This window comes from Paenibacillus sp. FSL H7-0756 (genome assembly GCF_038006765.1).
Classification (GTDB): domain Bacteria; phylum Bacillota; class Bacilli; order Paenibacillales; family Paenibacillaceae; genus Paenibacillus_AQ.
In genome coordinates, this window is record NZ_JBBOVT010000003.1 from 919,261 (window position 1) to 976,931 (window position 57,671).

General features: G+C 47.4%; 39 protein-coding genes and 3 pseudogenes (2 of these 42 only partly in view). 27 read left to right on the top strand and 15 right to left on the bottom strand.

What is annotated here, in order from left to right:
- Positions 1-1,018 carry the start of a hypothetical protein gene (locus tag NST04_RS30120; protein WP_341187519.1) on the bottom strand. It extends 1,541 nt beyond the left edge of the window, so only the first 1,018 of its 2,559 coding nucleotides appear in the window; it begins with the start codon at positions 1,016-1,018; its stop codon lies beyond the left edge, outside the window.
- A gap of 296 nt (positions 1,019-1,314) precedes the next feature.
- Between NST04_RS30120 and NST04_RS30125 the strand changes: the two genes are divergently transcribed.
- The 3 genes from NST04_RS30125 to NST04_RS30135 all read left to right on the top strand — a co-directional run bounded on the left by NST04_RS30125 (position 1,315) and on the right by NST04_RS30135 (position 4,302).
- Positions 1,315-2,124, top strand: a complete 810-nt coding sequence (locus NST04_RS30125) for a protein phosphatase 2C domain-containing protein (RefSeq protein ID WP_341187520.1) — start codon at positions 1,315-1,317, stop codon at positions 2,122-2,124.
- Positions 2,125-2,261: 137 nt separating this feature from the next.
- Positions 2,262-2,963 (top strand): RNA polymerase sporulation sigma factor SigK, encoded by a 702-nt coding sequence (sigK, locus tag NST04_RS30130; protein ID WP_036691086.1) that lies wholly within the window; start codon positions 2,262-2,264, stop codon positions 2,961-2,963.
- A 409-nt stretch (positions 2,964-3,372) separates the two neighbouring features.
- Complete coding sequence (locus NST04_RS30135; RefSeq protein ID WP_341019475.1) at positions 3,373-4,302, top strand: FAD:protein FMN transferase; 930 nt, start codon at positions 3,373-3,375, stop codon at positions 4,300-4,302.
- Here the strand turns inward: NST04_RS30135 and NST04_RS30140 are convergent.
- A complete protein-coding gene (locus NST04_RS30140; RefSeq protein ID WP_341187521.1) occupies positions 4,265-5,203 on the bottom strand; it encodes a LysR family transcriptional regulator in 939 nt (312 codons plus the stop codon). The genes NST04_RS30135 and NST04_RS30140 overlap by 38 nt on opposite strands.
- Positions 5,204-5,393: 190 nt before the next feature.
- Between NST04_RS30140 and NST04_RS30145 the strand changes: the two genes are divergently transcribed.
- Together NST04_RS30145 and NST04_RS30150 are read left to right on the top strand one after the other, a co-directional pair.
- Complete coding sequence (locus NST04_RS30145; RefSeq protein WP_340991512.1) at positions 5,394-6,020, top strand: NADPH-dependent FMN reductase; 627 nt, start codon at positions 5,394-5,396, stop codon at positions 6,018-6,020.
- Entirely contained in the window at positions 6,017-8,455 is a 2,439-nt protein-coding gene (locus NST04_RS30150; protein WP_341187522.1) for a flavocytochrome c, read from the top strand. Before NST04_RS30145 ends, NST04_RS30150 begins: the two co-directional genes overlap by 4 nt.
- Before the next feature lie 76 nt (positions 8,456-8,531).
- On the opposite strand, the pseudogene NST04_RS30155 reads toward NST04_RS30150, so the two are convergent.
- A pseudogene (locus tag NST04_RS30155) lies at positions 8,532-8,995 on the bottom strand (transposase); the annotation flags it as partial.
- Between the two features lie 173 nt (positions 8,996-9,168).
- Here NST04_RS30155 and NST04_RS30160 point away from each other — a divergent pair.
- Positions 9,169-9,315 (top strand): annotated as a pseudogene (locus tag NST04_RS30160) (sigma factor-like helix-turn-helix DNA-binding protein); the annotation flags it as partial.
- 15 nt (positions 9,316-9,330) lie between these two features.
- On the opposite strand, the gene NST04_RS30165 reads toward NST04_RS30160, so the two are convergent.
- A complete protein-coding gene (locus NST04_RS30165; protein ID WP_341187523.1) occupies positions 9,331-10,194 on the bottom strand; it encodes a helix-turn-helix domain-containing protein in 864 nt (287 codons plus the stop codon).
- Positions 10,195-10,312: 118 nt separating this feature from the next.
- Here NST04_RS30165 and NST04_RS30170 point away from each other — a divergent pair, with 118 nt between their 5' ends.
- From NST04_RS30170 to NST04_RS30185, 4 genes and pseudogenes are all read left to right on the top strand, one after another.
- Positions 10,313-13,417: a glycoside hydrolase family 2 TIM barrel-domain containing protein gene (locus NST04_RS30170; protein ID WP_341187524.1), complete on the top strand. Its 3,105-nt coding sequence runs from the start codon at positions 10,313-10,315 to the stop codon at positions 13,415-13,417.
- Between the two features lie 456 nt (positions 13,418-13,873).
- Positions 13,874-14,044, top strand: coding sequence for a hypothetical protein (locus NST04_RS30175; protein WP_341187525.1), 171 nt, complete (start codon positions 13,874-13,876; stop codon positions 14,042-14,044).
- 88 nt (positions 14,045-14,132) lie between these two features.
- Positions 14,133-14,642 (top strand): annotated as a pseudogene (gene sigK, locus NST04_RS30180) (RNA polymerase sporulation sigma factor SigK); the annotation flags it as partial.
- 1,064 nt (positions 14,643-15,706) lie between these two features.
- Positions 15,707-21,169: an RHS repeat domain-containing protein gene (locus tag NST04_RS30185; protein ID WP_341187526.1), complete on the top strand. Its 5,463-nt coding sequence runs from the start codon at positions 15,707-15,709 to the stop codon at positions 21,167-21,169.
- A gap of 513 nt (positions 21,170-21,682) precedes the next feature.
- On the opposite strand, the gene NST04_RS30190 is transcribed toward NST04_RS30185, so the two are convergent.
- Complete coding sequence (locus NST04_RS30190; RefSeq protein WP_341187527.1) at positions 21,683-24,802, bottom strand: amidase family protein; 3,120 nt, start codon at positions 24,800-24,802, stop codon at positions 21,683-21,685.
- A gap of 270 nt (positions 24,803-25,072) precedes the next feature.
- On the opposite strand from NST04_RS30190, the gene NST04_RS30195 reads away from it, so the two are divergent.
- The 8 genes from NST04_RS30195 (at position 25,073) to NST04_RS30230 (ending at position 39,531) form a co-directional block, all read left to right on the top strand.
- Positions 25,073-25,717, top strand: coding sequence for a hypothetical protein (locus NST04_RS30195; RefSeq protein WP_341187528.1), 645 nt, complete (start codon positions 25,073-25,075; stop codon positions 25,715-25,717).
- Between the two features lie 328 nt (positions 25,718-26,045).
- Positions 26,046-27,842: a cache domain-containing sensor histidine kinase gene (locus NST04_RS30200; protein ID WP_341188093.1), complete on the top strand. Its 1,797-nt coding sequence runs from the start codon at positions 26,046-26,048 to the stop codon at positions 27,840-27,842.
- 39 nt (positions 27,843-27,881) lie between these two features.
- Positions 27,882-29,489, top strand: a complete 1,608-nt coding sequence (locus tag NST04_RS30205; RefSeq protein WP_341187529.1) for a response regulator — start codon at positions 27,882-27,884, stop codon at positions 29,487-29,489.
- A gap of 187 nt (positions 29,490-29,676) precedes the next feature.
- Positions 29,677-31,044 carry an ABC transporter substrate-binding protein gene (locus NST04_RS30210; RefSeq protein ID WP_341187530.1) on the top strand — a complete coding sequence of 456 codons (1,368 nt, stop codon included), beginning with the start codon at positions 29,677-29,679 and terminating at the stop codon, positions 31,042-31,044.
- Between the two features lie 76 nt (positions 31,045-31,120).
- Positions 31,121-32,005, top strand: a complete 885-nt coding sequence (locus NST04_RS30215) for a carbohydrate ABC transporter permease (RefSeq protein WP_341187531.1) — start codon at positions 31,121-31,123, stop codon at positions 32,003-32,005.
- Between the two features lie 82 nt (positions 32,006-32,087).
- A complete protein-coding gene (locus NST04_RS30220; protein WP_341187532.1) occupies positions 32,088-32,834 on the top strand; it encodes a carbohydrate ABC transporter permease in 747 nt (248 codons plus the stop codon).
- Between the two features lie 93 nt (positions 32,835-32,927).
- Positions 32,928-38,447, top strand: a complete 5,520-nt coding sequence (locus NST04_RS30225; protein ID WP_341188094.1) for a sugar-binding protein — start codon at positions 32,928-32,930, stop codon at positions 38,445-38,447.
- Positions 38,448-38,478: 31 nt separating this feature from the next.
- On the top strand, positions 38,479-39,531 hold the full coding sequence (locus NST04_RS30230; protein WP_341187533.1) for an S-layer homology domain-containing protein: 1,053 nt from the start codon (positions 38,479-38,481) through the stop codon (positions 39,529-39,531).
- An 89-nt stretch (positions 39,532-39,620) separates the two neighbouring features.
- Here NST04_RS30230 and NST04_RS30235 read toward each other — a convergent pair whose 3' ends face one another.
- The 6 genes from NST04_RS30235 to NST04_RS30260 all read right to left on the bottom strand — a co-directional run bounded on the left by NST04_RS30235 (position 39,621) and on the right by NST04_RS30260 (position 45,473).
- Positions 39,621-39,770 carry a TetR family transcriptional regulator gene (locus tag NST04_RS30235; RefSeq protein ID WP_341187534.1) on the bottom strand — a complete coding sequence of 50 codons (150 nt, stop codon included), beginning with the start codon at positions 39,768-39,770 and terminating at the stop codon, positions 39,621-39,623.
- Between the two features lie 52 nt (positions 39,771-39,822).
- Positions 39,823-40,833: a glycoside hydrolase family 130 protein gene (locus NST04_RS30240; RefSeq protein WP_341187535.1), complete on the bottom strand. Its 1,011-nt coding sequence runs from the start codon at positions 40,831-40,833 to the stop codon at positions 39,823-39,825.
- Positions 40,834-41,119: 286 nt separating this feature from the next.
- Positions 41,120-42,070, bottom strand: a complete 951-nt coding sequence (locus tag NST04_RS30245) for an MTP-1 family protein (protein WP_341187536.1) — start codon at positions 42,068-42,070, stop codon at positions 41,120-41,122.
- A gap of 33 nt (positions 42,071-42,103) precedes the next feature.
- Complete coding sequence (locus NST04_RS30250; protein ID WP_341187537.1) at positions 42,104-43,666, bottom strand: extracellular solute-binding protein; 1,563 nt, start codon at positions 43,664-43,666, stop codon at positions 42,104-42,106.
- A gap of 58 nt (positions 43,667-43,724) precedes the next feature.
- Positions 43,725-44,597 carry a carbohydrate ABC transporter permease gene (locus tag NST04_RS30255; protein WP_341187538.1) on the bottom strand — a complete coding sequence of 291 codons (873 nt, stop codon included), beginning with the start codon at positions 44,595-44,597 and terminating at the stop codon, positions 43,725-43,727.
- A gap of 24 nt (positions 44,598-44,621) precedes the next feature.
- On the bottom strand, positions 44,622-45,473 hold the full coding sequence (locus tag NST04_RS30260; RefSeq protein ID WP_341187539.1) for an ABC transporter permease: 852 nt from the start codon (positions 45,471-45,473) through the stop codon (positions 44,622-44,624).
- Positions 45,474-45,779: 306 nt separating this feature from the next.
- Here NST04_RS30260 and NST04_RS30265 point away from each other — a divergent pair, with 306 nt between their 5' ends.
- Positions 45,780-48,104, top strand: coding sequence for a helix-turn-helix domain-containing protein (locus NST04_RS30265; RefSeq protein WP_341187540.1), 2,325 nt, complete (start codon positions 45,780-45,782; stop codon positions 48,102-48,104).
- A gap of 11 nt (positions 48,105-48,115) precedes the next feature.
- Here the strand turns inward: NST04_RS30265 and NST04_RS30270 are convergent, their stop codons facing one another.
- The 4 genes from NST04_RS30270 to NST04_RS30285 form a co-directional block, all read right to left on the bottom strand.
- Positions 48,116-48,832, bottom strand: a complete 717-nt coding sequence (locus NST04_RS30270) for an ABC transporter permease (protein WP_341187541.1) — start codon at positions 48,830-48,832, stop codon at positions 48,116-48,118.
- Positions 48,832-49,782 carry an ABC transporter ATP-binding protein gene (locus tag NST04_RS30275; RefSeq protein ID WP_341187542.1) on the bottom strand — a complete coding sequence of 317 codons (951 nt, stop codon included), beginning with the start codon at positions 49,780-49,782 and terminating at the stop codon, positions 48,832-48,834. Before NST04_RS30275 ends, NST04_RS30270 begins: the two co-directional genes overlap by 1 nt.
- Before the next feature lie 121 nt (positions 49,783-49,903).
- On the bottom strand, positions 49,904-50,947 hold the full coding sequence (locus NST04_RS30280; RefSeq protein WP_341187543.1) for a HAMP domain-containing sensor histidine kinase: 1,044 nt from the start codon (positions 50,945-50,947) through the stop codon (positions 49,904-49,906).
- A gap of 1 nt (position 50,948) precedes the next feature.
- Positions 50,949-51,644, bottom strand: coding sequence for a response regulator transcription factor (locus NST04_RS30285; RefSeq protein WP_341187544.1), 696 nt, complete (start codon positions 51,642-51,644; stop codon positions 50,949-50,951).
- A gap of 215 nt (positions 51,645-51,859) precedes the next feature.
- Here NST04_RS30285 and sbnA point away from each other — a divergent pair, with 215 nt between their 5' ends.
- The 8 genes in view from sbnA to NST04_RS30325 are tightly spaced (at most 9 nt apart) and all read left to right on the top strand, a layout consistent with a single transcriptional unit that may run on beyond the window.
- A complete protein-coding gene (gene sbnA / locus NST04_RS30290; RefSeq protein WP_341187545.1) occupies positions 51,860-52,831 on the top strand; it encodes a 2,3-diaminopropionate biosynthesis protein SbnA in 972 nt (323 codons plus the stop codon).
- Positions 52,832-52,837: 6 nt separating this feature from the next.
- Positions 52,838-53,962: a glycoside hydrolase family 88 protein gene (locus tag NST04_RS30295; RefSeq protein ID WP_341187546.1), complete on the top strand. Its 1,125-nt coding sequence runs from the start codon at positions 52,838-52,840 to the stop codon at positions 53,960-53,962.
- Entirely contained in the window at positions 53,962-54,234 is a 273-nt protein-coding gene (locus tag NST04_RS30300) for a hypothetical protein (protein WP_341187547.1), read from the top strand. Before NST04_RS30295 ends, NST04_RS30300 begins: the two co-directional genes overlap by 1 nt.
- Positions 54,231-54,959: an HpcH/HpaI aldolase/citrate lyase family protein gene (locus tag NST04_RS30305; RefSeq protein ID WP_341187548.1), complete on the top strand. Its 729-nt coding sequence runs from the start codon at positions 54,231-54,233 to the stop codon at positions 54,957-54,959. The genes NST04_RS30300 and NST04_RS30305 overlap by 4 nt, the downstream gene beginning before the upstream one ends.
- A 9-nt stretch (positions 54,960-54,968) precedes the next feature.
- Positions 54,969-56,210 carry a hypothetical protein gene (locus tag NST04_RS30310; protein WP_341187549.1) on the top strand — a complete coding sequence of 414 codons (1,242 nt, stop codon included), beginning with the start codon at positions 54,969-54,971 and terminating at the stop codon, positions 56,208-56,210.
- Positions 56,207-57,163: a triphosphoribosyl-dephospho-CoA synthase gene (locus tag NST04_RS30315; RefSeq protein ID WP_341187550.1), complete on the top strand. Its 957-nt coding sequence runs from the start codon at positions 56,207-56,209 to the stop codon at positions 57,161-57,163. Before NST04_RS30310 ends, NST04_RS30315 begins: the two co-directional genes overlap by 4 nt.
- Positions 57,103-57,621, top strand: a complete 519-nt coding sequence (citX, locus tag NST04_RS30320) for a citrate lyase holo-[acyl-carrier protein] synthase (protein WP_341187551.1) — start codon at positions 57,103-57,105, stop codon at positions 57,619-57,621. Before NST04_RS30315 ends, citX begins: the two co-directional genes overlap by 61 nt.
- Positions 57,618-57,671, top strand: the 5' portion of a protein-coding gene (locus NST04_RS30325) for an MFS transporter (protein ID WP_341187552.1). 1,185 nt of this gene lie beyond the right edge of the window; 54 of the gene's 1,239 nt are visible here — the first part of the coding sequence; its start codon is at positions 57,618-57,620; its stop codon lies beyond the right edge, outside the window. The genes citX and NST04_RS30325 overlap by 4 nt, the downstream gene beginning before the upstream one ends.

The following is a 57,671-nucleotide window of genomic DNA, read 5'->3' on the forward strand; positions in this document are numbered from 1 at the left end:
TCCACAGTGCCTTCTCGCCTGTTGAGGATACGGATGCCTGCTTCAACTGGGTCTCAATAGTATTGCTGCTCACCCCGAACTTCTTCAGTGCGTAAGCATTCACTTCAAGACTTGGATAGCTTGCTTCCGGGAGACGGAAGGAGACTACCGGAAGATCCGCCTTCAGCCCCGCATTCTCCCCGGTGATAAGCAGCGACATATGGGTGGTCGGTATGTAAGCCGGGAGCTCCGCCAGATAAAAGACTTTCTTATTCTCACCGGACTGCACCTTGTAATCGCGGCTGGTACTGTCAAGCGTCAGCTCAAACGCGGAGCCGCCGGAGGATTCGAGGAATACTCGGTGGCCGGGTGCAGCAAGTACCTTGGCTCCTTGATTCGTCAGGCTCAGAGCAACTTTGGCATAGATTTTATGATTGAAGCTGTAGATTTGCAGACTCTCGGGCTTCAGGCTAACCGGAAGGTTGCTGACCGTAATCTGCTTGCTAAGACCTTGCTGCACATAAGGGGTATAAGCGGCCGGGACCTTGAAGCTGCCCAGCTTCTTCTGGTAATCAGAGCCGCTGAAGTCGAAGCCGAACAGCGAGATGGAGAGGCCCGGGAGAGAAGCCGTCTTGCTGACGTTCACATAGTAGGTGACGGTTAGCTGCTCCTTGGGGGCGACCTCCAGCTTGCTTTTATCCTCGGGAATGGGGCTGCTCTTCAGTGATGCTCCCGCCGGGGTGGTAATCTTGGAAAAGACGTTGAACAGCTTATAGGTGCTGCTGCTTGTATTGCTGTACACCAGGGTATAGGTCAGACTATTGCCGCCATCGGCCTTGGCTAATTGCACATCGGTCAGTCTCACGCTGACCCCGGCCTGGACAGTAACCGGCGGTAATTGTGCCAAGGTGCCGGTATTCTTCTGCTGCGTCTTACTTGCCGTAACGCTGCTTGGCGCCGCAGATGCCGATAACGCCAGGTGCTGGCTGGCAATAATCATTCCTAATATCAGAGCGGCACAGGCACGGTAATTCTTCATTTCATTCCCTCCCAACATTCATCATCCGATTGACGGCATAAGGCAGCCGCTAGAAGATGTTTCCTATCTTACGGGAAAGGCTTAACACCGGGATAAATAAAAGGGGGGAGAAGCAGGGGAAAAGATAAATAGGAGTTAAACTTTTTATAAACTGCCAGCCCCTATGCGAGTCAGTGCTACCTCTGCGGACTGTATCTTCATTATGTAGAGTGGCTTGGAGCAGGCTGACAGAACACTGGAGGATCATTATAATAGTAGAAACATAAAAGCCGGCAAGCCGGAATAGGAGGATCAGGATGGAACAGACATGGGATAAATTCAGCTGGGTAGGCAGTGAGGAGTTGTATCTGGATCATCCGGCAACATCGAGAATGAACAGGATGATTATCGGCCGGTACGGCGGGAATACAGCGGCAGGTGCCGATAAGAATGAAGATGGTGTATATGTATTAAGCCAGCCGGACGGCGGCTGGGAGTTCGCGATGCTCCTGGATGCGCACCATACGGCGGAAAGTGCTGAACTGCTGGTCCGCACGATCAACGGTGAGGCAGGTGAAATCATCAGGCTGCTGTCGCTGCCGGTTCAGCAGGCGTTCCGGGAACTGGAGGCTTTTCTGCTGTCTATTTTCCAGTCGGAGCCGTTCTTGCTACAGTGCCGGCAGGTAACAGGGGAGACCGCGTGCCTGATATGTGTACGCATGGAGAATTACCTCTGGTGGTTCTCGGTGGGAGATAACTCACTGTATCTGCTGCACCCGGAGCTGGCGGCCCGCGGGCAGTATGCGCTGGGCCAGCGCAATTACTACGAGTGGATCGGCTTCGTCAACACCTTCGCCCAGCCCGTCCCTTGTTACTCCTCCGGCATCCGCGAGCTGCGGCAGGGACGCAACATGATCGTGATGACCACGGACGGTCTGCTGGAGGTGGGGGCAAGACTGTTGGAGGACCCGCGCAGGCTGTATGAAGCTTTTACGGGTAGAGAGGATCTGGAGGAATGTGTGGCGGAAGTAATGACGAGTGTCCATGAACAGCTTGGGAGGGACAGCGCAACGGTGATGGCTTGGAGCTTTGATAATGGCAAGGCGGGTACGATGCCGAGTGATTAGGCGGGTGTAGAAGCCCGTACCTATTTTCCCCGTACATGCACTTCTAGGCTCCTACCCACATACAATAAAAGGACCATGAACCCGTTGTTCTCCATACTGATCGGTTTCATTGTACATGTGCGGGAGGTGTCGCCAAGTTGCCTGGAATCATAAGCACGATTGCGCTGCTGATCAAAGAATTGACGCTGCTGGTATCTTACGTAAGGAACAACGCTTTTCCCCAGCCTCTATCGGAGCAGGATGAGAGCAAATACTTAGGCATGATGGCCGAGGGAGATGCCAAGGCACGGAACCTGCTGATCGAGCATAACCTGCGGCTGGTTGCCCATATAGTGAAAAAATTCGATAACACGGGTGAGGACATGGAGGACCTGATCTCCATCGGCACCATTGGGCTGATCAAGGCCATCGAGAGCTACCGCCCGAACAAGGGCACGAAGCTGGCTACTTTTGCCGCCCGTTGTATCGAGAATGAGATCCTGATGCACTTACGCTCGCTGAAAAAAACCCGCAAGGACGTATCCCTCCATGATCCGATCGGAACGGATAAAGAGGGCAACGAGATCACCCTGATCGATATCCTTGGCTCGGAAGCGGACGATGTGATCAAAGAGGTCGATCTGAAGATTGAGAAGAGTAAAATCTATCGCAATCTGGATATCTTGGATGACCGGGAGAAGGAAGTCGTGGTCGGCCGCTTCGGCCTAGACACTGGCGGGGAAGAGCGGACGCAGCGGGAGATAGCGAAGGAGCTGGGGATCTCGCGGAGTTATGTGTCGCGGATTGAGAAGAGGGCGCTGATGAAGTTGTATCATGAGTTTTATAAGGTGAAGCGATAGGTTACAAGAAGAAGTTGTTTGCGTCTAAGCATCTAGTGAAAAGTATGACTCCAAATGGGGGATACTTTTCACTAGATGCTTTTCTTTTCAGAATTTTGCGAATGGTAGTACAATCATTGAATGCTGATGGTTGGATTCTTATGAGACTACGATTGGTATCACTAAATTAGCAGTGGTTGATCAGGAGGTAAAAATTTAAAAGCACCTATTCATTCGGAGATTAGTAGTTTATGATTACTGAACTGAAGGGGTGTTTTTTAATTGGTTTGCAGAAGTGCCGACCTGCCTGCTGGACGGTAAGCTGTAAAGCAAATAAGGAAATTAATCGGGCGAAAAGAAAATTTTGCTATAAAAGAAGCATTCACGATTCAACTCATCTCCACTATCTCATTAACAAAGGATGCTCACTATGGAAAAGAAAATGATACAGCTCATGGGAACGGTTATTACGATGGCCGTTCATCATCAGAATGCAGCGGCGCTCTTGGCGGATGCGGAGCAGCAGCTGATTGACTACGAGCAGCGCTTCAGTGCGAATAATCCGAGCTCGGCGCTCATGCAGATTAATAACCAAGCCGGGAAGAGTCCCGTAATTGTCGATACGGATCTGTTCGAGCTGATTGCAATCGGGAAGAGGGAGAGTCTCGTAGCAGACAGTCTGCTGAACATCGCGATTGGTCCCTTAGTCAAGGCGTGGAAGATCGGGTTTGCAGGGGCGCAGCATCCTCCGGAAGCGGTCATTGCGGAGTGTCGGCAGCTTATCGATCCGCATCATATTCAATTGGATGAGGAACGGAAGACTGTTTTCCTGGAAAAGGAAAGGATGGAGGTTGATCTGGGTGCGCTGGCCAAAGGGTACTTTGCAGATCGAATTGTGGAGGTATTCAAGCGTCAGGGGGCGAGCGCAGGGTTCATCGATCTAGGTGGGAATGTGCTGACTTTTGGTGAGAACCCGGCGTCTGAAGACGGGTTATGGCGGGTCGGGATTCAGAATCCACAGCTACCGCGAGGGAATTATGCGTTGGTCTTGAAATTGAAGAACCAATCCATTGTGACTTCTGGCGTGTATGAGCGGAAGTTGGAGGTTGCGGGCCGGAAGTACCATCATATTTTTGACGGACAAACGGGGTACCCGGTACAGAGCGATGTAGCAAGCTTGACGATTGTATCGGAGCAGTCATTGGAGGGAGAGATTGGTTCTACCCGTCTATTTGGCAAGCGTGCGGCCGAGATCATTCGTACGCTGAATTCGACCGCTGAGATTGAGGGTATCGTGATCACGGAACATAACGAGCTGGCTGTTACGGATGCTCTGCGTGCATACATGGAACATCTGTAGTAAAGAGTGCGATCAAATCTTGTTCCACCGAAGATAGAGGTTTGTTTTTGGAATAGGCAATAAAATAATCGAGCGACAACAAATCCAGTGATAAGGGCAACAGGCGGTAGCCCTGAGGGACTTCCGACATGCAGATACTATAGGGGACGAATGCGATACCAACGCCTTTCTTGGCTAACTCCAGCGTGGTGAAAATATTCGTGCTTTCCAATATAACAGTTGGCTTGATCTTAAACTTCTGAAACAGGTGATCAAGCTGCCGGCGAATCGAAGAACCTTTTTTGGTCAGCACAAGGGGACTTTGCAACAGCAGCTTCAGATTGGCATGGCTCTCCTCTAACGTCTTCGGATTAATGTCATACAACGGGGAGTTCTCTGTCACCACCGCATAATAACCGTGAGGCCCCCATGAGACAACATTCAGATTGGGCGAGAGGGTCTCTGGATTTTGTCCGATAAAAAAATCCAGTTCATGGTTCAACACGCGGATTTCATTGACCTCGGAGTAATCCTCTTGAATCTCGATCTTAATAGACGGGTAATTTTTCATGAAATCGGGCAAAAACAAAGGCAATAAATACGAACCTAAGCTGGACAAGATACCGAGCTTGATCGTCTGGGTGTCTCTTATGGAATAGTGAGCGATTCGTTTGTGGAATTGTTCCTGTGCCATTTCGAGGGACATCAGATACTGATAGTACAGCTTGCCTGCCTCAGTTAGTTGCAAGGGAGAGGTCTGTCGATTCAAAATTTCTGTGCCGATTTCATGCTCGATTCGCTTGATAAGCTGCGTGAGGTAAGGTTGCGAAACATACAGGTCCTTGGCGGCCTTAGTATAGCTTCCGTGCTTGAGAATCGCGTCAAGATAATGAAGGATATTGGAAGAATCAATCGTAGTCATAAGGATCACCTGCTCTCACTAAAGATGGTATAAGAGAACTGTTATAGAACGATAAGAAAATGGATATTTCACAAATGTATTTTTTCATACTAAAATTTATTTGTAAAGGTAAGTGACCAAGTCAAAAGGAATTCGTAGAAATCTGTTTTATATTGTGCAATTATTCACAAAGTAAGAGAGGAAGAAAATTATGAAACTAATCGGTATTGTCGGAACGAACTCGAATACTTCGACGAATCGCAAGCTGTTGCAATTTATGCGTAAGCATTTTTCCAGCCAGGCGGAGATTGAGATCTGCGAGATTAAGCACCTCCCTGCTTTTGATGAACCGGAAGATCGTCAGGCGCCCACTGAAGTACAAGCCTTATGCGAGCAGATTGCGGCAGCGGATGGCGTCATTATCTCGACCCCTGAATACGATCATACCATCCCAGCGGCGCTCAAGAGCGCCATAGAATGGATCTCGTATACCACCCGTCCTTTGATTAATAAACCAGTTCTGATCGTGGGTGCTTCCCACGGTTTGCTTGGTACATCTCGCGCCCAGATGCATCTACGTCAGATTCTGGATGCTCCAGAGCTTAAGGCTCGCGTTCTGCCGAGCTCGGAATTTTTGTTGGGACATTCACTTGCCGCTTTTGACGAGTCAGGTGATCTGGTCTACGCAAATAAGGTTCAGGAGCTGGAGGAGATCTTCGAAGAGTTCCAATTGTTCGTGAAGATTAACCAACAGTTGGTTAAAGAGAACCACTTCAAGACAGAGCAAAGCAAAGCATTTAGCTGGGAATCGGCAATCTGGGGAGGCGAACGGGCATGAAATTTGTCGGAATTGCAGGAACCAACGCGTCGAAGTCTTATAATCGGAAGCTACTGGAATTTATGAAGTCTCATTTTAGCGAAAAAGTGGACATTGAAATTCTGGAACTGAAGGGTGTCCCGATGTTTAATGAGTCGGACGATCAATCGCAGAGTCCGATTATTCAGAACTTTAATACGAAGATTACGGAAGCGGATGGCGTTATTATCGCTACACCGGAACATAATCACTCGGTCCCCTCCGCGCTGAAAAGTATTCTGGAATGGTTATCTTGGAATCTTCACCCGTTCGATGGCAAACCGGTCATGGTTGTCGGTGCGGCGTATGATGTGCAGGGGTCCTCCCGTGCACAACTACATCTGCGTCAGATTCTAGATGCACCCGGTGTCAATGCTAGCGTGATGCCTGGCTCGGAGTTCCTGTTGGGCCGTGCGAATGAAGCCTTTGATGAAGCGGGGAAGATCAAGTCGGAGCGGACGGTTGATTTCTTGGAGAGTTGCTTCCATCGCTTTATGCGTTTTGCCAAAATCGCTAATCTGCTGAATGTCCCTGAAGACGTTAGCTTTGAACCGGGAACCTATGAAGTAAAGGCGGTCGGACACAACGGTGATCTGCCGATGATCGTTGAGATGAGTTCGACTCGTATAGAGAAGATCGACATCGATACGACGGGCGAATCACAGGGGATTGCGGATGTGGTATTTACCCGGATTCCGAGTCAGATCATCGAAGGACAGACGCTGAACGTGGATATTTTGTCCGGCGCATCCGTCACTAGCAATGGGGTTATCGACGGAGTAGCGAAGGCGGTCAAGATGGCAGGCGCCAACCCGGATGTATTAAAAAAACGGCCAAAAGCACCGAGTGCGATCAATCACGGCGACGAAGAGTATACAGCGGACGTTGTGGTCGTTGGTGCGGGTGGTGCGGGACTCGCAGCAGCAGCCAGCGTGCTTCAGCAGGGCAAGAAGGTTATCATCGTCGAGAAGTTCCCAGCCATAGGTGGTAATACGGTACGAACAGGTGGTCCAATGAACGCTGCCGATCCAGAGTGGCAACGTAAATTTGCGGCGATTCCGGGTGAAGGTCATACGATTGAAGAGCTGGCAGCAACCCCGGAAGAACAGGTGGATGCCGAGTATCTGGCGGACTTCCGTATCTTCAAACATCAGGTGGCTGATTATCTCCGCGATACGAAAGAGGGCAAAGAATTCTTGTTCGACTCCGCGATCTTCCACCGGATGCAGACCTATTTCGGCGGCAAACGGAACGACCTTCAGGGGTATTCCATTTACGGGCAATATGATCTGGTCAAGGTATTAACCGATCAGGCGCTAGCCTCCGTTAAATGGTTGGAGGAACTGGGTGTCGAATTTGACTATAACGAAGTGACCATGCCGGTAGGAGCGTTGTGGCGCCGTGGACATAAACCAGTGAAGCATGAAGGCTATGCCTTCGTAGCGGCTTTAGAGCAATTTGTCTGTGCACAGGGTGGTCAGATCCTCACCGATACTCCGGTGAAGCGACTGATTATCGAAGCAGACGGCCGAGTTAGCGGCGTAATTGGTACCGGAGTAGCCGGGCAAACGGTAACGGTTCATGCGCCGGCGGTGGTGCTGGCTTCCGGTGGCTTTGGGGCCAATACGCAGATGCTGAAGCAGTACAATACGTACTGGAGCGAGATCGATGACGACATCAAGACCTCGAATTCTCCGGCGATTACCGGCGATGGTATTCTGCTGGGACAAAGTGCGGGCGCTGATCTGGTCGGCATGGGCTTCTCGCAGATGATGCCAGTGTCCGATCCGCAGACGGGCGCCTTGTTTAGCGGGTTGCAAGTGCCGCCACAGAACTTTGTCATGGTCAATCAGCAGGGCAAACGTTTCGTCAACGAATATGGTAGCCGCGATCAGTTGTCGATAGCAGCAATCAATAACGGAGGCCTGTTCTATCTGATTGCGGATGACAAGATCAAGGAGACGGCCTATAACACAAATCAAGCGAAGATCGATAAGCAGGTGGAGCGAGGCACGCTATTCAGAGCGGACACACTGGAGGAGCTGGCCCGGCAAATTCATATCGATCCGACTACGCTAGTGGATACGATCGCGATGTACAACTCTTACGTTGATCAGGGACATGATCCGGAATTTGGTAAAAATGCGTTCGATCTTAAGGTTGCAGTGGCTCCGTTCTATGCGACACCTCGTAAGCCAGCTGTTCACCATACGATGGGCGGACTCAAGATTGATACACAGACGCATGTTCTTCGCGAATCTGGCCAGATCATCCCGGGGTTGTACGCAGCCGGTGAGGTGGCAGGCGGTATCCATGCCGGTAACCGTCTGGGTGGTAACTCGCTCACCGACATTTTCACATTCGGCCGAATTGCCGGACGGACAGCTGTTGAGGAGCAGGCTGTTTTGTGGAGCTGACTCATAAGTAGACTTACTACGAAGATAACAGCTCATCTTGATTCTAAATGTTGTTAAAAAGGCAGCGATTCTCTTGTTATTGGAGGATCGCTGTCTTGCGTTTTTGGTCCGCTGCGGCTTGCTTCAACACATTGTGGGCGAGCGAAAGCTACCCGACCTCAAGGGTCACTTTGGACAGCCCTCGAAGCAGAAAATGCCGGAATCCCCGGTTATTTTTCAGTTGCCCAAACACACTTTCTGGCTCAATCATTCGGCGGACGGCTAAGGTATACCCTTCCTCGCTTCGAAGCAGTTCCCGTGCTTGGTGTTGGTATCTTAGTCGTTCCAGACTAACGACCACCTCTCGGTTTCCTGTTGCTTTCGTACAGCGATCCTTCAGAGGGCACCCTTCGCAGGAGCGACTTCGATAATGTCGTTTGTGAATTTCGTATCCACTCGATAAGGTTTCGTTGTGTTCTCTATGAAACTCCAGGGTTTGACCGGTCGGACAGGTCCATGTATCCTCATTTCGTGATATGTCCAGTTCTCGATCTTAGAGATGACGAAGGAGTGTAAGGGCAAAGACCCCGCGTGACATGGGAGGGTAAGCCGTCAGGAGACAGATTTGAAGTGATTCATATGCAACTTGAGCTGCAGGCAACCAGATAGCCGAATTTACAGCAGGGCCGCCGCTCACTCCTGTCAACACTTCCCGATAGAATTTGATCTCCATCGGCACTATCGGCCTGGACACCGGCGGCGAGGAGCGGACGCAGCGGGAGATTGCGAAGGACCTTGGGATCTCGAGGAGTTATGTGTCGCGGATCGAGAAGAGGGCACTCATGAAGCTGTATCATGAGTTTTATAAGGTGAAGCGGTGAGCTCATAATCAATTTCTAAAGCAACTTGTCTGCGGATGAGTTGCTTTTTGTTTTACCAATATATCGTCCTGGAGATACCCCTTCTGACTTCGTGAATTGTTTGGTGAATGAATAGATATCCCCGTAACCAAGACTAACGGCTACATGTTTGATGGGAAGTCCGGATAGCAGCATCATTTTTGCCTGTCTCATTAAATGCTCCGTGTGATATCGCTTAGGGGAAATCCCCGTAGTCTCTTTAAACAATTTTCGGAAGTTCTCGTAGCCCATATTCACGGCAGATGCCACTTCCTGAATATCAAAGTGAATATCATTGGAAACACTAATCAGCTCGCAGGCTTTTGTTATTTTATTTTCATTTTCATTGCTATGGTCAATATGAATGCTACTGTGTAATCTGATAATCAAATCCTGAGCCTTCATTAGCAGGGAGGGAAGACTTTCATCTGTTGCACTTTTCAAGGCTTTCAGCAAGGAAACAAAATCAAAGAAAAAATCATTCGTATGCTGTGTCGATTGAACTTCCTTATCGGAATTAATAATTCCAAGTGTCCTTAAGTATGAATAGACAGGATACCCGACACTGATATAAAACTCGATCCACTTACCATCTGGTTCAATTGCAGTAGAGTGCAAACGTTCAGGTAGACGTTGAACAAGATCGCCTGCTTGCATAGAAGTAACGGTACCGTCCGTAGAAATAAACTTACCACTGCCTTGCAATACTACAAAACAGCTGTAATATCCTATCTTAAAATCATATTGAGAACGCTCTGCTGATCTTTTACGCATAAAGCCGCAAGACAAAATACCCTGATTAAAATCGTTGCCGATACATCGGTAGATTACATCATTTTCATCAATGTCTTCAACATTCATGGTTTCACACTCCTACCAAAATGGATAAATGAAATACCATACTCAACATTTAATATAAGGAATTTTCCTTCTATTATAGGGGTATCTACATTGAAAGATCAACCAATTAGAACAATCGATGGGAGTGTTATTGAAGCCAATGAAGCTAAGCAGAGATTGGGAAAATCAACATGTCACTCAAAAAAACCGTTATCCCATGCATGAACCCTACGGAGCATACGAAACCGTTGAACAGGCTTTAAGCGGAGACCGGAGAAAGTCTAAATATGTGAAGAGCCTGAATGGAATGTGGAAGTTTAAAATATTTGGGTCTCCCGATGAAGTAACGGATGAATTCTATAGTCCTGAACATGATGTTTCCCAGTGGGATCATATTTCGGTTCCTTCCCATTGGGAGCTTTCGGGGTATGGAAAACCTGTATACACCAATATGCTGTATCCCTTTGTTCAAAAAGGCGAGGGTTCACATCACGAGATCCAACTCAAGAAGAATGAATACATTTTGAATCCGCCTCATGTGCCGGAGAGTAATCTTACCGGTTGTTACGTCCGAACGTTTGAAGTGGACGAACATTTTAACGAAAGGGATATATATATCGATTTTGGAGGTGTAGAATCGTGTTTTTATCTTTGGTTAAACGGCAAGCTGGTTGGTTATTCTCAGGACAGTAAGCTTAACGCTTCTTTTGAAATCACGGATTACATTCAAAAGGGGCAAAACCGTATAGCGGTTCAGGTGATGCGGTTTGGAGCCGGTACTTATCTGGAGGATCAGGATTACTGGCATCTCTCGGGGATCTACCGGGATGTTCTCATTTATGCAAAACCACGTATGCGCATCCATGATTATAAGATCGAAACTCTCTTTTCAGGGAATTACAACAATGCCGAATTAAGCGTAACGGTTCTACCTAATAATCAAGCGAATGGTTATGGTGAAGCCCATGTGCGGTTGTCCCTGTATGATAGCGATCAGCAATTGGTTACTGCGTTTGAAACGCCAAAGTTTGCGGATTGTGATTCCTACCTGCGAGAGAAATATGTAGCAAAGGTTACGAAAACCATTTCAAATCCTCAGTTGTGGAGCGACGAGAACCCTTACCTCTATAAATTGGTCTTAGAAATGATTGATTGTTCTGGAAATGTAGTTGATATTGAGAGCGCGAATGTCGGCTTCCGTGAAGTGAATATTGATCGAAAAGGGGTCCTGAGAATTAATGGGAAGCGTCTCATTATACGGGGAACCAATCTTCATGCCTTTTGTCCTGAAACCGGACGGGTCGTAACAACAGAATATATGCGTGAGCAAATCAAGGTCATGAAATCGCTGAATATCAATGCGGTAAGAACAAGTCACTATCCGCACGCCATCGAATGGTATGACCTGTGTGATGAACTGGGCATTTACCTGGTGGATGAAGCGAATATTGAAACACACGGTCTTGGCGGCCAGTTAAGCGCATCCCCCGAATGGACACATGCGTATATGGAACGGGCTACACGGATGGTTCTGAGAGATAAAAATCATCCATCCATTATTCTCTGGTCTCTGGGTAATGAATCCGGTTATGGAGCGAATCATGCTGCGATGTACGGCTGGATTAAGGAGTATGACAAAACAAGGTATGTTCAGTATGAGTCTCTGAGTCCTCCGGCAAATATCTCCGATATTGTGGCGCCTATGTATCCTCAGAAAGATTGGATCTTGGATGTCATGGCTGATAGCGAAGACCTGCGTCCTTTTATTATGTGTGAATATGCGTATGCGAAAAGCAACAGTAACGGAAACTTTAAGGAATTTTGGGATCTCATTCATAAATTCCCGCGGTTTCAAGGAGGGTTTATTTGGGATTTTCAGGATAAAGCGCTGGTTAAGCATGATAAAGACGGAAATAAAAAGTATGTCTATGGCGGGGCATTTCAGGAAGAAGTTACGGATCCTGCTCCTGACATGTGCCTGAATGGTATTGTTTTCGCTGATCTAACGCTCAAGCCGGCTGCGAATGAAATAAAAAATGTACAATCTCCTATCCAAATGGATTACATGCCTGGGAATAATGGCTATCGAATTTATAATCATTACAGTCATCGGGATTTAAGCCATTTGAATATGACTTGGGAGCTGGTTTGCGATGGCAGTGTGATTGAAAGCGGTAGTTTGCCTAAATATCACACAGCACCCGGTTCCGTTGATAAGCTTCAAGAGCCATACGATTCGTCTAAAGTCTCCGGGGAAGCTTTTCTTAATTTCTATGCTTATTTGGACGAGGACACCTTTTATTCTAAGAAGGGAACCTGTATTTATGCCTGCCAGATAGAGCTTAAAGATTCTGTTAATAAAGTGCATACCGGAGAGATAGAAAAGGATAGCTTGAAGTATGATGAAACGGCAAATGAAATTCATATCTATAATGAGAATACAACGGTTCTTTTCTCGAAAGAAACCGCAGAGTTCATCTCTGTAAAATACAATCACAAGAATTATTTCACGGGAGGAACAAATAACTTCTATCGCCCTCCGACAGGCATTGATGCAGGTATTCATCTCGAATCGTCCAATTATGCAGATGAATGGAAAGCTCTCGGGCTCCATTCCAATCAAAAAGAAATCAAGAATATTCGGGTATTTGCAGCACCGGCAGCTGTTATCATTCAAGTTCATTGTATATATCATGGATGCATTGAAACCAAAACAAATTATACCGTCGGCGGCAAAGGTATAGAAATCACAAATACAGTTGTGAACAATGCGAAGGTAGATACCCTCCCGAGAATTGGGCTAAGCTTTAAGTTCTCTGAGGCTTGGAAGAAGATGAAATGGTATGGCCGCGGGCCATGGGAAAACTATGCGGATCGCAAATCTGCCGCATTCGTTGGAATATATGAAAGCACTGTAGAACAGCAGCATGTACCCTATATCTTACCGGTAGAATGCGGGGGTAAGGAGGATGTCCGGTATTTATATTTGTCATCCGAAGAACAAGGCGTGAAAGTATCGGCAGCGGGACATTTCCATTTTGATATTCATGGGCACAGTATTGAGCAATATGACAACGCCGCCTATGAAGACGAGCTGGGACATTCAGATTCTGTTTTTCTTAATATTGATCACAAACATGCAGGTCTTGGCGGAGATACCGGCTGGACCAAAAATATTCACGAGCCCTATCAAATTAAGAAAGGTGTCTATGTTTATACGGTAACTATAGAGATTATTTCTTGAGAAAAACGCATCCGCTGCAAACTTCAGATGATATCCTTTCGTTTATATGCCGAAATTATTTGAAAAAGATGAGCAACTGGAGATGCCGACAATGATAAGTGATGATTCTCTTGTTGATATAGATATTGTAAAGAGGACTGACCGAACGTTACGAAGAGTAGGGATCATTACCGTTACACGGCAGTATGGCTGAAGCCTCCAAGAACCTCCGGATCAGCAGCTGTTACGCTGGACAGTGGGGAGGCGCGCTGTATTAGATGACAATCAACAAACTTTTGACTGGCTGTGTAAGGGATGGGTTGTGAACGAGGTCCGATTCAAGCAAGACGGGAAATCGGTAGACCGGATCTATTACCGTATGGGGTTTGATTGGAGGCAACAAGAGGATCGCAAGGGACGGGTGCTGTTCCATTTATTCATAAGAGCCCGCAAGAAAGGGCACCGGGGTTTATTGTGATGGATGAATTCGATAGTGCGTTAGATGAGCAGCGGAAGTTAAAAGTATTTGATCTCTATGCGAGCGAGCTAAATCGCAAATTAATTATCCTATCTCCGAAGTCACATGAGAACTCCTACCTGGACCGGTTCTCCAAAGCTTACATTATGCAATATGACCCTACCGTGTAGACAATTACAAATTAAATATAAAGAGGTATAAAAACCAATTTGATCAGAAAGGATCTTAATTATTTTGTTTTTTACATCGCATCGTGTCCACAACCTCAAGAAATTCGACAACACAGGAGAGGACATGGAAGACCTGATCTCCATCGGCACGATTGGATTGATTAAGGCCATCGAGAGCTACCGCCCGAACAAGGGCATAAGCTGGCTACCTTTGCCGCTAGATGTATCGAGATTGAAATCCTGATGCACTTACGCTCGCTGGAAAAAACCGCAAGGACTATCCCTCCACGATCCGATCGGAACGGATAAGGAAGGTAATGAGATCACTCTAACTGATATCCTCGGCTCTGAGGACGATGATGTGATCAAGGAAGTAGATCTGAAGATTGAGAAGAGCAAGATCTATCGGAATCGGGATATTCTGGATGACCGGGAGAAGGAAGTCGTGGTCGGCCGCTTCGGACTGGACACTGGTGGGGAAGAGCGGACGCAGCGGGAGATTGCGAAGGAGCTGGGGATCTCGCGGAGCTATGTGTCGCGGATAGAGAAAAGAGCGCTGATGAAGCTGTATCATGAGTTTTATAAGGTGAAGCGGTGAAGAGAGAGGGTTTGCCTGTAGGAATGAGACTGTAAAGGTCTCAATCTTTCAGGTTTTTTATTTTTGAAAATTTAATGATTAGATTCTATACACCAAACTTTTAGCTGAAATAAGTTGCACTGCATCATGGTATACTCGAACTATAAGTGGGAAATGAGGTGTTTGTGTAATGATGAATCTTACGAAGGACCTTGCTAAATTGATCCGGTTAACGGGTGATCGTGCGAAGTTGGATGCTAAAGCAAATGGAAGCTATATAGTATATAAGACAAATGAGGGCCGAATTGTTAGAGAATATAGTACGGGTAAAATTGAGAAGATGAATGAACGGGATTTCATCCATGAATGAGATAAAGGCAACTATGTTTATGTTTGCAGGTAATAATGCAAGCTGAAAGAGCACAATCTGCAACTTGAATGTTGATCGGCTTGGAGTCAATATGAATATTGATCCAGATGCACTAGCCTGTAAGATCAATAATAGTCATCCTGAAAGAAGTAAAGCATCAGCAGGAAAAAAAGCTATAAGAACAAGATTATAACTAAATATGCTTAATTGAAAGTGTGATAGTAGAATAGCATTCGGGAATATTTGAAAATAAAACCCTTGAATTTTTTCGAGGGTTTTTTGTTTTTTTCTGCAAAAGATTTTTTTGTTAAGTTTATCTTTTTTAAGATGTGACAAAATTATTACGAATTCGACAAAATGCAACCGTTTTAAAGAATGAAAGATTAACTTATGATTGTTGGGGAGGTAGCGAAGTTAATTGATAAGAATGGTTCTGTGACATTGAGTCACACACCAGAAGGAAGACTGACATTTATAGATTCGAGAAGTGAAAGAAAGAGGAGGGTAGCATTACAACCATTTGCACAACCGGTACATGCACATCAATCGCTGCGGAACCTTACATCCGTAGTGGTATACATCTCAGCTATATTCTTATTCAATAATTATTATAGGAGACATCCTATGCCTTCGCTTGGGCAATAGTCTTTACCTGTTATTCTAGTGGCGCATTGACTTAGTAATTATTTCATTTAATTTAAATGGAGGAACAATTTTGAAGAAGAATTCATTTCTTTATAAAATATTTATGTTGTTTTTGGTACTTATCTTAAGTATACCTGTTTTCCAGATCAGAACAGCCAGCGCTCAAAATGCCGAAGCTGAAATTATGGGGGATTCAATCGTTGAAAAGGCCACGGAGAACTTGCAGAAGCAGGCTCCGATAGATCCTGCGGAGCTTTCTTACGAAGCGGCACCTACAGTTGCATACACTACTTATAATGCTAACGAAGATTTGCAGATCCAAGCACTGAAAGTTCGTACATATCAACTCCAAGACATTAAAGCTAGGAGAGCATCGTTATATAATAGTCTAAGGGATTTAACCAAGGAAGAAATTGATCAGTTGGTACTTGCTGGCGCTGGTAAAGAAGATTTATACTGGGTTAATTTGTTGTTCAAAAAAACGACGGTCTCCCCCGGGAAGATTTTTGAGCTTAAAAGAAATGAAAAGGTCAGTTGGGAGGATATTGAGCAGCAACTGAAAACTGAACAAGAGGAGGTGACTGTTGAGAAGGCGGTCTATACAGCCGAACTTAAGATATCCACTGTAACAGATGCTATATATACTGAAGAGAAACTAAAACCTACCGCGTTGAAGCAGGAATTCTCCGCCTTTGATCGGATGGTGGCCAACGCCTTGGATTCATTAGTAGTCCAACAGCAAATTAATCAAACCAATAAACCGCAATTTTCCAATCGCCAAGGCAATGATGAGAAGATAGATCCGGTGTCTGGAGCACTGACATGGAAGCGGTCAGACATTAATCTGCCCGGTCGTGACGGGCTTGATCTAAATATCGGCATTATGTACAATTCTAGCCAATCTTTTGGTTATATGAGAGACCAGTATTCCTATGGCCAAATCAAGAAATACAACTATCTACTCTCACGTTATGATCTGGGCATGGGATGGTCATTTCAGTTCCCATCTGTACAAAATGAGAATGGTTATTTATTCTACCACGATGGTCAAGGTGGAATTTATCGCATTGATTTTTATTCCAATGATACCATTGATAGTTATACCCATTTGGTAGGTTATCAAGGGAAGAATGTACGGTTTATGACTGATTCTGGGAGTTTCGCTCACGGGGATTTGCTCTCGGCTTACTATCTAGAATATGACAGCAAAAAGCGTGAATATTTCACAGGAGATGGCAGGCTTATAGGAATTGAAGACCGTTATGGGAATACAATTAAATTCGATTATACAGCCCGTACTGCTTATAATGGAGAACCTATTAATGTAATCTCTACCATTACAGATAGCTTGGATCGGGTTGTTAAGTTTGATTACGAGACAAGTTTACAAACAACAGGAGATTATTTTTTTGGAGAGAAAATAAGAGTAAGTGTTAACGTAGATGGAGTTGAGGAGAAGGTAACCTATCATAAATATCGAAGTTTGATGATCTTTAATGGAACTCCAGATGGGTATGCACCAGCATTGGGATTTATAATTGACAAGGACAGTAAATTCACTTATTTTACTCATACTGTCTTAACAGGGAAATATAATTTTGATTATAAAGTAATAGATTCAAATTCAGCTTCTAACAGCTACAATTTAATTTCAAAGATTCAATTTCCGAATTCGTATTCCTTCTATGATTCTAAAATGGTGACACGCAATTTAGGGTCCGGGGTAGGAGAAGAGGTAGTGGTTACCTCAAGGAAGGATTCCACCGATGATAAGGCAAGCTCGAACTACAACCAGATCAATTACAGCTACAGTGGTGACTATACCGGTTACCCAAATTACTGGAATGAGAGCTATCTTCCAAGCGATTATCAATTCTCATCGACAGCCACTGTACAAAGTGCTTCGGCAACCAACGGACTAGCTACGACATATGTGTTTAATAATTTGCATCAGGCGGTATCGACAGTCGCGGTAGCTTCGAATGGTGAACGCAAAGAAACGCGTAATACAGTCTTCCATCCTGTCTTTAAGTATATGCCTACGACAACCATAGCGCAATTTGCGAATGGTGACACCGACAGTACTGCCAATATGCTGTATACCGAAACCAATTACACGGATTGGGGGGCGTTGCAAAGCACGACTCTACCGATGACAGCGAGTGAATTCGAAAATGTTGCGCAAAAATCCAAATATACGACGAGTTATAGCTATGAACCAAGCTATCATGAGTTGAGTGCGAAGAGCTGGTATCAGAATAACGTAACCCCATTAAATGAAAATTACTCTTACAATGAGTATGGCCGAATTTCCAGCTATACTAATCCTAAGAATGAAACGACCACGTATACATATGAGGCTACACCAAGAGAAGCGAAAAAAATCAGCAAAATTGAAGAGAAAAAATCTTTCTCTAACGGAACGACATCCAAAGTAACGACTATACTGGGTTCAGAGTATAAATATGCTTTCCCAACAGAAAAGAATAGTGAATTTACAAATATTTCAGCTTCGGGTCAGCGAACTACATCGTTTGTTAAGAAAATACTTAAATACGAAATGGTCTCTGGCAGAGTCTTAGAGGAGAAGGATGGGAACGGCCGGGCGACAACTTATACTTATGATAAGCTTGGTCGGATAACTTCGATAACCTATCCGCAAGTTACCAGTCTAAATGGTGAAAAGTATGATATGCAGGATTTATATTCGTATATAGAAACTTATTCATATTCATCTAGTACTCTTTTTGATAGTTACAATAAAGGTATAGGCTTGCTGCTGGTTAATACCAAACGAAAGTATACTCAAAAATCTAGTGGTGCGATTACATACTTCAATGATAAAAATGAATACTATGACGGTTTTGGACTCTTGCGACTTGAGCAAGTAGTGGATACTGGAGCTGTTTCTCAGTACCATGTAGATGATCTTTTGCGGACAGTATATGCTGTTGACCCTATGAACAATAGAACTAATATTACGCTGGATGCTTGGGGCAATCAGAGCGAAGCGCTGGACACCTATGGTAATCTGTATATCAGCACTATGAATCTGAAACAGCGCAAGCTTACAAGCTATCTAGTTGAGGCAACGAATGTTACAGCATACCGCCAAGATGTGAATAATGCTAGTCTGAAGATGAGTTATGTTGAGCAAAATTATGATCAGTGGGGAAAATTGGTCTCCAATGTGGCGTACAAGAATTGGCCGGATCAATCGCAGGCTTCAATCATAACTGAGTCCTTCAGCTATGATTATAGTGGTAATTTAATTGGTTACATTGATCCCAAGAAAAATCTGAATACAGATGGAGTTACAACAAAATACTCTTACGATGGCTTGAACCATTTGACATCCGTTAAGGATGCGCTGGATCAGATCACAAGCTATCAATATGATGAGAATGGGCAGATCACACAGACATCTATGCAAGCGGGAGCTTCTGGTACTCCAGTTGTCCTGAACGCCAAGGAATATAATGAATTGGGCCAACTTATTATTAAAAGGGATGGAAATTCGCAAGCAGAGAATGTGACCTACAATGCGTTGGGCCTTCCGGATACTAAAACTGATCGTAACGGTACAACAGCAAGTTATAAATACGATGAAAGAAATCAAATGATAGAAAGTGTACTAAAGAATTCAGCGGGCGTGTCGTTGCAGAGTAGATTTATTTTTGGGAATGAGGGGATAAAGAGCGACACCAGTGAGCTAATCATCAACGGAGCAACGTCTTCCCAAAAGTCAACCATTGATACGGTTAAACGCACTACGAATATTGCCTCAACCGCTTCGGGTTACTCTGCCTCTACAGCCTATGCCTACGATAAGCTGAACCGGACTACAAGAATGACCAGTACTTTAAGTGGCGTAAGTACAGTTTATACCAATTATCAGTACGATAAGTTGCGGCTTACACAAGTTCAAACTGATGGGAGTTCTACTCGAAATACAGCAGCGTCCGCAAATGCGGTATATGATTATTATGCGTTAGGAATGATTAAGTCTATCACTTATCCTACACTTTCGGATAATACTATCCTGAAGACAGAATACCAGTATGATGCTTTAAATCGTTTGAAATCGGTCAAAAACAGTAAGAATGCTCAGAACCTTTCCTCTTACAGCTATGAGTATGACAACAATAGTAATGTTGTTGCCGTTACGGAGTCTTTAATGAGAGAGAATGGTCGGACCACCAATTATATGTATGATAATCTTAATCGGTTGCTTAAAGTCATTCGGCCGGATGGAGGGGAGACTCAATACACTTATGATTTAAGAGGTAATCGTCAGACGTTAACAGATACTTCAATGTTAGGTCTTTCCATCAGCGACAGCAGCTACACCTATAACTTGCTTAATATGTTGACGACTGTTACAAACAATAACTCTACTGTATCCTTTAGTTATTTGCCTAATAATTTAAGATATCAAAAATCCAAAGATAATGTGGTAACGAAATATAACTATAATGGAGCTGGACAAGTGGTTTCGGAAACCCGGAGCGATGGCCAAAAAGCTAGTTATATCCGGGGGGAACGTTTACTGGTTAAGAAGGATTATACAGTTGCAAACTCTATAAAAGATTACTACTATCTGTATAATGGGCATGGAGATGTCGTACAAATTGTAAATAGTGCTGGGGAAATCGTTAATTCTTACAGTTATGACGTTTGGGGGAATATTTCGAACCAAAAGGAAGAAATCGTTAATTCATTTAAATATGCTGGTGAGATTTACGATAGTGAAACAGGGCTATATTATTTAAGAGCAAGATATTATGATTCTAGTATTGGCCGATTTATTAACGAGGATACGGTTGAAGGACAGATTGATAATCCGCTAAGTTTAAATATTTATACCTATGTAAGTAACAATCCTTTGAAATATATTGATCCAAGCGGACACAAGGAAGCTAAACTAGCTAACCCTGTTGTTGATACGAATCAATTAAATTATCTCAAAAGTTTGGTGTCTTCTGGGAGTTCAAAAGTGAAAAGCTGGGCGAAAAACGAAATTGCAAAAGGTAATTATTACATTGAGAAGGCAATTGGAAGCACTGGTAAAGAGATTGTATTTGAAGCTGTTAAAGGAGCAGCTGATACAGTAACGGGTGGAGCCGTTGCAAAACAGTTGAGCAAAGAAAAACCAATCACTTTTGGATCATCTTTAAGTCCATATGTTGTACATGAAGGTGTTAAATTTCCTTCCACAGCGGAAAAAATAGCTTCTAACTCTATAAAATTAATGGGGCCGATTGCTGTAGGGTCAATGATAATAGACATTAACGAAGACGTTCACAAGTATGATGGTAATAATCTAGGATATGCAATTGCAATAACTACTGTTAGCAACGGGTTTTCAGTAGCGACAGGGTATGCAATATCTGCAGCAGGAGCAGCTGCAGTTGCTGCTGGAGCACCTGTAATTCTTACAGGAGCTGTCGTGCTTATAGGAGGCGCTGCTGCTGGATATGCTATCGGTGAAGTAACTGATTGGGTTAAAGATATAGTGACCAAGAAAAAATAAATAATTATTTGAGGTGTTACAGTGTTAACATTTTTTAATTCATTTTCTTACAATGGTGTGCTAATATTCACTTTTGGATGTGGTACATGCTTGCTAGCCATATCTTATTATGCAAGCAGATTAAATAAAATGATGGGTTTTGCATTAATTTTATTTGGGGTAGCAATGATGGGAATAGGCACTGTTACAATTTTGAAAAAGTACAATTATGTTGATCCATCAAGTATGATTACAATAATACCAGCTTTTATAGCACTACTGAGTATCCCATTACTATCCCTATCCTCCTTAAAGTTGATAAAAAGAAAACCGGAATTGATGAGGATTTATAATCATGTAAAAATTAGCTTGATAATATTCACAATTTTTTTTGTTATGTTCATAATTCTCATTATTTTTGCATTCACTAAATGAAACTTTAACCACAAGCAGCAGTACAAATCAAGAATTTGTTACAGCAAGTTAAAGGCCATCCCTTTCGGGATGGCCTTTCCTTTACATTTTTAACTTCCCTTACTTCCCACTCTCCAGCAACCTCGCCACCATAGTAGCAAACTCTGCCCGGGTAATATCTTTAGCAGGCTTAAACGTACTGTCTTCGTATCCGGTAATAATTTTATTCGATGCCAGTGCATCAATGGAATCATAATACCATGCATTTTTGTTAACATCTTTGAACGATGTGGTTCCGGTACCCGTCAGCTTAAACGCTCTAGTGATTAGTGTTGCTAATTCACTGCGGCTAATCTTGGCATTGGGACGGAAGGTGCCGTCGCTGTAACCGTTCATCAGGCCGGCACTGGCTGCTGCGCCGATATACTTATTGGCCCAATGTGCCCCAGAGACATCGGTGAATGTACTTGCTTGTCCATCAAGTCCCATGTGCGTTGTAATGACCTTAATGGCTTCGGCACGGGTCAGACCTGAATCTGGGCGGAAGCTGCCATCGGAATACCCTGTTAGTAATCCTTTGGAAATCAGCAGGTCGATGCTTGCTTTTGCCCAATGATTTAGTGTATCTGTGAAGCTGACCACTACCGGCGTAGGTGTTGGTGCTGTTGTTTCTGCTGGTGTTGCTGTAGGAGCCGGTGTAGCAGTAGGTGCTGGCGTAGGTGTTGGTGTTGCCGGTGGAGTTACGGTACCTCCTCCAGGACTTGGATTACTTGGTTCATTATCTGTTGGATCAGGAGTAGTAGGGTTTGAGACGTATGGGAGTGCTGGTGCAAAAGCGGTAAGCAGTCTGGCTTGACTTTGCTGCTCAAGCGCATAACCCATACCTAGAACTTTGGCATCGTCCCACGCTCTGCCCACAAGCTGCATCGAGATCGAATATCCGCTGTCGTTCGTTCCTACAGGAACCACTACGGTAGGGAGGCCGACATTAGACGTTAATACGCCTGTGTTGCGGTCCGAACTTAACTGAGAGGCTGATGCGTCATTGTTATACACGTCACTGATGAAGCCTGCATACACAATGGCATCCACGCCATTCTGGTCCATCCAGCCTTTGATCACTTCCTTGTAGTCCGTTCTATACTTGATGTAATCCTGTACAGCCTGTTCCGTCATCCGCGTAGGTGCAGTGTAACCTCTCTGATTATAGATAAGTACCTTATCTGAAGCGAGTACGCTTGCTCCGTCTGCGTAAGGGAAGGCTTTGTGAAGCTCGATATAGCGCGCCCAGCCTTCTGTAGAGCCATTAATGCCCTGAGGACGGGTAGGGGCTGATGGCATCGCTGACATCTCAACCATAGTCGCGCCTGCTGCCTGAAGCTCTGAGAACTTATTCATTACCGCTTGTCCGGTATCATCATCTGCATAGCTGGAGACGAAGGATGAGGGGATGTATCCGATTTTCTTTCCTTTTAATGCCCCGGCATCCAGCGATTCCTTCCAGTTCTCCGGACGTTTATGATCGGCATCGGCAGTTACGGTGAAAATATCCTGCGGGTCCGTACCCGTTGTAGCGTTCAGCATAATGGCCAGGTCTGTTACGGTTTTGGCAATAGGCCCCGCATAATCCTGTCCCCAAGTGAGCGGCAGCACACCGGTCGTACTCGCCATGCCGTCTGTTCCACGGAAGCTCTTTAAGCTGGCGCCTGTCGTAGGGGCGTAGAGAGATACCCCGGTCTGCGATCCCATAGCTGCTGCTGCGAAATCAGCTGCCACCGATACTGCTGATCCGCCGCTGGAGCCAAAAGAGGTTTTGGAAGGATAGAGCGCATTCCAGGTCTGCATCCAGCCGCTTTCACTGAAGCTTCCGCTGTTCGCGAACTCCGAAGTATTGACTTTACCAATAATGACCGCGCCGGCTTCCCGCAGCTTGTTCACCTGGAAGGCATCCGATTCCGGCCGCCAGCCGTCGAGCGCTTTACTGCCGCCTGTAGTCGGCATGTCCTTGGTGTCATATATATCTTTTATCGCAATCGGAATTCCCAGCAGATCACCCTTAGCGCCTTGTGCGCGGGCATCGTCAGCGGCCTTGGCCTGAGCCAGCGCAGTTTCGGATACATGAAGGAAGGCATGGAAGCCGAGTTGGCCCATATCGTACGCCTTGATTCGATCCAGATACGCTTGCGTAATTTGGACAGAAGTCGTTGTACCGCTAATCAGATCCTGCTGCATCTGTGCAATGGATTTATTCACAACATCGTAGGGGGAGGAGGTGATGAAGCTTTGTGCTGCGGGAGCCTCTGGAACGAACAGGGTGTCTCCAGCGTTAAGTCCCTCTATACCAGAGATATCCCAGTTGCTGATGGAGCGGATCTGTGCAGGGGTTAAGCCGGACACATCCAGCTGCTGATTAAATCCATTAAGCGTGGCAATCAGATTGTTCAGCCCAGCTTCCCCAGCTTCTCCAACTTGCACAAAATTCACCAGGGATTTCGACTGGCCCGGTTCAAGATTCAACGTATTAATGAAGCCATAGAAATTCGCCTCATTACCGGACTTGGCCAGAGGTGTAGTGAATGGATTCTGCTGCTGGTTCCCCAGAGCGGTTAATCCATTATTAAATGGATGTGGAGACCCGACTGCAATACCCAGAGGTTTATTGTTTCTGGCACTGCTGTCGACCACAATCCATGAATCGTCTGTTGTTACGTCCAGATCATTAGAGTAAGTTGCCTTGACGACTGAAGCATTGGCTGCTGTGCCATACCCTAAGGAGCCGCCGAAGGATACATCTACTTTTACAGCCATATCATTCTTATTGGTAAAAGTATCAAAGAATCTAGTTCGATTATTGATAGTGTCCACATACACATCACGGGTAACGGTGACATTTCCGAGATTGACAGATTGAGACGAAGTGAATCTATTAACACCATCGTACTTGAGGTCAAACCCGCGCATCATTTGTCCATTCATCAGGGAAGCTGCAGGCGAGGATACCTTCACAAAAATGTTGCCGAACCCTTGCACTTGGGTAGTACCAACGGTACGCAAGCTTCCTGTGTCCAAGCTGGGAGCGAAAGCATCGTGAATCTCCCATACGGTGCCACTGGATGAAGTAACTCGGGTTAAAGCATCGGCCGTTTGAAACGGAATGACTCCCGAAGCAATAACAGATAACGCAATGGAAGTAGCAATAACTTGCCTCTTAGTTCTACGCAGACGTTTCAACTTACTCATGTAGGCAATCTCCCTTTCCTCTATGTATATTATTAATTGTGTTAAGAAATATAACATTGTATATTAATTCAGTCAATGAATAATATGAAATTGAACTATTTTTAGAGATTTCAACAAGAAAAAGTTGCTATGTATATTATAATTGATAATGAATTAGCGATTTAATGACATGTTAATTAACACTTTGAGTTATATATATATTCTGCTGATAGATTATGGAATGTGATACAATACTTCAAATGGAATTTTTGTACTCAAAGGAGATTTAGAATGAAACGCTACCGCTGGAGCATTGCTGTTTATTTCGTGCTATTCGTGTTTGACTTATTCGTATTATTCAACGACTATTCACCCATCCTGATCGCAGGAGGGGGTGTGGCGGCGGTTCTCATGATTTTTACAATCCAATTCTATTACCCGGCAGTTCTGGCAAAGCGTGTGGACCGCGTGGAGTCCTTTTTACGGAACCAGAAAAACAATCCTGCGCTGTACATTCAGTATGTTCTTGCGAACAGGCTTGATGATGAAGCGAGGACGGTTATGGAGCGGCTGATGAGCAAACATACAAGGGTAGCTGTACAGGCAACGTACAAGGCGGCTTATGGATGGTACCGCAAAGATATGGCTGCTGTCCAGGAAGCCGTGCAGTATATCCGCTATCCGGATTACCGGGCGTACTATGAAACGGCTCTTTTGCTGGAGGAAGGGCAAGGTGCACAGGCGCGGGAACATTTGAAGTCTATCCGGAAACCATGGATGAGATCAGCAGTGCTCGCGGAAATTGAACGCAAAGCTGGCAACAATGAGCTTGCGGTTAAGTATGCCAGAGAAGCGGTGGAGGCTTCGAGAGGGGTCCAGCGTTATGTTTTATATAAGGAGTATGAAAGAACGTTACCGCAAGCGGTTGAAGCATAGTTTGAAAAAACGGGTATCATCCTCATTCAAGGATGATACCCGTTTTGATGTACGCCCAGCATGGGCGTCATCTCTAGAGGGAAAGTCATGAACGGGGGCTGGCGATCGCCTACCGTTAGCCAAGGGCAAGGGTGTACATCGTGAGTTGGGTACACAAACTGGATTTGAGGCAGTGTCAGCCGGATGAGTACCACATCATGACAAAAACCAAAGCCGCCATTATAGAAAAATATTTAGAAATTTAAGTTTTACCTGTTGAGGAGTGCTATTATGACATACAAAGAAATATAGGATATCAATAGGGGGAAAGGAAGGAAGGCAGCGCGTGATGAAAGGGTTCTCGAGGTATATAGGCGGGATTTCGATTAAAAACAAAATATTCATATCGAATGTATTAATCATTATCGTATTTATTTCAACTCAGTCGTACTTTGCCAACACGATTTCACAGAAGGCCATTATTGAGAAAGAGATCAATAATTCATCCCGGGAGCTTGTGCTTATCCAAAACAACCTTCAAACCTTGGTATCTACAATTGAAGATTATTCAAAAATTCTGGCCAGCGATTATCGTTTGCAGAACGTGCTTTATAACGACTTATTATTAAATAATGAGCAGAATGCGGGCAAGCCGGTTGAGGGTTTAAATAACCTTTCGATGAAAAAAACACTTTCAGAGACGATCAGCAATATTGTGGAGCCTAACACAAGAATCAAAGCGGTAAGCATCCTCACCGCGAATCATCACTGGGTGGACGTCGGGTTTGCTGATAACGCCTATGCTTCACGCATATTCGGTGACGGTTATGGAGCGGAGGATCGTTACTATTTACCCATTTGGACAGGCTTGATGAAATTCGGATTTTTGTATGAAGGGGAAGACAGCGTATTTGCGGTTTCCAAAACGGTCATTCACAAAGATACCGGTAAAACGATTGGCCGAATTTTTTTGTACGTGAAAGAAACGACGATTGCCTCGATTTACGAGGAAGAGGAAAATAAGGGCGGGGAATTTTATATTGTCGATTCCGCCGGCCAAATTATTTCCTCACAGAATAAAGCCAAGTTGTACCGGGATTTCAAGGAAGCCGTCTCCATAAGCATTCCCGAGAATGCTGAAGACACAACCTTTACCCAGGGCAGCGGAAGTGAAGAAATGTTGATATTCACCCATCGCTTCGAACCATTGAAATGGACAATTGTAAGCGCTATCCCGATGAAGAATATCTCTTCAGGCCGGAAAGAAATCAATCAACTGATTCTCGGGGTCGGTGCAGCATGTTTGCTGCTGGCATTAATTGTGTCCTTCCTGCTGTCCCGGTCGATCACACGGCACATCTTCCAGCTTGCCAAGACAATGAGACAAATCCGGTCTGGACAGATGCAAGTCAGAAGCCCTTACCAATCCAAAGACGAGATCGGATATTTAAGCGAGGGCTTCAATAACTTAATGGATCGTATGGAGGCGCTTATGGCTGAAAACGTGGAGAAGCAACGGACAAAGGCTGAGATCGAATTCAAATTGCTGCAATCGCAAGTAAAGCCTCATTTTTTGTACAATACGGTTGAAACCATTATTTCACTCATTAAGCTGGGCTTAGGGAAGCAAGCCATACAGGCAGCCCAATACATGGCGAATTTCTATAAGATCTCCTTAAGTAAAGGTGACGATATCATACCGATAGGTGACGAGATGCGTTTAACGGAAAGCTATTTGGAAATTCAACAGCTGCGTTATGTGGAATATATGGAGTATACGATGGAAATTGACAATGAAATTTTGTCCTATTCGATACCGAAGCTGACCTTGCAGCCCATCGTCGAGAATGCGATCTATCACGGATTGAAGCTCAAACAGGAAAAAGGAATCATACGCATTTCAGGAAAACGAAGCGGAGACCATTTGGAAATTGAAATTTATGATAACGGCGCCGGGATGCACAAGGAGCAGATCAAGGCGATTATGGATGGGACCAGCATTCCTGATGAAATTAACGGATTTGGGATCAGAAGCGTATCCAACCGGATAAGGATGCTGTACGGGGAAAGATACGGACTGCGGGTTGAAAGCAATTACGGCGTTTATACGAAAATTATAATCGTACTGCCTCTTCGTTATCATTAATCCGCAAGATAAGGAGTGTATAGAATAGGAGGAATGACCATGTACAAAGTGCTTATCGTCGATGATGAATATTACTTCAGGCAAGCCTTGAAGATTTCGCTGCCATGGAGTGAGTTGGGCTTTCAAATTGCGGGGGAAGCCAAAAACGGGGCGGAAGCGCTGGAGCAGATGACCGAGTTAGAGCCTGATGTTGTACTGGTGGATATGAATATGCCGATTATGGATGGATTGGAGTTCATACACAAAGCCAAGGAGCGCGGCCAGACCACTAAATTTCTGGTGTTGTCAGGCCACAGCGAGTTCGTGTATGCCAGACAGGCCGTGCAATTAGGCGTTGTTAATTACGTGCTGAAACCCATTAACGAAGAAGAACTCCAAAGTTCCTTATTAGATATCAAGGAACTTATACGAACGGAGCGTCTGGGCAAGCTTGAATTGGACGATTTAAGAAGGCGGGCGAGCGAAGGCTTGTCTGTCCTGAAGGAGCAAGTGCTGAACGGCTGGCTGCAGGGCAAGGCTATCTCTAGAGCACCTTCCGAACGGGGTCGATTAAATGATTTGGGAATAAAGCTCGAAGGGCTGCATTATCGGGTGATTGTTGTCGACCTGGATTCAAGCGATGAGAGGAATCTTGAGGAGGGTATGCGGATTCGCCAAGCCAAGTTACAAGAAATCGCTCAAAAGGATATGCAAAGTGCCTTTCAGTGTGCCGGCTGTTACGATCATGATGCCCGTCTGGTGCTAATCATAGGAACGTCTGACGGCTCCTTCAATAGGCTGGAAACGATTTGCGAACGTATTCGATTATACGTGCAGGACAATTTGGACTGTACGGTAACGATCGGCTTAGGGAATAGTTACGACAAGTTTGAGTCGGTTTCGGTGTCGTACAAGGAAGCGTTAATCGCCTTGAAGCATCGGTTTGTCTGGGGAGGTAACAAGGTGTTCGCACATTCCCAGGTAGCGGAATCCGGGATAAAGGTTGGGTTATTCTCGGTGGACAAAAGAAGCAGCTTGCTGATGCACATGCGAAGCGGACAACCGGCCGGGACAACAGAATGGCTCTCGACTTTTTTTCATGATACCCGTGTTAAAAGTGCAACTATGGAAATGCTGCTTCTCGCCGGAATCGAAATCGTATCCACCTGCCTGGAATTTTTGTCCGAAGCCCCGCAAACGTTAGAAGATGTCTTCCTAAATACGACACAGCCCGATATGATACAACACGTTCAGCGGATGAAAACCTTCAACGAGCTGGAGGACTGGATACGTGTATTAGTTCTAAAGACCATGGATCATGTGCATAGCCGCAAACCCAATAGAGCCGTCAAAGTCATAGAGGCGGTCAAAACGTATATTTCGGGGCACTATGGCAACGATGAATTACGAATCGAGGATATCGCAAAAAGCGTTCATATGAACTATAACCATCTTTGCTTCGTGTTCAAAAAAGAAACGACCTTCACGATCAATGACTACCTGACCGAAATACGGATGACTAAAGCAAAAGAGCTTTTTGATCAGGGAGAGAAGGTTATTCAAGACGTAGCGAACCGGGTGGGTTATGCGGACGCCAATTATTTCAGTAAATGCTTCAAAAAATATATGGGAATCACGCCTAGCAAATATGTGAATCAAAGCCGGTAGCCTATGCAGACGTTAGAGGGAAAGTGAAAACTTTGCCTTTAGCGTCTGTTTTTTTGCCGTTAATTTTACTGCTGGCCCGAGAATAATCTCTGTACTAAGTGTGGGAAGATTCGTAAAATGATCACAAGATTGATAACGCTTTCAATATCAATCCGATATCCGCTTCGCTAAATAGGGGAGGTAAACAATGAAAAAGAGGTCGAAGGCAGCAGCTATGTTCCTTATGGCAAGTATTCTTCTGGTTTCATCGGCATGCAGCAGTGGGAATGAACCAAGTTCCAGCCAGTCATCCGACAATCCGTCACCCTCGGCAGTAAGCACGGAGGATACCAAGAATACTACGAAGACGGACGGCAAAAAAATCAAGATGAGAGTCATAACGCTTACGACCGACGAGAACCGCAACAACATTATGGACAAATTCATCAAACCGAATATTGCTGCAGCGTTTCCCAATCTTGAAATCGAGTTTGAGCCGGGCGGCGGCGGTGAGGAAATGGCCAACAAATTGAAGACGTTGAATGCTTCCGGGGATATGCCGGACGTATTCTGGAATGATGCCGGCTTCTTTACGCCATTGAAGAGCACAGGCAGCATTCTGGATCTGTCATCTTATATTTCCAAAGACGGTTTCTTGGACAAATATGCGGTGCCTGATGCGTTAAAGCATGTCGATAACGGGATCTACAGCTTGTCTTCCGGAGCGGACACTTATTTCACCCCTGTAATCTTCTATCACAAAGACATGTTCGAGGAAGCAGGGGTTCAAGTGCCAACTACGTTCGACGAGCTGATTCAAATCTCGAAGACGCTCAAGAGCAAAGGGGTGGTACCGGCTGTGACTCCCGGCAAGGACGGGTGGGGACCGAAGCTCTTTATGCTGCAGCAAATGATTCAAATCGGTGATCCGCAGGCGATGGCCGACCTTGTCAGCAACAAAACGGACTTCAACAATCCATCCGTCAAGGAAGGTGCGGCCCGCATCGAAACGCTGGTCAAGGAAGGCGTGTTCCCGGACGGTATTTCCAATTTGGATTACGGTCCGGCGATGGAAATGTTTACGTCCAAAAAGGCGGCTATGTTATGGATGTTTACTTGGGAGCTGCCAAATCTCGCAAAAGACGAAACGGTTGACTTCTTCCCGTTTCCAAGCGCCAGCGATAAATATAGCCCTACAGAGAACGTACAGTTCTGGGGTTCTCCGCTTAACGGTTATGCGGTCAACGGCAAAACGGAGAACCCGGAAGAGGCTGTTAAGCTTGCTGAATTTCTAGCCATGGGGGATGCGTTATACTTTGAATCTCTCGGTGCTCCTATATCTTTACAGACAGGCAACCAGGCAATGGACAGGAGCCCGCTTATGCAGAAGTTCGTTGACTGGTACAATCCGATTCCGAATAAAATCGCGTCATGGGCACTTAATTCGCTAGATTCGAGGACGTCTGCCGAAATGTCTACGCAGGGAGCGAATTTATTAACGGGCGAGTACGCAGCCGAAGATTTTAATGTGGCGATGAACAAGATCTGGAGCGAAAATACGTGGTTTGACAAGTAAACGACGCATTAACTGCTAAATCCCCTTCGGATAGATCCAAGGGGGTTTAGACACAAATTAAATGGTGGAGAGAGCGATGAACAAGTACTTTAGCACGAAAGTATCTATATTTGTGTTTGCTTTCCCTGCATTGCTGCTGTTCACCTTATTCTGCGTATACCCTTTGCTGCCGGAGATCTGGGTGAGCCTGCATAAGCATGACGGGTTTAGAAATTTGGGTTTTGTGGGTTTGGATAATTACAAAGAAGTGATGGCTACCTCATCCTTTTGGACCGCTCATAAGAATACGTATCTCATTGTAGGCATCTCATTATTGCTGGGGCTGCCCTTGTCGATGATGCTTGCGTTTTTTATGGACGCTCAGACACCGAGGTTTCGCCGATTCTTCAAGACGGTGGCGATGTTTCCGGCTATCCTGTCGGTCACGGTTGTTGCCCAGATTTGGGTGGCGTTCTACGAACCGAATTGGGGTTTACTGAACAAGATTCTCGATTCGTTAGGGCTACATTCCTGGACGCATTCGTGGTTAACGGAAAAGAAAACGGTAATGCCCAGCATTGGAGTGACCTTCCTATGGCAATATATTGGACTGAACGCGTTGCTGTTCTATACAGGAATTAAGACCATACCCAAAAGTTACTATGAAGCTGCATTAATCGACGGCGCTAATTATATTCAAGTTTGCTTAAGAATTACGATCCCCTTGCTGCAGAATGTAATCAAATACGTACTTATTCTGTCCACATTAGGCTCAATGGCATTTTATTCGCATGTGCGAGTCATGACGGCAGGAGGTCCGGGAGATCTATCCAGGACGGTCATCTACCAGATGTATTATACGGCGTTTGATACTTCCGAATTTGGCAAAGGTAATGCGATCGCCGTTATTTTTATTCTGGAATGCCTTTTGATCTCCTTTGTCATTCAAAGGTACGTTGCCAGAGAAAAACTGGAGTTTTAAGCTGGGGGGGAGCTTTCTGAAATTATTAAGCCGAGTGTTTTGGGTAGCTATGGGATGCACATTTCTATTTCCCTTGTACTGGATGGTAACGATGTCATTAAAGTCCAAAAGTGAAGCTTACGACAATCCTTTTGGATTACCGTCTTCCTTGGACTGGCTGAACTTCAGCGAAGCGCTGTCCAAATATCATTTTTATACGTATTTCGAGAACAGCGTGATTTATACCACAGGCACAATTGCCATTACGCTGACAACGGGCAGCATGCTTGCTTATTGCCTCAGCCGTATGCAATGGAGATTCAATTCGGCAATGTTGTTTTATGTATCTATGGGTTTAATTGTCCCAATCGAAGTCGTCGTTATTCCGTTATTCCAGTTGGTTAAATGGATGCATATCAAAAATAGTTATTTGGGTCTTATCTTGCCGTATTCCGGCTTCGCCATTGCTTCCTGCGTACTGATGCTGTATGCCTTTTTCCGTTCTTTGCCTAAGGAGCTGGAAGAAGCGTCATGCATAGATGGAGCGAATGTCTATCAAACGTATATCAAAATCATATTTCCAATCGTAATGCCAGCGCTCGTGACGCAATGTGTTCTGATATTCATTCGAATCTGGAACGAATTTCCGCTTGCATTTATTATTGCTTCCAAGGATCAATTCCGGCCGCTTACAGTCGGGTTGCTTGGTTTCTTCATTAATGTGGGAGTTACGGATTGGGGGCCGATCGGCGCGAGTATGCTGCTGTCCAGCCTGCCTATGATCATCGTTTATTTAATAGGCAACGAAAAGATCGAAAATGCGTTAACTGCAGGTGCAATTCTGAAGTGAGAATGTGAAGTGGGAGAAGGGACATCTGATAAGTGATCCAAGAGGGGGATGGAAATGCGAAGAAGAGCATTAATATGGATTCTGACTTTGATCATGGTAATTCCCATGCTGCAATTCTCAGGCCCGGTAGTCTCGGCTGACAGTGCGCCAAGTGTAACGATCTACGTGGCTACAAATGGCAATGATAACACAGGGGATGGAACACAAGGAAAGCCGTATAAAACGCTTGCCAAGGCAAAGGCAGCAGTAAGGACTCTGCCTAAGACCGGCGGTGATATCGTGGTTCAAATTGCGGATGGATACTATCCGCTTGATGAAACGCTGGTTTTTAACAAGGATGATTCCGGAAGTGCAAGCAGCACGATTCGCTATGAGGCGGCGCCGGGTGCGAAGCCGGTAATCAGCGCCGGTGAAATGCTCAAAAAAGGCGTATGGACTGAAGCGGTTGGCCTTACCCAGACTGGCGGCTTAAAGGCGTATAAAACGACCCTTAACCGGAGCGATAAGTTGCGGATGATCTATGTAAACGATAAAGGCGCTACCATGACGCTGAGCCCGCAAATCGTTTCAGCCAACAGAACCGTCACCGGCACCCCTACAGCCAGCTTTACCGCTGCCAATAACCCCTGGGCGTGGCAGAACGGCAGCAATATTCGGGCGGCTATCGTATTCGATGCCAGCGTGGGTCTGAGTACGGCAACGAAAAACCCCCAAAACATCGAAGCCGAAAGTGTCGGCGGTTCTACCGCCAGGTGGTCGCGGCCGTTTGTCACCTTCGCATCAATCGAACAGGCGCCGGCAGAGAGCAACAAGCCCGGCGGTGTTATGCTCCGGTTCCAGATGCCATATGGTGCGATTTCACAGTCTTTGAGTAATAACACGCAATACAATCCAGGTAACAATCAAGTCATCCGCAACGCTTTCGAGTTCTTCAACAAACGCGGAGATTTCTATTTCGACCAGGCGGAAAGCACGCTATATTACATCCCGCTTGCAGGCGAGGATATCAATACCGCCGACGTGGTTATCCCGAAGCTTGAGACGGTCCTCGACATACAAGGAGAGCCTGTTGGAGACCGGTTAAACCCTGTTCAGGGCTCGGATAATGGGCGTGTCAAAAATATAACCTTCAACGGGCTGAAGTTTGCCCATACCGACTACAAACTGTATGAACTGACGGGCACTTATACTCTTAGCGACGGAACCGGTCCGGTAACAACCCGTTCCCGCGGTTATGCGTCCGTTCAGGGCTCTATCGTGAACACAGCTTACTTCCCCGGCAGCATAAACTGGCATGAGACCTTCTACCGGGGCTATGATATACCGCCGGCAGCGGTCATGATCAACGGGGCGAGGAATATCAAGGTGCTGAACGGTGAGATCGGACTTACCGGATTTAATGGTATCCATGTCGAGAACGATGTCAAGGATATCGAAGTCACGGGCAACTATATCGTAGATACGCTCGCTTCCGGCGTTGTAATCGGACATCCACAGCATATCTATGAGAACGATGAGCCGATTAAGCATGAGTCTAGTGTGTCAATCTCTGGTACGCCAATAAGGAACTGGGCCGGTGTTAATAAGGAAAAATTCAAGGTTGGTACTGAAGCTGTGCCGGAAAATATTTATATCACAAATAACTTTTTGTACAGAAACTGCTATGGATTCCCGGGCGCCAACTCCCTAACCTCTTTCTACACTACGAATATGCAGGTACTGCACAACTTCCTGTATGATTCTACTTACGGCGCGATGAGCATTGGCTGGGGCTGGGACGAATACGATGGTTTCGGCTTTACCGCCCAAGGCACCAACAAGACTGGCGGCCCTTATCAGGGTACACATGAAACGAGCATCGCAAGATCTCCAGTAATCTCTACGACCTCCAGGAATAACAAAATAAACTATAACAGGGTAGAGGAAATTTGCACGGTAGTTAACGACTCCGGGGCGATCTACTCCTTGGGACGACAGGGTGATCCGGGTAATTTGCCGGGCGGAGGGACATGGGACACGATCAACAATCTGACGAATAACCCTGTCACCGACAAGACTAGTAACTGGCATTCTGACAACTGGACGAATTTCACCGAGATGAATTACAACTTCCTTAACCCGAATCCAACGGACAAACCCACGACCTCTAACAACTGGACAAACGGATTTCATCCCGACGAAGGCAGCACGTTCATCAAGATGATAGGCAATGTCGTGCAGTCAAAGCTCTCACATGCCGCCGGACAGAGCCGTCTTTTTGAATTTAACAACTGGAAGCGTAAAAGCGACATGATTGCCATCGACGGATACGTGGACGGGAATAACAACCAGAATGGCGCCCCTAGGACTACTTACGACAATTACAAAAGCGAAGCCCGCATTTGGCCCGTTGCAGGCAACGAAATCGTTCTGAATTCGGGTCTTACCAACGAATACACACATATGATCCCAAGAAGCCTCATTGCCGATACCGAGTTTGAACTGGCTTCCAATGTCATCATGGGTGCAAGCGGTGAAAAGCTGAGCCGCAGAGGTCTGCTTAAGGCGGAAGACACGGTTTGGCTGGCACCCGCGAACACAACTGTCTTTAAAGAAGGCGCTACGATGACAAAAGCTGCCGGCAATGAAAAAACAATCAACACTCCATCTGCCGCAGGACAATACAAACTATTTATATTATATGGAGACAAGAGAGAAACAGCCACTTCCAAGTATACGGTATACGTTGACGCGAGCGAGCCGGCAACCAATGTGGTGGATGGGAAAAGCTACGAAGTTTCAGCCATAAGGCCGCTTAAACTAACTTTGAGTGATGAATACACCTTCACGCTTAACGGCAAGCCCGTGGCGGATGGGTACGAAATCCGTACCGAAGGAAACTGGACCCTGGTAGGCAGCACTTCGAAGCCTGAAATAACCATCAACTTTACCACCACAGTATCGGTGGCCAACAAGCTGCTCCCGGCTGATGTGTCCGTAGCCCCCGGCGGGACCGTCAGATTTGCCTACGATTTGGACGACGCGGCCCAAAAGATATGGATTTCTTCGTCGAGCGGCGGACATTTTGATGGAGGCGATGATGAAACCGTAGCCTCCGGCGACGCGCTCGGAATGACCGCGCCCATGGTGCCCGGTCCGTACATTATTTTTGTACTGGCGAAAGACGGCGAAGTTCGAAGCCAGTCGCACGCTCGTGTTGTGGTGAGAGATGTAACGCCTGCCGATATTCCCAGAAATGGTCTTGATTTATGGCTCAAAGGCGATGAGGGCGTGGAAATGGATAGCAGCGGCAACGTGACGGGGTGGACAAATATGGGGAACATCCCGGCGAAGCTTGTCCCGGCAAACGTCCCCGGAAGCGGCGGCGATAATCTTGGAACACCAGACGGGAATCCCAAGCTAAAGAAAGATGTTTACGACTATGTAGAATTCGCCGCGAACTCGAAGCCGTTAAAGGCTGCTGGCTTTAAGGACTATAACGGCAGTACACAGATGACAATATATACACTGGTTAGACCAACAACAATAGCCAATAACTCCAGCGACCAAAATGGTCTTGTTTATTTCGGATTGAACGAGGCTTACCAAACGTGGGCCGCCAACGACGGTTGGAGCGGTATTAGTCTCGGGATAGGAACAAACCGGGTTAACGTCCGATTTGGTAATGCGGATGGCAGTGTATCGGGTGGCGGGCAACAATTTACAACAACAGCCACTGATGATCTGGTCAGTGTCCGGGCGCAGCTAAACGGAACCAATAGAGCAGTTTATGTTAATAACAACGTCATCGGCACTCCCGGAACCAACGCTAAGGCCCTTTTGGGGAACAGACCGGATCTGAGCGTAGGTTACACGATGGCGGCTGCAACCCCCCACCGCTTCATGGGCAGAGTCTTGCAGATTCTCATCTACGACAGGGTGCTGTCCGCTGATGAAATCACGAAAGTAGAAACGTATTTTAACGAGGTGAAAGCCGGCCGCGGCGGGTCCGCGAACCCCGTGGTTCCAAAGGTTGACACAACCTTGCTGACCGCCTTGATCGAGGCAGCGGGTAACAAGGAAAAAACGATGTATACAAGTGATTCATGGAACGCTTTTGCAGGCGCATTACGTGAGGCCAAAGCTGCTGCCGCCAATGAGGAGATTTCGCAGACAGCAGCGGATCATTCATATTACGCGCTGCGTGACGCAATCAAAGGGCTTCAACTGTTATCTGGCGGAGTTGCAACCGCTGTATACGGTACGCCTGTTCTCGGCGGCTCCGAGCTCGACCCGCTCTGGAATACGACCGTCACGCTGCCGATCCTTAAGCATCTGACAATGGTGAACGGTCCGGCGGATGGTTCCGCTAAAGTACTATGGGACGATTCTAACCTGTATGTTCTGGTGCGTGTAAAAGACCCTGTGCTGAACAGCAGCAGCAGCGACGCGCATGAGAAGGATTCGGTCGAGATCTTTGTGGATGAGACCAACAGTAAACAAACCACGTACGGCCCGGGTATGGGACAATACCGTACTAACTATCTTAATGAGAAAAGCTTTAATCCGGGCAGTGTCAGTGCGGGTTTTGAGTCTTTTGCCAAAGTCGTGGATGGCGGTTATTACATTGAAACCAAGATTCCCTTTAAAGCTGGTGCGCCTGCGGCTGATCATGTAATCGGATTTGATGTGCAGATCAATGACGCAAAAGCAACGGGTGGCCGTCAGGACATTATCATGTGGCACGATGTGTCCGGACAGTCCTATAATAACGGTTCACAATGGGGTGAGGTTAGACTTGTGAAAGAGATCAGCGGTCAAGAAGGCAACGCGTTGCTGACCGGACCGGGAACCGTTGAAGGCGGCAAAAATTTTGATGTTGAATTCAGCTTGGCGCATGCTGGAACAGATGTCAAAGCGCTAGATATTACGATTAATTATGATGCGGATAAGCTGGAATTCATATCAATGGAATCGCTTCAGCAGGATTTCAAACTAGTTGGTGAAGTGAATGAAGCCGGCAAGCTTAGAACCATCGGGACTACTATTGGAAATACAGATATGACCAAGGGATTGATTAAGCTTAAGTTCAGAGCGGTTGCAGCGGATAATCCGCAGAGCGCTTCCATTCGCGTCACTCAGTTAACGGTTGCGAATGGCGCAGGCCAAGAATCAGATTGGGCGGGTGCAACGCACACAGTCCGAATTAATAACATGGATAAGTCGGGCTTGCTGCTTCTGATTGCGGAAGCGCAAAGTACGCATGATGCAGCCGTTGAAGGCGTATCTCCTGGCCAGTATCCATTAGGCTCGAAAGCAACTCTACAGGCAGCTATTGATAGCGCTCAAGTGGTGGCTTCGGCTCAGGAAGTAAGCCAGGCAGATATTGAACAGGCGACATTGAAGCTGCACGCAGCTCTGCAAAGCTTCAAGGGTTCAATGATTAAATCCATCGAAGGAGATTACAATAACGACAGCAGAGTAAGTGTGGGGGACCTTGCAATTATTGCATCCGCTTATGGTAAAAATAATCAAGATCCAAATTGGAATAAGTACAGAGCGTTGGATTTGAATGGCGACGGTATGATTGACATCGTGGATATCTCCATTCTGGCCCGTAAAATTCTGAATTAATTACATGTGGGAATAAGGAGATATCGAAAGGATGGGAATTCGCTTGAAATATCGGGTGAAATATCGGGTTGGAATGATGCTTCTAGCTGCTTGGTTCACACTTTCCCTGCTGCCGGTGTACGCAATGGCCAAGGACGCCTCCTTTAGCTTAGCGGTCTCCAATTCTACGTCCATTAAGGGAAATCAAGTTGTCGTGACGGTGACGGGATCGGATCTTACCGATGTCTATGGCTTCGAAATCAATTTGAAGTACGATACAAACCTTCTATTGTACAAAAAAAGTGAAAGCTTGCTGCCAGGGTTCTCCGTCCCGCTTACTCCTGCAGATGGTCTTGTCGTGTTCGCGCATACGAAGGTTGGCAAAGTCGCCGGTCTATCGGGAAAAGCCGAGCTCGCAGCCATTACGTTTGAAGTCATTGGAAAGAATACGGAGAAGCCGAGAGTAGAATTAACACGTGTGAAGCTTGTGAAAAGCGATCTTACGGATACGGTTGTCAAGCCGGGAACGAAAGCAGACATCGCGGTGCAAGCAGCGGGAAATACCGTAGCATTCAAGGATATTGCTAATCATTGGGCCAAAGAAGGGATAGAACGCGCTGTCAGTATGGGGTTTGTAAACGGCTTCGGGGATGGGACGTTCCGTCCGGATGTGAGGATCACACGCGCAGAGTTCGTGGTTATGACCGCGAGGGCGTTTGATTTCGAAGCGAAAGGCGCGATGCCGCTAAATTTCAGGGATGTAGATACAATCCCGGTCTGGGCAAGGGATTACATCGCGGAAGCGGAGCAGACTGGCCTGATTAAAGGCTACGCCGATGGCAGCTTCCGTCCGAACCAATGGATTAGCAGGTCCGAAATGGCTGTCTTGATCATGAGGCTGTATGACGGCGGGCTTCATTCGAACGAAATGGTCTCATTTGCCGATAAGCAGCATATTAAGCCATGGGCGCTGCCGTCCGTCGCTTCCGCGGTAGATTTGGGAATCATTAAGGGCAAGAATGGTCATCGTTTTGCTCCCAATGATCCTGCTACCCGGGCTGAAGCGCTGATTATGCTGCTTCGTCTGATGGATGCAGAAAAGTGATACCCGATATCCGTTTTCTTAAATGTGCTTCCTTCTATAAGTGAAGCTTTGAGACTAAAGGGTCTGTCATTTGACAGACTCTTTTGTTGTCAGGCTGCCCAGAGCTCTTGCTTGTTTTTAAAGTGTTTATAAAGCGCGGCGTGGGTGATACTTAATTCATCCGCTATGCCGGAGCCAAGTATGATCACAAAGCAAAGAGAAAAAGATTCCCACGAAATCAACGAACTGAATTTCGTCAAACGCACAAAAGAAACGGGTATCATCCTCATTCAAGGATGATACCCGCTTCTGTTACTGCCCCAAACAAAGCCTGATCAAATCATCAACATGGGCCGTAGCCAAACACTCTACGGTGTCAGCGGCGCCGTAATAGATTTTCACTTCGCCATCGTCCTCCAGGATCATGCCGCCGGGAAAGATGACATCATTGCGGAAGCCGCCATCTGTTTCGTAGGGGGCTTCAGGGGCGAGCAGCGGTGATGCGCTCATCCCGAGGATTTTCTTCGGATTATGGAGATCAAGCAGCATAATGCCTGCTGTATACCGCTTCTTCCAGGACGGCTCCCAGCCGTTCTTGCCTCTGGCGGGATCAAGATCCACCGCATGGAAGGTGGTGAGCCAGCCTTTATCCGTCTTCACTGGCGGTGCTGCCGGACCGATCTTGTCATTGGCGAATGGCACCTGCTCCACCGCCAGCAACAGTTCGGAACGGCCCCAGTAGATGAGATCCGGCGACTCCGCGATCCAGGTATCGAACCGGTCCAAGCCTCCGCGGCTGTATACGGTGAACGGCCGTTCCAGCCGCACATAGTTGCCGTTGATTTTCTCCGGGAACAGCACCATATTCCGCAGGTCCGGCGTAGACAGGCTCAATATTTCAAAGGATTCGAAGTCATCCGTGACTGCGATTCCGCCCCGGATCCCATGCCGTGTATCTACAGCGAAGCACATGTAGCAGCGGCCATCGATCACTGTCAGACGCGGATCATATCCGCGCACGAACTCTTCATCGTTTAGCTTGAACAGCGGCTTGGGCCCCGCCGTCCAGTGAATCCCGTCTTCACTGAAAGCGATACCGAGATCCGTTGCGTGAGACGGCTCAAGGGTCTGCTTCTCAAGGGAGCCGTAGTCATTGCGGAATACCATCACATACCGGCCGCCGAACTTCACCACTCCCGCGTTGAACACAAGTGCGGTGGGGTAAGGGACCCGGGCTGCATCCAGCACTGGGTTAGCCGGGTGACGGCGGATGAGCGGGCTAGATGCCAAAGCTCCTATAATGGGTGTATTGTTATCATTCATCGTTGAATATCCTCCTTGGATGTTGAACTGTGTCTAGATAAATTGAACTAATTTTTTTTATGTTTTGGAATTAGCCGTGACTCCAGAGAAGTTTTGGACTTCCAGCCGCTGTTGTCTACAGATTTCATGATTTTATGCCGTTTTTAACGGTTGAAATCCGTAGACTGCTGATGCTTACGATGCGAGCTTTCCTGCGGAAAGCTTTCAGGCGGTCGCTATCGCTCTTCCAGTTCCAAAATTCCCCTCCGCCACTTTTCCTTTAGCTTAAATTTTTAGTTCAATCTATTTAAACAATGCTTCCGTAAGGCGCAAACGGATAGTCAATCGTAATGCGTCCGGCCTGGCAGTCGCCAACCCCGCTGTACAGATCAGCCTTGCCGTCCTCACGCATCACGATCCCCGCAGAGAAGACGCAGTCCGTCAAGTAGGGTGCCTTGGCGGGTCCAGGAGGGTAGCAGGAACGGCTTCCGATCAGATGCAGGTCATGGGATTCCCGGGTCACGGGATCGAAGATGAAGGACATATTCATATAGACCTTGATTTCCTGCCCGCTTTCCTCCTGATGCGAATAACAGATATGGCCGATAATCCCGATGTTGCCGCTGCTCAGCAGGTAAGCCTGGTTGACGCCTCCCCATTCGCCTGCTCCGAAGATACCATGAATGTACGGGGCATTCTCAATAACGTCAGCAGTCAAATCCTCCAGCTTGTCAATCACCGTGAAGCCGATCATGGATTCGCTGCCATATTGGCCCTTCACCTCATGGCCCCGCGGACGCGAGAAGACGCCAATTCTGCCATCCGCCAGAGCAACAAGGCGGATATCCTTCATTTTGTTAGGACCGGTAGTAAAGTAATACAAGTCGTGGAGGTCCGTCCCCCGGTAAAAATAACCGAAATACGTGCTGTATTTGCCGCTTTGATATTGCACATGCGTTCCGCCCAGTACGAGCTCATCACCTATTTCGCTGATATACGGGTCCTCCAGCGTATAAATCATGCTGTTCTCCACCAGGGTCCATTCATCCTGGCCTGTTTCCTCGAACAGCCGGACCCAGGAGCGTGCCCATTCTTCCCGGCGTTCTACCCGCCCGAACAAGTAGCGCTTGCCATCCCGTTCAAAAGGAATAGAAATATTATAGACATCGAATCCATCCACGTTTTTAAATACCAGGGTTGCGCTGTCATAGATGGTTTTGGTGGCTTCAAATTGTTGTTTTTGCTGATGCAGGCTCACGATTTCTCCGCTCCTTTTATGTTGCAGCTCGTTTTATTGCTGAGAAGCTTGATATTCCTTGAACTGCTTTTGGTATTCGGCAACGACCTTATCCAGACCTGCCTTCTTCATTTTATCCAGCGCTTCGGGGAAGGCCTTGTCGTAGTCCAGCACACCCATATAGATTGGAGTGATGCTGGCTGAAGCTTCCGAGAGAATATTGGTATATTCTGTTCTTACATTCGTCGGGTCAAAAATAAAGTTGGCGGCAATACTGTTGACCGCACTCGGATTAGGCTCGAATAAGACCTTGTTATTCTCAGGAATACTGCTCTCCGGGTCAAAGCGCATAAAGTTCACATTGCCGTTCTGGGAATCAGAGCCTCTGTATCTTGGATTATTATTGTTGTTCGGGTCTCTGATCGGCTTTAGGCCCTTGTCGCCATCTTTGGTGTAGTGCTCACCCTCGATGCCATATTGAACCAGATCGTAGTTGTCCTGGCTGGCCAGCATCCAATCCATAAACTTAACGGCCGCCTCGGGATGCTTGCTGTTCGCCGGTACGGCATTCCCGTTCTTGAAGGAGAGGGGGCGCAAATACTCTTTCTCCGGGTTAAACCATACCACGCCGATATCGTCCACTGTAGCATCCGGATTGTACTTCTGGAGCCCGTTCAGGCTTCCGCCCGTTCCCAGGCGTACGAACCATTCTCCGCTGTCGAGCTGGGCATCTACCTGTTCCTGCTTCATGACCAGGATGTCAGGGTTCGTAATTCCTTTGGTGTACAACTCGTGCATGAAGGCGGCATCCTTCTTGAATTCGTCTGTTTCAATCCAGGATTTGACCTCTCCGTTCTGGTTGACATAGAAGAACTTATCCTTAACCGTGAACGGGAAGGTATCATAGGTCCGGTGCAGGATGGAGGTATGCAGATTGATCGGGTCAAAATCAGCCCGGGTGCCTAAGTAAGGCTTGTTCTTCCCCTTCCAGTTCTTCATCACCGTCTCCCAGGCGCTAATCAATTCAGCCGGAGTTGTAGGCTCCTGCAAATTGTTCTCGCGGAGAATGTCGCGGCGGATATTGAACTGGCCTTCACTGGCCATTTCAACCCAGTAGGAGGGGACGATATAATATTTCCCGCCAATGGTGGCTCCACCAAAGATGTCCTCCGGAATATTCTTTTTCAGGTTGGCTCCGTACTTCTCAATCTCCTCTGAGATATCGGCCAGTGCACCCCGGGTATAATAGTTGGAAAAAGGAGTGCGGTCCTGCATGACATGAAACAGATCGAACTCTTCACCGGTGGACAGCATCAGGTTCAGCTTCTGGTCCCAGGCATCCCAGGGGATGAAGATTTTCTCCACGGCAACGCCGACACCGTCTGCAGCCAGCTTCTCGTTGACCTTCTCGAACACCTTCTGGTAGTCTTTCGGCTCGGTGCCGGGAACCACGTATTTGATCTTGACGACCTCAGAGGAATTAGTCTTCTCTGCATTCGGGGATGAAGCATTGCTTTCTCCATTTGCAGCAGGGCTGGCATTATCGGCCTTGCCGCACCCAACCAGGGTGGACAGAGCGAGCACCACAGCTAACAGGGTTGCATAGGATTTTCTCATGAATAATACGGACCTCCTCTTATGTTGTCTTCTATATGTTAACCCCTAAGGGATGACATCAGCCTTTGACTGAACCGATCACGAGCCCTTTCACAAAGTACTTCTGTAAGTAAGGATAGAGGAAGATGATCGGCCCGATGGTTACGATGGCTGTCGCCATCTTGACCGACTCCGAAGGAAGCGTAACGTCGCTTGTTCCGGCCAGCATGGCCATATCGTTCAGCATACTGATCTCCGATTGCATCTGCAGCAGCATGAATTGCAGCGGGTACAAGTCTTTCGTGTCGATCAGCATGATCGCATTCCACCAATTGTTCCAATAATCCAGTCCATAGAAGAGGGCGATGGTCGCCAGTACCGGTTTACATAACGGAAGATAGATCTTGAAAGCAATGACAATATCACTGGCCCCGTCTATGGTGGCGGATTCCCGCAGCGAGTCGGGAATGCCGTTCATGAAATTGCGCACCAGGAAGAGGTTGAACGGGCTGAACAGCAGGGACGGAATAATCAGGGCGAGAATATTATCGGTTAAGCCGAGCGCCCGGTTCATCAGATACCAGGGCACAATGCCGGCGGAGAAAATCATGGTGATAAAAAAGTAAAGGGCCAGCAGATTGCGGTACCTCACATTTTTGTTCGCCAGGGTATAGCCTGCCATAGAAGTAATCAGCAGGGCCAACGTGGTACCGACGAGGGTGACAAAGATCGAAATGCCGTAGCTCTGAATGACCTGGGAGCCGCTCGTGAAGATCAGCTTATAGGCATACAGAGAGAATTTCTCCGGAAACAGGCTGTAGCCGTTCTTAAGAATGGCATCCTCATCCGTAATGGAGATCATCAGCACGAGCAGCATCGGAAGCAGGCACAGTGCCGAATAGACCGCAGTCAGCGTGTACATAACCGTTCTGCTGAATGAAATTCTTTTCATGAATACTCCTCCTCCTTCCCGGATTTAATATAATGCACCGTCTTTGAAGTACTTGCGGGTAATGGCATTGGTACCAAAGACAAGGATGAATCCGATCACCGACTGGAACAGTCCCACGGCCATGGCTTCGGAAGGGTCGCCGATCTGGCGCAAGGAACGGAATACATACGTATCAATAATATCTGTAGTCGAATACAGGGTGCCGTTGTCCCCGATGAGCGCATAGATCATCCCGAAATCGCCGTACATAATTTTGCCGACCGAGAGCATGGTCAGGATAATAACCGTTGGCATCATTAGCGGAAGTGTTATCCTAAAACACATTTGCAGGCGGTTCGCCCCGTCAATCTCGGCGGCTTCATACAACGTCTCTTCGATACCGGTAATGGTCGCCAGGTAGATGATCGCACTCATGCCCGCACCCTTCCACACATGCATGATGGTCAGAATCGCCGGCCAGGACTGGGCTTCGGTATACCAGTTCACGGAGGCCATGCCGAATTGGTTCATGATTCTGTTAATCACGCCCATATCCATGGAGAAAAGCGCATACAGCACATAGCTAATGACGATCCATGAAATGAAATTTGGGAATAACATCAGCGACTGGCTGATCTTCACAAACAGCTTCTTGCGCAGCTCATTCAGCACCAGTGAAATGGCCAGCGCCATCAGTGTACCGAAAACAATAAACAGTAAATTAAGGTAAATGGTATTAAAGGTAACTGTAAGCGCTTTATTGGAACGGAAGAAAAACTCAAAGTTTTTGAAGCCCACCCATTCGCTATGGAAGATTCCCTTTGTATAATTGAAACGCTGGAAAGCAATGACCAGATAAGGATAGGTCATATACCCGAAAATAAATGTGTATGCCATGGCCGGCAAAACCAACAAATAGGATGTGCCGTTTCTGCGGATGTCCGACAGTATGCTGAGCCCTGGGCGCCGTTTTTTCTTCAATTCCTGTTCCCCCTATTTGTTATAAATGACTGTTGCCTTGATTTCAGCTTAGTCATAGCCGCAACGAGTGTCTATTTTAAAACCCGGCAAACGCTTTCAAATAAGGGCACAAGGCTTTCAAAAAAAAGGAATGGCTTTCATTTTCCCCTGATTCAGTACCTTTTCGGCCGGAAATGGTCTATATTTAGAAATGATAACGAGCAGCATTGGGAGGAATACAACATGCGGGCAACCATCAACCGGCTTGTTCGATACAAGGCCTTTCAAAAACTCACCATCTCATATTTCCTTCTCGTTCTGCTAACCGTAAGCCTGCTGTCCAGTGTACTCTTCTCCTTGTTCTCCAGAAGCGCCATTAAGGAGATCGAACGTAATTCCCGGGCCATGTTATCCCAGATCACGTACGCTTCGGATGTAGTCTATAATCAAGTCATGACGATTGGAAATACACTGCTGATTCAACCGGAGATCCTTTCGTTTCTGGATGAGACGGTGGAGAACAAGGTAAGCAATTATCATATTTTTCAGCAGATTGAGCAAATTGCCAATCTAAACCCATATATCCACAGTATCGGAATCCACCGGCCTTCTACAGGCACGACAGTCGATACAGCCGGGCTTCCATTCGACGTATCGCTCACCGCGCCTAGCGCGAAGCAGTACATGGAATTCAATCCGCGCAGCCTGAAGGTTGCGGGCCGCAACAACGGCAAGCCCTTACAGTTCCTGACCTTCTTGCTGTATCCGAATTTTGCATATCAGACCACAGGCAGTCCGCTGATCTATATCAATGTGGAGGAGCAGTCGATTCTGACGACCATCCGCAAGATCGGCAAAGCGGACGCCGCTAATAATGTCTTCGTGATCAATAATGAAGGTAAAGTGCTGTCTCATACCGATTCCAATCTGTTCCTGGATGATCTATCCGGGGAGGAGTATGTGCGGACGATATTAATTGAGAACCAACCGGAGAACAGCTTCACCACGACGATCGCAAACAAAAAGAGTCTGGTCACTTATGTGAAATCAGAGGAACTGGACTGGTATTTTGTAAGCGTTTCACCGTATTCGGAGCTTATTTCTAACATTGATCAGCTCCGGGGAATTACGCTGCTGGTGACCGCCGGAATTGTACTCGCAGGCCTGTTGAGCTCTATCCTGTTGACCTCGAACATGAATAAGCCCTTATCGGCGCTGCTGGAAAAAGTTATGCCTGCCCCGGCCACACCCGCATCCGGCCTGGCACTTATAGATGAGTACAAGATGGTGAACGAAGTGTTCCAATCCTATCATGAACGTGAGAAATCGATGCAGTTCGTCATCAGCCATTCTTCCCGGACGGTCCGTGAGCATTATCTTCATGCCTTGCTGCGGGGTCATTCCCTGGAGGACTCGGCCTCCAGCGAAATAATTAAGGAGATTGGAGAGGAGGTGGCGGGGCCGTTCTTCGGCGTGCTGGTGTTCAAGATCAATGAGCTTGAGCCGGCAGGGGAGAGGGTAGAGGGGAAACAGCAGTCCTTGCTGCGCTTCGCGCTGGGGAATATCTCCAAAGAGCTGCTGGAGCATATCGGCCCCTGTGATGTTCTCATCATGGGAGGAAATGAAGCCGTTGCCATCCTTCAGTATACGAAAAATCAGCTCCCGGAGGAGCTGAAGCCTGCCTTGCGTGATGTTCAAAGCTTCCTGAACCGTTACTTCAAGGTGACAGTATCTATTGGTATAGGAGATATAGCCTTTGGCAAGGGAAATATTCCGTCCTCGTATACTTCCGCGCAGCAGTATGTGAAATACCGCTTAATCTATGGAAAAGAAGCGATTCTGGATGCAGCGGCGACAAGGCACCATGTGTTAACGGCCTTAAGCTATCCCGGCGCCTGCGAGAAGAAGCTGATTGATGCTGTGCAGCAGGGCAAGCCGGAGCCTATTATTAGCGCCACCCAAGAATTTATCGATACCATATCCGGCGGTTCGGTTCATCAGATCATTACCTTTAGCACTCAGCTCATGTTGTCTTTGCTGAAACATTTCGATTATTTACAGCATGTGCCGGATTCTAATTTCAATGATTACCTGCAGGCGGTAACCGAGATTGAAGGTGCTGAGGATTTGGCGGAGATCCGCAACCTGTTTGGCCGCTATTGCTCCACGATCTGCAAGTTAATTGAAGACAAAAATCACTGGATGAATGCCAAGAAGCATAATAGTCTCATTGAAAAAGTACAGAATTATGTCCATGAGCATTATGCCGAGCCTAATATTTCCCTCGATCTGGTGTCCAAAATCGCCGGACTGTCACCCAGCTATCTGGGCAAGCTGTTCAAAGGAGCAACCGGGCAATCCTTCAGTGAATACCTGAACAACACCCGGCTGGACAAAGCGAAGGAGCTGCTTGCTGCAACGAATGACACGGCGGCCAAGATCAGTGAAGCGGTAGGGATTTACAACATCACTTACTTCTCCACCCTGTTCAAGAAAAAATACGGACTGACACCCTCGGCCTTCCGCGAGCAGGAGGCGATGAAAGGCGCCGCAGGTGATGAGGAGTGATCATTTCCCGCTTAAGGCTGCTCCGCATATCTCCACCAGGCAAAGGTTCCGGCGATTCCGATGATCCCGGTATAGGCAAGTATGATGATACTGCTCAGCTGCAGCGAACCGGTGCTTAGAAATACCGACGGGATCGTCCATGGGAAATAGGGTGCAAATCCGAAGGAGCTGAGCACATTGGACAGAATGACGATGATCAGGATGAGCCCCAGGGGAGCCAGGTAGCCCTTGGTCACATTAGCCAACAGAATGCTTGGCGCGGTCACAAAAATGTACAACAGTGAGGTAATGAGGAACTTAAGGAACAAGCTCCAAATGAAAGCGGCGGACCCGCCTGCAACGCCCAGGATGGCTCCTACAGCAAGACCTACTGCGAACATATAGATGGAAAGTAACAGACACCATGCTAAAATGACCAGGAATTTGGACAATACAATTTTTGATCTGGAAATGGGCTTGGCCAGTAAATCTTTGATCGTCCGATCTGAAAATTCACGTCCGAATACCCATGCCGCCACAAAGGTGTATCCGATCAGTCCCAGCGGGGCAAGTGTCTCCAGCAATCCGTTTAAATACACTTCCCAAGTGACACCGCCGGCGTCACTGGATAATACATTTCCGACGCCCATCATGATGGGCCCGAAGCCTAAAACCAGGAACATGATCCAGAATACATTCGAGCGGATAATCTTGCGGATCTCACAATGCAACACCGATAAAATATTCATTATACAATCCCCCTGTTAACACCGATGGTGCGGAGAAAATAACCTTCCAGGTCCTCTGTAACTACCCGGAGCGACGTTGGCGGCTGATTGCTTTGCACGAGCAGTTCGGCCAGCCGTTCAGGATGATCTGCGGCATGTTCATTGGTTAGTTTAATGGAGCCGTCCGCCGTATCCACGAAGTTATAGCCATGCTCCTCCAGCACCTTCTTTAAGGCGGGCTTGTTCCGGCCGTTCACGACCAGGCTTTTCTCCAAGGACTGCTCCAGCTTGTCCATTGCGACTTCTTTCACCAGCTTGCCGCCGTGAATAATACCAATCCGTGTGGACACCTTCGAGAGCTCCTCTAACAGATGGCTGGATATAAAAACAGTGATGCCGAAATTGTGCGCCAGATTGTATAACATATTCCGTATCTCCGCCACGCCTGCGGGATCAAGGCCGTTGATCGGCTCGTCCAGGATCAGAATCTCCGGGTTGTGAATCATCGCTTTGGCAAGACCCAGACGCTGCTTGTTCCCAAGTGAGAGATGCTTTGCTTTTTTCTTTTTGTGCGGCGCAAGCCCCAGCTTATAGATGACCTGATGTACGGCATCCGGGTCCGGCAAGCCTTGCATACGCCGTGCGATATCAAGATTCTCCGTTACCGTCAGATCCGGATAAAAGGTAGCCTCCTCCAAATATCCGACGTTGCTCCATAATTTAGAGTTTCCGGCGTCGACCTTCTCACCTAACATATACAGCTTGCCGGAAGTAGGCTTAAGCATTGCCAGGAGCATTTTGATCGTCGTTGTCTTCCCGGCGCCGTTCAGTCCCAGGAATCCGTAGATCTCTCCCCGGCTGACCTCCAGCGAAAGATTGTTTAATATGGTATAGTCGCCAAAGCTTTTGTGCACTCCGTCAATTTGTATAGCGGGCGTGCTGCCGATTCTTTTCTTGGATAAAATACTCATTCTTCCTCAAACCTCCTGCTTGGTTCCAGTGATTGTTGTATCCTGCTACAACTTATTGTCACATCCAAACATGAAGCTTTATTAAAAGAAAAATAAACAGATCTGAAGAAAATATAAAAAACTATAAAGGCAGGCTGAACCTGATCCCGAGACCGCCATGTTCGGAAGGGAAGGCCATAATTTCGCCTCCATGGTGCTCAATAATCGATTTACAGCTGGCCAGCCCCAGACCAAGTCCGCCCTTCCGGATCTGCCGCGACGGGTCCACCGTAAAAAATTTGAGGAACAGCGAAGACATGTCCTTATCCGGCACACCAATGCCATTATCCTCAATCTGAAAATAAGCATGATGCTCCCGCAGGTAACCGGTCATATACACCTTCAGCTCATTCTTTCCACCATATCGTACGGCATTGCTGAAGAGATTGCCGAACACCCGGCGAAGCATCGGTTCATTGACCGTCAGCCAAATGCTGTCCGTGAAGGAATGGCGGCATGTCAGTTCAATATCAAGTCCCGCCAGCTCATACTCATATTCAAAAGCAATGTCGGCAAATAAATCTCTCGCCTTTACAGGCTTAGCGGTCATGGATTCGAGCTCCGATTTTTCTTTGGTGAAGCTGGAGAAATCATTGAGGAGTTCAACCATAAAGGCTGACTTCCGCTGAATCAATTCATAAAATTCCTGCTTTTCAGCTTCAGGTAAGTTCTCATGGGTAGCCAGCAGTTCTGTGAAGCCGTTAATCGAGGTCAGGGGTGTCTTCAAATCGTGGGCGATGGCGGCAAGCATATCGGTCTGTTCTCTGTGGGCGAGCTGAAGCCGGTGCTCCATCTTATTGAAGTGCTTATATAGCTCTCCGATCTCGTCCTTACGCTTCAAAGCCAGCGGAGGCAGGGGATGGACCACATTGACTTCCTCCAGCCGGGCATTCAGACGCCGGATAGGCTTCTCAATATAATAATGAATATAGATGATCAGAATGAGAAATATGCAGCCAGCGATGGCGAAGATGGGCAGCAGTAATACTATATATGGTGAGTCCAGCAAGGTGGTACGTATTGGGGAATATACGGCAAAGACAAACTTCAAGTAGAGTCCAATAGAGAACATCAGAATCAGCAGCATCAGCAGGAATAACAGGGGAAGCTTGATTTTAAGTTTCATCCTATTGCTCTCTTTCCGTGTATTTATAGCCTATGCCCCAAATGGTTTTAATGAAGTGTTGCTCAGGACCCAGCTTCTTGCGGATATTCTTGATATGAACCGTTACGGTATTGATCTCGCCGTATTCGTCTCCCCAGACGTTCTCATAGATCTGCTCCCGGCTTAGTACCTGATTCGGGTGACGCATCAGAATAGACAGAATTTGAAATTCCTTCGCGGATAAGTCGAGCTTCCCGCCGTACAGGAAGGCTTCATACGTTTTATCATTTAAAATGAGCGGAGCATTGGCCTTGTCTTTGGCGGGGCTAAGCTCGCCCCACTCTTTGTGCAGCCTGTCCACTTTGCGGAAATGCGCCTTGATCCTGGAAGCCAGCTCCTGAATACTGAACGGCTTGGTCATATAATCATCTGCGCCGATTTCCAGACCGACAATTTTATCAATATCCTGATCCCGCGCACTTAATAACATAATAGGAACATTATAAGAGGACCGGATCGTCCGGCAGACATCCAGTCCGCTCATATCAGGCATGACGATATCGAGAACAACGAAATCAATAGGGTGATCCTCCACCGCAGATAAAGCTTCTCCCCCCGAACTGGCCGTAATTACAGCGAATTGCTCATACCTTAGCGTCTTGCTGATAAGCTTTACGATTTCTTCATCATCGTCTACCACTAATATCGTTTTGGACATATTACTACCTCCCGGGGCACTAAACATTATGAAGTTAATCATAATTGCTTGATGTTGTTGTTGCAAACCTATGGATTTTTATAGAAAATTTGAATCAATGTGATAAATTTTTTTGATATATTTACATTTATTGGGACATGAGTGTATGATGCGAATGTATTTATTTTACTTTTTATAGAAAAAAATATGAGATTTTCCCTTGGGAGGTGATAGGTTTGATCTACGACAATGTGCTGCAATTAATTGGGAACACGCCTATTGTTAAACTGAATTATCTTCCAGAGCCGAATGGGGCGCAGGTATTCATCAAGCTGGAAGGCCTTAATCCCGGCGGCAGCATGAAAGACCGCACAGCGCTCTACATTATCAGCCAAGCGGAGGCAGCGGGACAACTGCAGCCCGGCGGCACGATTGTTGAATCTTCCTCCGGGAATCTGGCGATCGGACTGGCGCTTGTAGCACGGCAAAAAGGGTACAAGCTGATTTGTGTGGTCGATCCCAAAATCAGCCCGGTCAATCTCAGCATTATCCAGGCTTATGGTGCAGAGACGGTAATGGTTGATCAGGCTGATGAGTATGGCAACTATCTTAGAGCCCGCCTGGACAAGGTACAGGATCTCGTCAGGCAACTGGGGGCATTCTGGCCTAATCAGTATAATAACCCGAGTAATCCTGAGGCACACAGACAAACGACTGCGCCTGAAATCTATGAGGCGTTCGGTAATGGGCTTCAGTGGGCGGTCATACCGGCAGGTACCTGCGGTCTCATTACCGGGTGCAGCCTGGGGCTGAAAGAACATATCCCGCAGATAAAGATCATGGCCGTTGATGCGGCCGGTTCGGTTACCTTCGGGCAGCCGCCGGGTGTAAGGCATCAGATTGGCATTGGTTCAGCTATAGTACCGGGCAATGTACGAAGAGAGCTGTATGACGAGATTACGCATGTCTCGGATGCGGAGGCCTTCTCCACCACCCGCAGGCTGGTTCAGGAAGAAGGGCTGCTGGTCGGCGGCTCCGCAGGTTCAGCGGTATTCGCGGCCCTTAAGCTTGCCCGCCGCCTGCGTGCCGGGGACAAAGTTCTTGCGATTCTTCCAGATCGCGGAGACCGGTATTACAATACTATTTTTTCGGATGAATGGCTGGAGAAGATTGGGATTGAACGGGTTACAAGCGCTGTGAAAATATGATCGGGGGTGCTGAAGATTACTGTATCCACACGTAATGAGGTAATTGACCGTGCCGTCAGACAGACCCGCCGGCAGCTTGCCAGGCTTGCTTCAATGCCACCTTCCGGTCAGATTAAGCTTCCTTATGTTACGAACAACGGAAGATACATGCTGGAGGATAAGTGGTCTTCCGGCTTCTTCATTGGACTTCTCTACCGGCTCTATCAGTTGACTGGCGATCCTCTCTATATGGAGGAGGCTGACCGCTGGATCGGCGGGATTGAGCCTTATAAGAATCAGGGGGATTATCAGGATATTGGCTTCCTGTTCTATTATTCTTATGCACTCGGGTACGATCTGACCGGTAAGGAAGCCTACAGGGCGATTGCGCTTGAAGCTGCTGACAGCCTCTTTGATTCCCGTCTCCCGGGCGGTTATCTGGAATGCAATTGGCTGCCCGAGGGGAAGCGCTACGCAGGCGTTGACAGTATGATGAACATCCGGTTGTGGCTATGGGCCTACCGGGTAACCGGTGAGGAGCGCTATCGCGCCGCTGCCATAGAATCAGCGCGGATTACAAGTGCTGCGCTGATGAGGGAAGACGGCTTCACTTACGAATATATGAGAATGGATTCCGTTACGGGAGCCCCGGAGGAGCCCTACAACAAGAACGCTAAGTTCAGCTCAGCCTCGGTATGGGCCAGAGGCCACACATGGGCACTCTATGGAGCGGTTCAAATGTATCTGCTTGGCCATGAAGAGGAGTGGAGAACAAAGGTTGAACGGCTCTCTGCATTCTACTTAGCCCATGTCTGTAGTGACGGTGTTCCGGCCTGGGATCTGATGCTGTCCGATCAGGAGACGGCTATGAGGGATGCTTCCGCTGCTGCGATCTCTTGCTCTGCCTTCTATCAGTTTGCCGCAGCCCTAAGCCCTAATGATCCCTTGCGCCAGCAATTCCGGCAAGAAGCAGAGAGGGTGCTCGATATTCTGATTTCTGCGGAGTATGCGCCTACGGGTCCGGAGCATGAAGGATTGCTGGTGCACGCCAGCACTCCGCTGCATGTCGTTCAAGCCGCAGGCGAATCCCAGATCTGGGGCGATTATTTTCTGCTGGAGGCTCTATATTACTCATTGGAGGTCGGTTCTTAATGAATGTCAGTGCCGGATCGATAGAATCTAGCGATATTAAAATTGTCATCGAAGAAGGTCATGCTGCAATGCAATGCATGAATATGGTGCCGGAGCTTACGGACCGCCAAGTCTATGAATATGTTGTTCCCATTCTGAAGCAGTATGGCTTGGCGGATCTGTCCCCCCAGATCTGGTTCAATGGAGCCAATGATTGGGTGGTCCGCAGCCGCTGTGAAGCCTTGCGAAGTATGCTGAGTGCTGCCTTAGAGCGGGAGGAGGTAACGGGATGAATCAGGCTGCTGAACAGCAAGTCTATTTCTATGTTCCGGGATACAAACCGAATTACATAGAGTATGCCATGACCTTCTATCCTATGAATATTATTCTTTGTCTGGAAGACGGTACGCCGGAGGATAAGAAGCTTGAAGCAAGATATGTGGTCAAGAATGCCCTTCAGGAATTCAGTGACTCGGAGCATACCCTCATTGTCCGCGTGAATAGTGTTCATACCTCTCACTGGGAGCAGGATCTGGAAGAGCTAGTGCCAGAGCGCCCTGCCCGAATCCGGCTGCCCATGGTCCGGACGGCGGAGGATTTACGGCAAGTGGAACGCAAGGTGCAGGATATTATTCAAAAGCGCAGCTTGAACTATTCTCCAAGCTATGAAGTCATGATCGAATGCTGCGAGGCTATTGCCAATCTCGGAGAGATTCATCAGGCCAGCCGGAATATTTATGCTTTTACCTTTGGAGGAACGGATTATTTCAATGACTGTGTAGCTAAGGGGCTTGTGGACCCGGCCTGGGAGGTCCGGAAGGCCAAGCAGAAGCTGGGGGAATACTGCCGCAGGCTGGGGCTTCAATGCTTTGACACTACTTACATGGCTTATCGTGATCTGGAGGGGTTTCGCGAGGATTGCCTGCTCTCCAGGGAATATGGCTTTACGGGGCGTTCCGTAATCCATCCTGACCAGGTTGCCGTCGTCCAAGACATATACGGAATTTCAATAGCGTAGGAGGCTGTTATGTTCACAACATACCGATTGGAATTACCTGATCCTGTGACGCTGAATAAGCTGCAAATCCCTGTTTTCACCCATATGTTCCTGCAAAATGTATCCGCCCATAAGGTGCAGGTGGACCCGATTCAGGGGAAACGCATCAGCGTCACTTATCTATCGTCTTATCCCAGGGAGCAGATTGAGCGGGAGGTTGCTATTTTCCTGGAGCGGTTCACCCCCGAGCATGATGAGGCATCCGCATCATCCGCTGAAGTACTGGAGCCTGGGCTGAATGTGGTGGAGCTGCATGAGCCGCCGCTGGAGAAGCTGTGCTCCTGCTGCACGCCGGGCAATCAGCGGAATATCTCGGATGACCTGCTGGAGCAGAGATGGCTGACTTTATTGAAGAATCAGGAGCTGGCGTACCATCGCCCGATCATCCGTCTGCTGGAGTATTTTGACCAGAGCTATGTGGATTATATCGGCCGGAGGATCGGGGATTGTCAGGAGCGGCAGTATTCGGTCTTGTTGCCTGCTGCCTTCGCCGAGAAGATGAATTATTTCCATAGTGCCCCGATGCATTTGCTGCTGGCTACCCACCTCAGCCATGACCAGGCCAAAATGATAGCCTTCGCGGAAGATATCTCCGCCAATAACGGCAAGCTTCCGCAGGACTCCGGCCCTTATCTGGAGACGCCGCCCTATCTTCTGCAATCCGCGCCTTGCTATAAGGTCTATATGGAAATGGAGGACCGTGAGCTTGAGGACAATACCGCTTTTGTACTCAAAGGCCAATCCTTCCGCAATGAGGGCAAACGTGTATATCTGCTTGAACGGTTATTGAATTTCACCATGCGGGAATTCGTATTTCTGGGGACGCCCGAATACGTCACCCGGATGCGTGACTTGACATTAGGATGGACCATCGAGTGGATGGAAGCGGCAGGGCTGAAAGGCGAGTGTGCCTTAGCCAATGATCCATTCTTCCTGCCGGGTAAGGTGAAGCAGAATTTCAAAGTGCCCAAACATGTCAAATACGAGGTTCGTGCGGATATTCCCTATAAAAACGATACGATTTCGATTGCTTCCTATGACACGCACGGCGATTTTTTTGCAAAGACCTTTAACTTTAGACTGAGGGACAACGCAGAGACATGGTCGGGCTGCATCGGACTTGGCCTGGAACGGGTAGTATGGAGCTTTCTGCAGCAGTACGGTCTACAGAGTGAGCACTGGCCTGCGGCAATCCCGGAGAGCGTAAAGTGACCGCTTCCGGCCAAGCTGCAGCGTCCTGGATTGCCGAAACGATGGTCTACAGTGTTCTGGCCGAGGCTGTGAGCTGGCCTTCCCCCGGATTGGTATCGGCGGTCAGCAACGGATGTCACGCGGATATGGATGTTTACACTTTTCTGAGAAGCGCACTCCGCATTCAGCCTTATTACCAGCAAGCAGCACGCTTGGGCGTAGCAGAATCCTCGGGCCGAACCGGCAGAGAATATTTATTCAGGAGGCTCCAGCAGACCGGGCGGCGGGCCGAGGCTGACATGCTTAAGGCTACCGGGGGAGTGAATACCCATAAAGGAACGATCTTCCTGGGGTTGATTCTATGCGCGGCTGCCGGAATGACGAGTCAAAGTCCATCCGGCATAGCAGAACCGCAGGAGATATGCCGCTTGGCCGGAAGGCTGGCTGAGTATCCGCTGCGGGCACAATTGGCAGACATCCTGGAGGAGACGCAACATGCAAGCACAGGCGGACGCGCGTACAGGGAGTGGGGAATTAGAGGGATACGGGGCGAAGTTATAGACGGATTTCCGTCCATTCTTCAGCAGGGCTTGCCTGCCTTGCGTGAGGCGCTTCAACAAGGAGCGGATCTGCGGACGGCGCAGATCCACTCCTTGTTATCATTGATGACTGTGGTACAGGATACCACGCTGCTGAACCGCAATTTCGACAGGACAAGGATTGACTATACTCAGAAGAGTGCCTTAGCGGCGTTGGACCGGGGGAGTCTGTTCACCTCTGAGGGCAGAGCCTATATCCGCACCATGGAGGAGGATTTCCGTCTCCGTTCCCTATCTCCCGGCGGATCAGCCGATCTGCTGGCCATGACGCTTGCTTTGCATTTGTGGACTGAGAATCAGGGGGAGGAAAGAGTGTGGCGAACGATTCCGCTGTGTCAGCCATCCTTCGTGACCGGGAGCGCCTCCATGAGCTAAGAGAGGCCAGGTATCCGGCAGAAGGCTCGCTGATACAGATTATGATGAATATTCCGGGGCCGGATAAGAAGCTGGCTGTTGCCTATGAATTATTCGAGCTCTGTATGGAGGCTTTACAGGAAGCTCTGGCGGTTGCAGCTTATAAGATACTTATGCTTGAGCGGATCGAGCTGGCGCTTGGTCCGGTAGCTTATCTTCAGGTATCTGCGGATGCGGCGGAATTGAAGCAATTCTGTCTGTCCTTTGAACTGGAGCATCCGCTTAGCGCGTATTGGGATATGGATATTTATGATTCATCGGGAAAAGCAATGGGCAGGCATGAGCTGGGTGCTCCTTCACGCCGCTGTTATCTGTGCGGGCAGCCTGCTAAAGTGTGCGGATTCCTGCAGCGTCATTCGCCGGAGGAATTAATCGGACGCATGGCTGCTGATCTGGCGGCAAGGAAGGCCATCACATGAATCTTTTCCGAAACCTAAAGGTGCCCCGGCCGGTGTTTGCCATTTGCCTG

What these genes read in the sequence shown, in the direction of transcription:
- NST04_RS30285 (WP_341187544.1), bottom strand. Translation starts at nt 51,644, where the DNA reads ATGTCCAAAACGATATTAGTGGTAGACGATGATGAAGAAATCGTAAAG.
- NST04_RS30145 (WP_340991512.1), top strand. Translation starts at nt 5,394, where the DNA reads ATGAAACTAATCGGTATTGTCGGAACGAACTCGAATACTTCGACGAAT.
- NST04_RS30125 (WP_341187520.1), top strand. Translation starts at nt 1,315, where the DNA reads ATGGAACAGACATGGGATAAATTCAGCTGGGTAGGCAGTGAGGAGTTG.
- NST04_RS30240 (WP_341187535.1), bottom strand. Translation starts at nt 40,833, where the DNA reads ATGAATGATAACAATACACCCATTATAGGAGCTTTGGCATCTAGCCCG.
- NST04_RS30215 (WP_341187531.1), top strand. Translation starts at nt 31,121, where the DNA reads ATGAACAAGTACTTTAGCACGAAAGTATCTATATTTGTGTTTGCTTTC.
- NST04_RS30200 (WP_341188093.1), top strand. Translation starts at nt 26,046, where the DNA reads ATGAAAGGGTTCTCGAGGTATATAGGCGGGATTTCGATTAAAAACAAA.
- NST04_RS30220 (WP_341187532.1), top strand. Translation starts at nt 32,088, where the DNA reads ATGGTAACGATGTCATTAAAGTCCAAAAGTGAAGCTTACGACAATCCT.
- NST04_RS30225 (WP_341188094.1), top strand. Translation starts at nt 32,928, where the DNA reads ATGGTAATTCCCATGCTGCAATTCTCAGGCCCGGTAGTCTCGGCTGAC.
- NST04_RS30165 (WP_341187523.1), bottom strand. Translation starts at nt 10,194, where the DNA reads ATGAATGTTGAAGACATTGATGAAAATGATGTAATCTACCGATGTATC.
- NST04_RS30140 (WP_341187521.1), bottom strand. Translation starts at nt 5,203, where the DNA reads ATGACTACGATTGATTCTTCCAATATCCTTCATTATCTTGACGCGATT.
- NST04_RS30190 (WP_341187527.1), bottom strand. Translation starts at nt 24,802, where the DNA reads ATGAGTAAGTTGAAACGTCTGCGTAGAACTAAGAGGCAAGTTATTGCT.
- NST04_RS30270 (WP_341187541.1), bottom strand. Translation starts at nt 48,832, where the DNA reads ATGAATATTTTATCGGTGTTGCATTGTGAGATCCGCAAGATTATCCGC.
- NST04_RS30250 (WP_341187537.1), bottom strand. Translation starts at nt 43,666, where the DNA reads ATGAGAAAATCCTATGCAACCCTGTTAGCTGTGGTGCTCGCTCTGTCC.
- NST04_RS30150 (WP_341187522.1), top strand. Translation starts at nt 6,017, where the DNA reads ATGAAATTTGTCGGAATTGCAGGAACCAACGCGTCGAAGTCTTATAAT.
- NST04_RS30260 (WP_341187539.1), bottom strand. Translation starts at nt 45,473, where the DNA reads ATGGCATACACATTTATTTTCGGGTATATGACCTATCCTTATCTGGTC.
- NST04_RS30300 (WP_341187547.1), top strand. Translation starts at nt 53,962, where the DNA reads ATGAATGTCAGTGCCGGATCGATAGAATCTAGCGATATTAAAATTGTC.
- NST04_RS30280 (WP_341187543.1), bottom strand. Translation starts at nt 50,947, where the DNA reads ATGAAACTTAAAATCAAGCTTCCCCTGTTATTCCTGCTGATGCTGCTG.
- NST04_RS30305 (WP_341187548.1), top strand. Translation starts at nt 54,231, where the DNA reads ATGAATCAGGCTGCTGAACAGCAAGTCTATTTCTATGTTCCGGGATAC.
- NST04_RS30255 (WP_341187538.1), bottom strand. Translation starts at nt 44,597, where the DNA reads ATGAAAAGAATTTCATTCAGCAGAACGGTTATGTACACGCTGACTGCG.
- NST04_RS30210 (WP_341187530.1), top strand. Translation starts at nt 29,677, where the DNA reads ATGAAAAAGAGGTCGAAGGCAGCAGCTATGTTCCTTATGGCAAGTATT.
- NST04_RS30265 (WP_341187540.1), top strand. Translation starts at nt 45,780, where the DNA reads ATGCGGGCAACCATCAACCGGCTTGTTCGATACAAGGCCTTTCAAAAA.
- NST04_RS30310 (WP_341187549.1), top strand. Translation starts at nt 54,969, where the DNA reads ATGTTCACAACATACCGATTGGAATTACCTGATCCTGTGACGCTGAAT.
- NST04_RS30275 (WP_341187542.1), bottom strand. Translation starts at nt 49,782, where the DNA reads ATGAGTATTTTATCCAAGAAAAGAATCGGCAGCACGCCCGCTATACAA.
- NST04_RS30175 (WP_341187525.1), top strand. Translation starts at nt 13,874, where the DNA reads ATGGATGAATTCGATAGTGCGTTAGATGAGCAGCGGAAGTTAAAAGTA.
- NST04_RS30135 (WP_341019475.1), top strand. Translation starts at nt 3,373, where the DNA reads ATGGAAAAGAAAATGATACAGCTCATGGGAACGGTTATTACGATGGCC.
- NST04_RS30170 (WP_341187524.1), top strand. Translation starts at nt 10,313, where the DNA reads ATGGGAGTGTTATTGAAGCCAATGAAGCTAAGCAGAGATTGGGAAAAT.
- NST04_RS30195 (WP_341187528.1), top strand. Translation starts at nt 25,073, where the DNA reads ATGAAACGCTACCGCTGGAGCATTGCTGTTTATTTCGTGCTATTCGTG.
- NST04_RS30230 (WP_341187533.1), top strand. Translation starts at nt 38,479, where the DNA reads ATGGGAATTCGCTTGAAATATCGGGTGAAATATCGGGTTGGAATGATG.
- NST04_RS30205 (WP_341187529.1), top strand. Translation starts at nt 27,882, where the DNA reads ATGTACAAAGTGCTTATCGTCGATGATGAATATTACTTCAGGCAAGCC.